Genomic DNA, 55,102 nt, shown 5'->3' on the forward strand with positions numbered 1-55,102 from the left:
TTACGAAATTCGATCGGCTGAGACTCAGGAGTTATATGTGACAGCACAGGTAACTTTGGTGGGTGTCGATCGCGACAAGAACAAGATTATCCGGCAATTGCCGCCGGCGCTAAAGGAGGCTTTGACAAGGCTTTCTGTTAAACCTTCAACCTAAGCTGCTGTTAATACCAATTCTCGCCTCCAGAAAGCAAGAATGATGAGTGTGGGTTTGTTTACTGAAAGACTGTATGCACCGGTGCGTCGCTCAAAGATTGTGGATATTATTTAATATTTAAGGGTGGCGACGCACCCGGAGCGATACTGTTGCATGAGTTTTGAGGATTTGTATAATTTATAATTATACCTTCTGCTTTCTGTTTTTTGCCTTCATTGGAACTTTTAATAATGTCAAAAAAACTGGAATTGCCAGAGCAAAATATTGAACTTCGGCGCAATATTTTGGAAAAAACCGAGTTAAACTCTGCCTTAAAAACTGAAGACAAAACTCTTGTTTCGGGAAAGTCAGACAGTTTAAAAAACGGTGAATTAGCTGACAGTCAAGGCAAAATTTGGGCGATCGTTTCGCTGTCTGCGGCGCTGCTAGCGGTGTCGCTGGCGGCGATTTTTATTAGGTTTAGCGAACGGGAAATCAGCCCGAATGCTACTGTTTTTAACCGTTTGTGGATAGCAACTGTGGTATTTGGAGTATGGAATGGTGCTGATGCTGCACGCCGCCGAATGTCTGGGGCAAAAGTTGAAGAGCGATCGAGCTACACTCTGCAGGATGTGATGCTGTTAACAGCCGTAGGCGTGGTTTCTTCTGCTTCTTTGGGTTTCTGGGCCTGGTCACTGACTCAGACTAATGTCGCTAATTCTACTGTACTGCGAAACTTAACTCCTTTATTTACTACTTTGGGGGGATGGCTGCTGTTGGGGCGGCGCTTTGACAGCAGGTTTTTGGTGGGACTGGCGGTGGCTTTGTCTGGCGCAATTGCGATCGGAATGGACGATTTGCAAACGGCGGGAGACAATCTAGTCGGCGACATTACTGCTCTTTTATCGGCGATTTTTTATGCAGGAAATCTGCTACTTTCAGAACATTTGCGAACAAAGTTTCCGGCGACAACTATATTGATGTGGCGCTGTTTTATTGGTAGTCTCTTGGTTTTGCCACTGGTTCTGCTGGCGGGCGATCGAGTTTTCCCTTATTCTTGGCAGGGATGGCTGGCTGTAATTGGTTTGGCGGTGATTTGTCAAGCTTTCGGCCAGGGACTGCTCATCCACAGTCTCGGTCGTTTGTCGTCGGGATTTGTCGCTCTTTTTCTGCTGCTAGAACCCGTGATTACTGCGATTATTGCCGGGGTGCTGTTTGCGGAAAGTTTGAGCTTGTTTAATTGGTTTGCATTCTCCGTAGTTTTGGCGGGAATATATTTGGCAAAATCTAGCAGTTCGGCAGATAAAAAATAAAACACACAGGAAATAAACTTAAATGGTTGCAACATCAATTAGCCTGAATCGCTGGCATTATGACTTTAGTTTGCTGCGTCAATATTTGGAGGTGCTGTTTGCTAAATTGCGGATTGCTGTGGTGTTCGGCGGGGACTGCGATCGCCCCGGCTCAGTGATTTACAAAACTCACAATCCCCGCGCTTGGAAGAGTTACGAAATCGTCGCCCGCGAAATTGCTACAGCATTAGCAGAAATTGGCTTTCAGCAAGTCTTTGTCATGCCTGACGACATGAACTTACCGGAACAACTAAAACAAAAAAATATCCATTTAGTGTGGCTGAATACTGGCGGAGTCCAGGGATACAATCCTGTTTGTCACACTCCCGCATTGTTGGAAATGTTGGGAATGCCTTATGTCGGTCACAATCCTTTAAATAGTTCAACTTTAGATAACAAACACGCTTTTAAACGGGAACTGCAATCAGTCGGAATACAAACCGCTCCGTTTATTACTTGGCATCCTTCTCAAGGGATTTTGCATCCTAATTTGCATCAGCGTTTTGCCATTGCTTTTGGTGACTATCAAGGGCCGTTTGTTGTTAAACCAGTATCCGGTCGCGCTTCGCTGCACGTTCATTTTGTAGACAAAATTGAGGGTTTGTCTGAGGCGGTTTCGGAAGTTCACCGAGCCACTCACAATACTGCTTTAATTGAAAAGTATTTGCCGGGACGAGAATTTTGTGTGGCGGTTTGTGGCTATGTTAAATATGCTAAAGGCGGTTTTGGTAAAGATACAAAACCTTTTGCTTTTTCGACGGTGGAGCGCGTGCTTGAGCCTGACGAACTTATCTTTACTTCTATGGACAAAAAAGCGATTACGGCAGATCGAGGACGGTTGATGGGCGGTGAGGAACCTGAACTCAAACAAGAGTTAATTGAGTTAGCTAGAAAAATTTATTGGGAGTTTAGTTTGAACAGTTTGGTGCGGATTGATGTCCGCAGTGATGCTGATGGAACGCTTTATGTTTTGGAAGCAAATCCCAAACCGGATCTGAAACATCCAGGGGAAAATGTGACGAGTTTGGTAGCTTTAGGTTTGGCGGAATACGGGATGAGTTATAACGATTTAATTTTTAGTTTATTGGCGGATAGGTTGGATTATTTGTTGACTCAGCATATCGAAATTATTCCTCATATTGTGGATTTGCTGCATTAATCGGACTTGCAGGGCGGGCTGCACCTTACCTGTAAACAAAAGGGATTTGTAAAGAAATATAAATTGTCGAGAAAAGTCAACACAGGCTGGCAAGTTGTGATAGCTTTGAGTAAGATCGCGATTTGTGGATGTCCCTTTTTTGGTCATAATCAAAATCCCTCAATTTATATTAATTAGATAAAACACATGGAAGCATTACTTTTATTAATAGGATTTGGAGGCGGGGCATTAGTCTGCTGGCTAATTTTGAATAAGCGAAATTCACGCAATTTGGTACGGATGCAGGGTTCGCAGGAGGCGATATCGAATTTGGCTGCTCAGTTGGATGCCAGAACTTCGGAATTGCGGCAAAAGGTGCAGAATGAAAATCAGCTAAATTCTGAATTGTCTCAGTTACAAAGTCGGTTGGAAACTGTGACTCGCGAGCAAGAAGTGTTAAAAAATCAAGTGTCGGAAATGGAAGAATTTTTGGCAGGAATTGCCCAGGATCGATCGCAAATTGATACTCTGATTGCTGATTTGCAGTTTCAGCTAGAAAATGCTCAACAAGCTGAGTCTCAGTTAGCAGAAGTGGCAGAACTTCAAGAGCAGTTAGAAGTTGCGGATCAGGAGCGATCGCAACTTAACGCTCAATTGCTGGAAATGCAAGCAGAGTTAGAGGCGGTTGATGCAGAACGTTCTCAATTTCACGCTCTGCTGTCGGAATTTGAAAGTCAGTTGGAAACGGCTAGCCAAAGCAGATTGCAGGTACAGTACCAGTTGTCGGAAACTCAAATTAAGTTCGATCGCTCGATTCAAGAGCGCGAGCAACTTCAGTCTCAACTATCTGGTTTGCAAGAGCAACTGCAATTAGTCGAAGCAGAGCGATCGCAATTTACTTCGGAATTGTCAGAGCTACAAGCTCAATTGGAGAGTGCAGAGCAAGAACGCAAAACACTCAACTCTCAATTGCAAACCGCTCGCCAACAAGCAAAGCAACCTCCATTGGAATTATTAGAACTGCAAAGACAGTTAGAAGCAGCTAATCTGGAGAAAATGCAGTTAAACTCTCAACTTCATGAAGTACAACTTCAATCCGAAATGGTTGTTGTAGAGCGAGAGAGACTGCTGTCTGAGTTGTCAGAATTGGAGTCTCAGATACAGCGCAAGGAGGAAGATAGCTCGCAACTCCAGTCTCAGTTATCAGAACTGCAAGCTGAATTAGAAACTGCTAACACAGAACGCTCCCACCTTTATTCTCAACTGTCCCAATTGCAAAGTCAAATCGAGACAGCAAACCAGATCCCTACTCAACTTCAATCTCAAGTATCGGACTTAGAAAATCAGCTAAATAGCCTGCATCAAACTCGCTCTGAATTAGAAGTTCAGCTAGAAACTGCTAACACCGAACGCTCGCAACTTTATTCTCAACTCTCGGAAATTCAAAGTCAAGCCGAGACAGCAAACCAGAATCAAAATCAACTTCAATCTCAAATCTCGGAGTTAGAGCAACAGTTAGAAACTGTGCGTCAAAGTCGCTCTGAATTGGAATCTCAGTTCAATTCTCAAATCTCGGAATCCCAAAGTCAAATCGAGACAGCCCACCAGAATCAAAATCAACTTCAATCTCAAATCTCGGAGTTAGAACACCAGTTAGAAACTGTGCGTCAAAGTCGCTCTGAATTGGAATCTCAACTCACTTCTCAAATCTCGGAATCCCAAAGTCAAATCGAAACAGCTAATCAGAATCAAAATCAACTTCAATCTCAAATCTCGGAGTTAGAAAATCAGATAAATAGCCTGCATCAAACTCGCTCTGAATTAGAAGTTCAGCTAGAAACTGCTAACACCGAACGCTCGCAACTTTATTCTCAACTCTCGGAAATTCAAAGTCAAGCCGAGACAGCAAACCAGAATCAAAATCAACTTCAATCTCAAATCTCGGAGTTAGAGCAACAGTTAGAAACTGTGCGTCAAAGTCGCTCTGAATTGGAATCTCAGTTCAATTATCAAATCTCGGAATCCCAAAGTCAAATCGAAACAGCTAATCAGAATCAAAATCAACTTCAATCTCAAGTATCCGACTTAGAAAGTCAGTTAGAAAGTGTGCGTCAAAGTCGCAGTGAATTGGAATCTCAGCTAACTTCTCAACTTTCGGAATTCCAAAGTCAAACCGAGACAGCAAATCAGAATCAAAATCAACTTCAATCTCAAATATTGGAGTTAGAAAGTCAGTTAGAAAGTGTGCGTCAAAGTCGCTCTGAATTGGAATCTCAGCTAACTTTTCAAATCTCCCAATTGCAAACTCAAATCGAGACAGCAAATCAGAATCAAAATCAACTTCAATCTCAAATATTGGAGTTAGAAAGTCAGTTAGAAAATGTGCGTCAAAGTCGCTCTGAATTGGCATCTGGGCTAGAAACTGCTAACAGAGAACGATCGCACCTTTATTCTCAACTCTCGGAAACTCAAAGTCAAATTGAGACAGCAAAGCAGAATCAAGCTCAACTTATATCTCAAGTATGCGAGTTAGAACATCAGCTAGAGACAGTTTATCAAGAACGCTTGCAGCTAACATCGCAACTTTCCGCAGCGGGCGATCGGCAATCTGAGCATTTTGAGTCGAAGTCAGGGAAAATTAAAGCATCTACTTCAGATACCAAAGTTGGGAAGAGTCAAGGATTTGTTGTTTCTCAGCAGGGTCAAGGCGATTATACTACTATTAGCGAAGCGCTGAAAAATGCAGCACCGGGCACGCGCATTGACGTGCATCCAGGCGTTTACCGCGAAAGTCTAATTATCGACAAATCGGTAGAAATTATCGGCAGCGGAGAGGTCGATCGCATTGTGGTTGAAAGTATCAGCTCAAACTGCATTAAAATGGCAACTGACAGTGCTTTAGTGCGCGGTTTAACGCTGAGCGCCACTGGGAAATATTACGCTGTAGATATTCGCAAAGGCGAGTTAATCATAGAAGACAGCGATATCACTTCTGCGGACTATTCTGTGGTGGGAATTTGCGGCCATGATGCAAATTCGATCCTCCGTCGGAATAAAATTCATGATGGGGTATGGAACGGAATTTTTATATCGGATAATGGGAAAGCAACGGTGGAAGATTGCAGTATTTTTGACAACGGCAGTTTGGGAATAGGTGTCGGATTGGGAGGGAAATTGATCGTGCGCCGGTGTCGGATTAATGGTAATGAAGGTGAGGCGATCGCCGTTTACAGAGATGGCATTGCTACCGTGGAAGATAGCGATTTAACGGGCAATGCTGGGGGTGCTTGGCGCATTGCAGATAACGGATACTTGAACAGCAAAGGCAATCAAGAATAGAAGAAGGAAGTTCGGCAACGGATTCGCTCGACGGATGTAACGGATGTAAAGGATAGAAGGAAGAGGGAAGAAGGCAGAAGGAAGTTCGGCAACGGATTAGCTCGACGGATGTAAAGGATAGAAGGAAGAAGGAAGAAGGCAGAAGGAAGAGGGAAGAAGGAAGAGAAAAGAGGGAAGAGAATTCCCAATTAGCGATTCCCAATCCCCGATTGCCAATTACCAATTATCAATTATAAATGCCTAACAATCGAGCTGGATTGTGTTTCATCATTAAATCAATTTCCTGCGGAGAAATGCCTTCATCTATCAATTTTTTCACAAATAATCTGTAACCTTCCGCAGGCAAAGGATCGGGTTTCCTTCCTAAATCCGTGCTCATCACAAAATGCTCTGCTCCTATTAGTTTAATCGCTGCTGCCATCTTACTAATAGAAACTTGATGCCAGTTTTTGTGTCCGTCATCAGCGGCATTTTCTCCCATCAAATCGTTCACAAATGCGAGTTCTAAGAAAGCTCCGGTTGCGGCGGCTGTTTGCATATTTTCTAGGGACAAACCGGGTACATCTGCCATTGCATGGGTAATCAGAATGTTCTTAATGTTGAGCAGGTTGGCTTCAGCTACAACTGCCATCACTTCTTCTGAGGAAATATGACCGGTTTCCAATACCAAATTCTCTTGGGCTACAATCTTCAAAACCGCTGCTGTTTCCGGTAAAACCTTGCCATTTTCCGCAACTTTAATCCCCATTCCCGACTTGTGAAAAACCTGCAAGTGATGCTCAGCATCAACCGTTGGTAGCCACACTACTTTACCGTATTTGCCACCGATGCGGTGCATTGCTTCTACAGCGTCGGGATTAATGCCGCCTACCGAATGATTGAGAACAACTCCTCCGAAAACTTCGATTTTTGGTACTATTTTATTAACCAGAACTGCCCGCGCTGCTGTGCTGGCATAATGATTTTTCAATACCACAGCTTTCATCTTCGCCCTAGCAGCTAATTTCGCTACTTCAAAATCGTCTAATCTACGGGGAATCGCATCAGGAGAAGAATGAATGTGAAAGTCGATCGCACCTTCGATCGTACTCTTGGGCAAATTGATTATCGGCGGATCTGCGACAGCATAAACTGGCAGACAAAACCAATAGCAAACCATCCAAACAAACGTTAAAAAAACAGCTTGCATTCCTCCCCTCTGCGTTCTCTGCGCCCTCTGCGGTTCATCCCCTCTTAATCCTCTCAAATAAAAGATTTAACCACATTTGCCAAAGCTTCAGCATTCTCTTCGTGCATACCCAAAGAACCGGGAATAACTCGCGATTCAACACCCGGTAATTCCGTTAATGCTTCCATTTCAGCCTTGGATTTTGGCGGCGCATTTTCAGCAATTACAACCATCACCTGCACTGCTAATTGTTGAAATTTATCTGTAAATTCCGATCGCACTTTTGCCGTATCTAAACCACCAGTCACAAAGGCAGCGGAACCGTATCGAGCACCTGGTTTTTGCGTCACTTGCCATTTGTTTTGGATGAAATCTGGCGTGACTTTAGCTGCATCGGCGTAGACGTGGCGGCGGTACATAAAACTGAGGAAAGACGGCGCAGTGTTTAGTTTGTAGAGGAATTGTCCCAGTAAGGGCGATCGTACTAATTCTCTCACGATTCCGTGCCAGCCGCTTTGCTGTTTGCTCATCGTCGGCAAAGGCCCGCGCCAAGTCGGTGCTGCTAACACAATCTTTGACCAAACATGGGGTTTTGATTGCGCTAATTGCATCACATAACTCGCAGCGTGACCTGCTGCAACTACAGCCACCGGACTATTAAAATTTTCCGCAACAAAATCCTTGAGAAATTGATGATATAATTGCGGTTCATAGTCGGTTCGCGGGCGATCGGATTCGCCAAAACCCGGCCAATCTAAACTCATAACTTGAAAGTTAGAAGCTAACAATTCTGCTAAAGGACGCATTTCTTCTCGCGTCGAAACCGTACTGAATGCCGGCAGCAACAATACAGGATTTCCCTGCCCTCTGGTTTCGTAAATAACTTTGATTTGGGTTTCTTTCCAATTCCACAGATATTCTTGAACTGCGGCGGAATACTGGCCAGAATTGGATTTTGTTAAATTTGTAGTTTGAGTCATGGCTGTTTATTCTTTTAATTTTCTTCTGCTTGCTTGCTCAATTCACAAGCAAGAGCCTTATTTTTCATCATTTGAAAGATGTTGAAAAATCCGTTAGCGCGGGAAGGTGTAAGACTCACATTCAATCCCGTGTCTTGAATAAAATCTGGGGTAATGGTGACAATTTCAGCAGGCGTTAATCCGCTCAAACCTTCCACCAGCAAGCCAACTAATCCTTTGACTAACTGAGCGTCTGAATCGCCTTGATACAGAACTTTTCCGTCTGCCAAATTTGCGGTAATATAAACTTGCGACACGCAGCCAGAAACTTTGTTTTCCGGCAGTTTATCGCTTTCGGGAAATGCTGGGAGTCGCTTGGCATACCACAGCAGTTGTTCGTAGCGTTGTTTCGGATCGGAATGTCGCTGAAAGCGCTGAACGATTTTAGCTAAAGCAGCAGGTAGCGCGGTGTTTGCAGACATGATTCACTCGTAGCGGTTTACTTCGTTAATATTATACCTTCGATTGTAGCAGGAAGGGCGATCGATTTGAGATTTTAGATTTGAGATTAGGACTTACGCATGAGATAGTAGGGACACGGCAATGCCGTGTCCTCATGGTTTTTTAAGACACGATCTTAAACTAAACAACTGTTCAGGTGTTCTCGAATTTGAGCGATATCTAAGTTGCGGCCGATGACTACGAGTTGATTCTTAGGTGCGGTAAACCATTCCGAAGCATCTAGTTCGTATCTGGGGCCGCTGAGTTGAAATATGTGTCTCATCGGACTGTCGTTAAACCAGAGAATTCCTTTTGCCCGAAATACATCGAAGGGCATTTTTTCCGTTAGAAATTCTTGGAATTTGTGGACATCAAAAGGTCGATCGCTCTCAAATGATAGTGAAATAAATCCGTCGTTATCTAAGTGATGAGATTGATGTCCGTGATGGTGGTGTTCGTGATGATGTTCGTGATGGTGTTCGTGTTTTTCCTCAATTTCAAGACTGTTGAAAATATCTGCTTGCGTTAAACCCACACCCAAAATTAAGGGTAGAGGAACTTCACCGTATCGAGAGTGTAAAATTCTCGCTCCTTCCTTAACTGTGCGAATGTAAGATTCTAACTTTTCTACTTTTTCTGGAGGAGCGAGATCGGTTTTGTTCAGCAGCACAATATCTGCAAATGCCACTTGTTTAAAAGCTGCTTCGCTGTCAAAATGATCGGGAGTGAATGTTTCGCTATCGACTACGGTAAGTACAGAATCTAGATTGGTTAAATCCCGCAATTCTGTGCCGACAAATGTCAGGATAATCGGCAGCGGGTCAGCAACTCCGGTGGTTTCAATTACCATGCAGTCGATGCGTTCTTCTCGTTCTAAAACTCGGTAAACTGCATCGACTAAGCCTTCGTTAATAGTGCAACATATGCAACCGTTGCTAAGTTCTACCATGTCATCCTCTGTAGAAAATAGAAGCTGCGAATCGATGTTTATATCGCCAAATTCGTTAACTAAAACGGCTACTTTTAAGTCTTGGCGATTTTTGAGTATTTGATTGAGTAAAGTAGTTTTTCCACTGCCGAGAAATCCGGTAATTATAGTTACTGGCATCCCTCTTTTGGGAAGATCGGCAATTAAATCTGGGGTTTGTACGGTGAGATTAGTCATTGTTATTCGTTGGTTAATTGTAGAGACCTTGCTGTTAATTTGCCAAGCCGATCGCACCTCATCGCTGACAGCCCGGTGCGATCGCCTCTGCTAAGATACGGGCGATCGAGCCGATCGCGCGCCTTTTGTTTGATAATCATTCTCATTATACGTGAAAATGCGGTTGGCGCGCAAGCTCTACAATTACAGATCGGTGCAATATCTCCGATCGAGCGTTAATCTGAAGAGCTTACTGTAGTTAACGAGCGCGATCTATCCACAAACAGGAGAATATATGGTATTTAGTAACTAGCCGGATTGTCTCTTAGGAGTTTGGGCGATCGCGCAGAAATAACTATGTAAAAATGTTATTTATCTAAAAGCAAAGCGGTATAATATATTGTGAAAAAAATCTGGCTAAAATATCGAGTTTTTCAGGCAGTTGTCTTCTTAGGATTGGGTTTGCTATTAACCATCGCGCTTTCGCTTTCTTTTGGTGCGGTACCCATGAGTGCCGATCAATTGTGGCAAGCATTTCTGCACCGAGGTGATACTGTCAATCAAACTATTTTATGGGAATTGCGTTTGCCCAGAGTTGCGGCAGCGCTGACGGTTGGTGCGGCTTTAGGAATGTCGGGGGCTTTGCTGCAAGGTTTGCTCCGCAACGGTTTAGCCGATCCTTTTGTATTAGGAATTTCGGCGGGTGCAGGGTTGGTTGCGATTACCATGCTGACTTTGGGAATATTTCAAACTTGGGTGCCTTTGGCGGCTTGGATAGGTGCTATTTTCACTTCGATGCTGGTCTACTTTTTGGGCAAAACTAAAACGGGAATTTCTGTGGAACGTTTGGTTTTAGCAGGTGTGGCTGTGAGTTCTCTTTTTGGGGCAGTACAAACTACACTGTTGCTGTTAGCTGAAGACAGCCGCTTGCAAGCTGCTTTGAATTGGTTAATCGGTAGTTTGAACGGTCGCGGTTGGTCGGATTTGCAGGTGGCTGCACCTTATATTTTGGCTGCTTTGCTGTTAGGATGTTTTTTGGGGCGATCGATAAATTTGCTGGCTTTGGTTTCTCTAAAAGTGAGAAAGCTAAAGGCATTCCAAAGCCCGCAGCGATCGGAAACCTGGTTTTTGAGCCTGACTCCCAATGCTGTCGGATCGCCATCAAGAAGCTAGATCCAGAGGTGGCAAACCGCGCAACTGTCGCAGCGAGTTGATACACATCTGACAGTCGCAGCCAAACAGCGCCACCGCCTCATCGCTTTCTGCTTCCGAAAAATCCAGCATCGCCACCCGTTCTTCACCCGGGCGCTGCCAACTGATTCTTACTTTAGAATTAGCAGCAGCAGACTTGCCAGAAAGCCGCACGCAACTCAGGCGCTGAGTGTGGGGCGATCGCACGCATTGAGGCGAATCAGCCGATTGGGCTGGTATTTCGCCAATTAGAGCGGGATTGGCGATCGCGCTCATAGACATCACAGATCCAAACAGCGTCGGACTTACAAGTAAAGTGAGGAGCAATCGATTCATTTGTCGTCCTTAAGAACTTTAACGTATACAATAGCCGATTATCTGTTGCAATTCAACAATGTATTCGTCCGACATCAGTACGATTTGCCGTTATTAAGGCTTAAAAGCCGAATATTTGCCGCCCAAACTTTCAACAATTATCCGCGTATTAGCAACTAGCATTTTCTGATAAGTATCACCTTGGCTCCCGATTTTAAGATTTGTTGCAATTTGAGTAAATTTAGATAGCCAGTGATAGCAAATTCATCCAATGCGGGTAAACTGATTTCAGCAAGGACAACTCGAAGCAGCGAACAAGTTTACCTCAAAAACCAAGTGGGGAGTGATGAGTACAGTTTTAGTGGTGGAAGATTCCCGCAGCCAGCGCGAGTGCATTTCACATCAGTTGAGATGCAGCGGATTGAATGTAATTCAGGCATCAGACGGTGTGGAAGCGCTGGATAAAATCGAGAAAAATTGCCCCGATTTAGTATTATTAGATGTCATAATGCCCCGTCTCGACGGCTACGGGGTTTGTCGTTTCATTAAAGCTAATCCCGAAACTCGGAACATACCGGTGGTATTTTTAACAGGCAAGGGACAGCAGTTAGCTTTATTTGCGAGGTTCCAGGGCGATCGCGCCGAGGCTTATGTTAGCAAACCTTGGCAGCCGAGGGAACTTTTGGCAACAATCAAAAAAGTTTTGCTCAATGCTAATATTAAGTTCGATCGAGCTTCAGCCGACGCTTGGACAGAATACGGTATTTTAAACTTAAGTACAGTCGAACTGTATCAAAGCCATGCCGATGCTTGGACAAAATACAGTTCCCAAATTATTAAATTGTACGATTCCAGCTTAGCAGCTTTCGAGCAAGCTTTGGCAATTGAACCGAGTCACTCAAATGCAAACAAGTATCGCAACCGAGTCCAGACAATCCGGGCAACTTTGATGAAAAAATTAGAGCAAACTAAACCTTGCAAAGTCTGTGATTATTATTACGGTAAGGATGGCATCACTTGTGCAGTGCATCCTGCTGGCCGCCCTCAAGAAGTGTGTCGCGATTGGGAATTTAATTAAAAATGAAAACAAATAACCGCGCTTACTTGGAAAAGTTGCTGCAAGAAAGAAACGAACATCCCGAAAGAATGGCGGAAATTGATGCGAAAATCAATGAAACTTTTCGCCAAAATTACGCAATTTTAGTAATGGATATGTCAGGATTTTCGCGCACGACAGTCCGCTACGGAATTATTCATTTTTTGGCAATGATTCACCGAATGCACGGAATTGTAAAACCGATAATTTCCGAATACAGCGGCACTGTAGTTAAGGAGGAAGCCGACAATATTTTTGCAGTTTTTCCCGATGTAAAATCGGCGGTGGAAGCTGCGATCGACTCTTTGAAACAAACGGCGGCTGTCAACACGACACTGCCGCCGGAGATGGACATTTACCTCTGCATTGGTATTGGCTGTGGCGATGTTTTGATGCTGGAAGGAGAGGATATGTACGGATCTGAATTTAATCTGGCATCCAAGCTGGGAGAGGATTTGGCGGAACGCGGAGAGATTTTGCTGACCTCAGCAGCCTTTGAAAAGTTGGAAGGTGACAAGCAAGATTGGGAAAAAGTGGAACTTTCGGTTTCAGGTTTGGAATTGGTGGCGTACAAGCGGCTGTAATCGGGTGAATTTCTGTTGTCTTCTCGTTCTTCGCCCTGCTGGAAAATGAGAACATGGCTTGTGCCAGCCTTGACTCGAAACCCGGTTTCTTCGCAGATATCGGGCGACTAAGGATCGCGAATTAAATAATTTACACTCTTGAAAGTGGGGAGTAGGGGATGGGCCTGAAAGCCCGCCCTTTCTGGACGGGCTTTCAGGCCCATCCCACAAGAACCATCACGCATTGTAAGTTATTTAATTCTCATTCCTAAGCCATTTTGGTATAAACCAGGTTGATGAGGCTATATTCTTAGAGAATATGGAGTTTAAATAAAATTTAAAATTAGATGATTGAGGAACACAAAACTTGGCAATCTATTAATTTATCCGCTATTGGACAGCGGCTGGCTTGGCTGCAGCAACAGCCAGACAAGGTTATTTTTTGCAAAGAGTCTGGTGTTCACTATGTTGCAGTCACAAAAGAGCGATCGCACATTAAACTATCTTTAGTAGAAAAAGTAAATCAGCACACAGATTTACTGCAATCTGTATTCGATTTCAACAATCCTTTACATCTAGTGTCTGAATATACTCAGGCGATGATGTTGGGTTTAGTGTGGCAAAACCAACCTCAAAGAATCTACATAGCTGGTTTTGGCGGCGGCAGAATTCCCTTAGTGTTGCACCACTATTTGCCGGAAACTGTTATAGAATGTGCGGATGTCGATCCGATCGCGATCGAAGCAGCTACACAGTGTTTTGGGGTAAAATTGGACGATCGTCTAACTGTAACAATTCAAGACGGCAGAGAGTATTTAGAGCAGCAAAAATCAGATACTCAATACGATATCATCATGATCGACGTAGCTTTTGGCAACGGCTACTTTCCGCATCGCCTATCCACCAAAGAATTTTATCAAATCTGCGAAAAACGCTTGTCAAGTGAGGGAGTTGTGCTGGTAAATCTGCTGCAAAGAGATGAGTTTTATGCGGAAAAAATCAAGACTTTTCAAAGCGTATTTTCCCAGGTGTGCGTGTGTCCGTGGAAGGACATTAACACTGTTTTGATTGGTAGCAACAGCGCTATTTTAGAGAAGAATGAGATTGTTGCTAGGGCAAAATATTTGCAAGATGGCTATCAATTTTCATTTCCATTAACAGAAAGAGCGCGGGAAGTAAAATTAGGTACAGAATTGGCGGAAGCTGTACCTAATTTATATCGATCTCAAATTTTGCATGACGATTCGCCGCCCGCTGGTTATTTTGATTGCTGGTTATTCTGATATCTATAATAAGTCCGGGTTTACTCTTTGTGGAACAGGCCGGAAAGCCTGTTGCTAATAGGAAGTTGAGAGCACCCAGGGATTGAAAGAGACTATGGGATAAAATTGCCCTCAGAGTGCGATCGGATATAACCATCGACAATAGGGCAACTGACGACACAACATTGCCGTTTCCCTACGCCAACATAATCAATCTTCCTCGATAAGAGATATAACCATCGCCCGATTTATTTTCGGGAAACCGCACAGCGTCGTCTCCTGACTGTAGGTAATATCAATTCCGATGCCACCGGATTTGATATAACTGCTATTTCATACATTCAACCATCTGCTGTTCCAGCTTAGCCAACAATGTATCAACATCGGTTGCAGCTTCCTCAAAACAAACAGGAGGTTCAGGCTTAGGTTCAAAAAGAATCAACTTAATTTGACCTTCCCCGATCGCCAAAATCGCCACTTCCTTCTCAGGCTTGTGAGCGTTCAACACACCTACAACTTCCTGAATATGACTTTTTACTTGACGGTTCAACTCCTCAACCGCCTCTTTCTTACAATACACAAAACGCGCAGTTTCTGCAATATCAATTGCCAAAATCTCCTCGCTTTCTTCTCCCCTTTCCAGAAATAGCCCCCAAGCCAAAGCAGCCAATTCATTTTGATTAGCTTTCACAAATTTATCTAATTTCCGACTCCAGCTATTTTCGTTGGGTTTGGACTCAGGGCTATCAAATAGAAACATTTTCTCTTCTTGCTTGTAGAAACTAATATTTTGCAGTCAGTTGTCAGTTAGCAGTTGGCAGTTGGCGGTTGGCAGTTGGCTGTTGACTGTTGTCATTAGTTACCCATGCCCAAAGGCCCATCCCCAATTACAAATTAGCAATTCCCAATTACCCAAAACCGCTGCGTTTCTATCTTATACCAGATTGCACGCGCCAGAGCGCCGCATAAATTCCGTCCTGTTCGATCAGTTGTTCGTGCTGCCCCGATTCTACCACCAGCCCCTCTTCCATGACACAAATGCAATCGGCATTGCGGACAGTAGAAAGACGGTGGGCGATCGCAATTGTAGTGCGATTCTTGGTAATTCGTTCGAGCGATCGCTGAATTGCCGCCTCAGTCTCGTTATCCACCGCTGAAGTAGCTTCGTCAAGAATCAAAATCGGCGGATTCTTCAAAACAGCCCTCGCAATTGCAATTCGCTGTCGCTGCCCCCCCGACAACTTTTGACCGCGTTCCCCTACAATAGTGTTGTAACCGTCCGGCAATTGCGCGATAAACTCGTGCGCTTCGGCAATTTTCGCAGCATTTACTATCTCTCGATTGCTGGCCTCAAAACTGCCGTAAGCAATATTTTCTGCCACCGTACCGTGAAACAAAAACACATCTTGACTCACCAATCCGATCGCTCTCCGCAAATCTTTTAAATTCAGGCTATTTAATTCTATACCGTCGAGATAAATATTGCCATGCTGTACCTCGTACAGCCTCAATATTAGTTTCACCAGCGTACTTTTACCGGAACCTGTCGCCCCAACAATCGCAGTAGTTTTTCCCGCCGGCAGATTCAAAGAAAAATACTGCAAAATCGGTTTTCTTTGATTATAAGAAAACGTAACATTTTTAAATTCCAACTCACCCTTAATCGAACTAACCGGCCGCCGAATATCACCCGTGCGAATTGCGATCGGAGTATCCAACAAATTCATCACCCGATTAGTCGAAGCCATGGCGCGCTGGTATTGATCCAGAGTATCTCCCAGGCGAGTCAGCGGCCACAACAACCGCTGGGTCAAAAACACCAAAACGCTGTAAGTTCCCACAGACAACCGGCCCGCCACCACCTCCAAACCCCCCAGAAATAGTGTTGCAATAAACCCCAAGAAAATCACAACCCGAATCAGCGGAATAAAAGCAGCCGAAAGTACGATCGCCCGTCGGTTGCTTTGGCGGTAAGCTTGGCTTTGTGTTTCGATGCGCTGAATTTCATAATCTTCGGAAGTAAAACTTTTAATAGTAGTAATTCCCATCAAATTATTCGACAGTTGCCCGTTCAGAAAACTCACCTTTTCCCGCACATCAGCATAGAAAGGAGCGAGGCGATTTTGAAAGGCGATCGAACCCCAAATAATAAAAGGTATCGGCAGCATTGACAGCCCAGCAACAAGAGGAGAAGCAGCAAAAAAAGCCGCCCCAATCACAACAACCGTTGTCATTACCTGAATTACCTCATTAGCGCCGTCGTCTAAAAAACGTTCGAGTTGATTGATATCATCATTGAGAATAGAAATCAAACCGCCCGTGCTGCGTTCTTCAAAATAAGCTAATTCTAATTCCTGCAAATGACTGTAAGCTTCCAGACGCAAATCGTGTTCAATATCCTGAGCCAAATTGCGCCACAAATAATCATAGGCATATTCAAAAACAGATTCCAACGTCCAAACAATCGCGCTCAAAAGAGTGATAATTGCCAGTTGCCAAAAGACATCTTTTATGCCCCATTGAGCGAGGATAGAATCTTGCTGTTTCACCACCACATCAACGGCAATACCGATTAATGCTGGCGGCGCTAAATCAAAGAATTTATTCAGCAGCGAACAGATACTTGCCAGCCAAGCTTTCAGGCGGTAGCGGCGCCCGTATTTCAGCAGCCGCTTGAGGGGATGGACAGGTTTTGATGGATTTGGTGATGCTTGAGAATCATTCATAGGGCATGGGGCATCCGAAATAGGGCCGAGAATTAGAAATTAGTAGGGTGATCGGCGCGCACCTTACCTTTGTTTAATTGTTAATTCTCAAAAGCCCGGTTCCTAGGCTTTAAACGTTAACACTCGCTTCATTTTAGCGACTACACCAACTATTTGCGCCTCAATCTGAACGTGAATTACTGGTTGAATTGGCTGGTAAATTTTGGATCACAAGTTGTAATTCTGTCTCGCTTGTTGAGTCAGCTTCAACTTGTGTTCGAGACTTTGCCAATTTTCGGCTGCGATATCGCTGATAAACTCGTCGAGACTGTCGCGGTAAATAGAGAGCGATCGCAATAATTCCTCTCGATTGTACTTTGCCACCATCACTCCCAGTTCGGGATTGCCACCCCCCACCCGGCTCGTGTCCCGAAAACCCGAACTCGCCAAATGTTGGGCTAAATTAACAATATCCCGATCGCCCTCTCGATCGCACGCAGCAACCAGCGTCGCGCTCGCCATCAGCGGCAAATGAGAAATCCAAGCCACAGCTCGATCGTGCTCTTCCGGTTCACATCGGTAAACTTTAGCACCCAGCAACCGCGCAATTTCCTCAACCTTATCCACAGCAAACGCCGGCGTTTGGGCAGTCGGCGTCACCACATAAGGCCGGCCCACAAACAAATCAGGTACCGCAGCCTCGATTCCGCTTTCAGCAGTCCCCGCCATCGGGTGTCCCCCTACAAAATTCGGCCACAGAGAAGACACAGCCTGCACTATGGGTGTTTTTACGGAACCGACATCGGTTACAATAGTATCAGGGGAAAGATAGGGCACCAAGTCTCGGACGATCGGCTCGATCGACCCCAGTGGCGTGCAAATAAAAACCACATCGGCTGCTGCAATCAGAGACAGGTTTATGCTGGCTTCATTGACAACACCGCGAGCTTGCGCCCGATCGCAAGTCTGCTGCCGACTCGAAACCCCCAAAACATTAAACCCGCGCGATCGCAAATCCAGCCCGATCGAGCCACCAATTAAACCCAGTCCGACAATACCGATATTCATAGCAATAAAATGGGGATATTTGATACGGTGCCGCCCCCATGACAGTCGAGGAACTCCTGAAGAAATATGCCGCCGGAGAAAGAAACTTTGCCGGAATCAACCTGACTGAGGCCAACCTCAGCGGCGTCAACTTGAGCGGAGCCAACCTCAAGGGTGCGAATCTGAGTGTAGCAAACCTGAGCGGAGCCAACCTCAGCAAAACCAACCTCACAGGTGCAAAACTCAACATTGCCAGACTCAGCGGCGCCCATCTAGGCGGCGCCGACCTCACCGACGCCGACCTCAACGTCGCTTACCTAGTGCGAGTTGACCTCAAAAAAGCCATACTCATAGGAGCCAAACTGATCAGAGCCGAGCTCATTCGAGCCGAACTCAGCGGCGCAAACCTCAGCGGTGCAAACCTCAGCGGCGCCACCCTCACCGAAGCCACCCTTCGAGGAGCCAACCTCGCTCAAGCCAACCTTCGAGGCGCTCACCTCAGTGGCGCGTGCTTGACAGAAGCCAACCTCGAACAAGCCAACCTGCAAGGAGCCGACCTCAGCCGAGCCGACCTCAGCGGCGCCGACTTGCGAGGCACAGAACTGAGACAAGCCAACCTAACTCAAGCCGTACTCAGCGGCGCCGACCTCAGCGGCGTCAATTTGCGCTGGGCAATCCTCAGCGGTTGCAATCTCCGCTGGGCCGACCTGAGCGAAGCAAAATTGAGCGGTGCCGACCTCAGCCGAGCCGACCTCTGCCACGCCAACTTGCTCAATGCCAGCTTAGTTCACGCCGACCTGACAAATGCCTATCTGATCCGCGCCGACTGGATTGGAGCCGACTTAACCGGAGCCACCTTAACCGGAGCCAAACTCCACGCAGTTTCGCGACTGGGCATCAAAACCGAAGGCATGACCTGCAAATGGGTCGATCTGAGCCCCAACGGCGACCACAGCCAAATTTACTGGTTGAACTCAGGAGGAACCCACGAATTTTTTCACGAAACCTTGCCCACAGTTCGGATTGTAATTGACTCGCCCTTAGACCAAGGCGCTCATTTTGCGCTAGCAGCAACTTATTACCAAATTGCCCAACAATATCCGAGTTTAAGTCAGCCTCCCACGATCGAAGTCAGCTCCAGGCGCACCGTACTCGCCTTTAAAATGGACAGCGACGATAAATTATTTGCCACCGCTTACGTTGCCATCATTCCTTTTAACGACGCTGCCATAACTCAAAAAAACCTAATAGCTTTGATGAAAATGATTCAATCCCACGATGCAGGCAAACTTAACGTCAAAGAATCTAAACACGTTCAGTTATGTAGCAAAGCTCTCAACCAAGCTATCAGCAAAGTAGACCAAATCAAAATTTCCAGTTCTTTTCCAAAAATCGGCGAAAGCATCAATTTCTTTCAAATTCCCACACAAATGATCTTAATTAATTCCCGCGACCAAAGACTCAGCGTATATCACCACCCAGCCTTCGGCAAGCGCCTGATTAAAAAATACGACCCAAGTAACTCAACCTCTGGCAAGTTAGCCGAGATAGCAAAATTGGCTCAAACTAATATCAGTAGCATTTTGGATTTTATAAAAGGCTTCCACAATATAGATGTTTAAGCATATTGCATCAAGTTACAGAAAATGCTTATTCTAGTTTAAAGGTTGGCACAACAAAGCTTTGTTCTAGCTAACACATCAGGGAAATTCAAAAGCATGGATGCCGAAGAACTCATCACAAAATATGCAGCAGGAGAAAGAGACTTTACTGCAATCCTCCTTTGCGAGGCAAATCTCAGCAGGATCGATCTCAGCGGGGCTAATTTCAGTGAGGCAATCTTAAGCCTCACCAACATGAGTGGCACCAATTTGTCAAACGCCAACATGAGAAAAGCCAAACTCAATGTTGCCAGACTCAGCGGTGCCAATCTGCACAAAGCCAACCTCAGCGGTGCTATCCTCAACGTAGCTAACTTGATTAGAGCCGACCTCAGCGAAGCCCAACTCGTCGAAGCTACACTGATCAGATCCGAACTGATTCGAGCAAACCTCAGTAGTGCCAACTTGACCGGTGCAAATCTCAGCGAAGCAGATTTGAGAGAAGCAACCCTCAGAGAAGCCAATCTAGAGCAAGCCGACCTCAGCGGGGCTCACCTTAGAGGCGCTTCCCTAACAGCGGCCAACTTGGAACGGGCCAACTTGCACAGAGCCGACCTCAGCAGGGCAGACTTGCGAGGAGTCAACCTCTGCAATGCCGAACTCAGACAAGCTAATCTTTCTCAGGCCAACCTCAGCGGCGCTGACTTGCGAGGCGCTAATCTCCGGTGGGCTGACCTCAGCGGGGCGAACCTGACCGGCGCTGACCTCGATGAAGCGAGATTGAGCGGGGCCAACTTGTACGGGGCAAATTTGAGCAATGTCAATCTCTTGAACGCTACTCTGGTACACGCGGATTTGACTCAAGCGAATTTGATTCACGCTGATTGGGTAGGCGCTGATTTGACGGGGGCGGCCCTGACGGGGGCAAAAATTTACGCGGTGTCGAGGTTTGATGTGAAAGCAGATGACATTACCTGCGATTGGGTTGACCTCAGTCCTAACGGCGATCGCAGCCACATTCAGCGCTTTACCCCAGAAGAATCTCAAAGGTTTTTCAATGCTACACCGCCGACAGTTCAAATTATTGTCGATCGACCCCTCGACCCCGATGCTAACTTTGTCCTTGCAGCTACCTACCGCCAAATTGCCCGTCAATACCCTGCTTTGAACCATCCTCCCAGTATCGAAGTTAATTCTCGACGCACAATCATATCATTTAGAATAGAACAAGACGAGCAACTATTTCCCACAGCTTTCGTGGCGATTACTCCCTTTAGTGATGCAGCATTTACTCAGAAAAATTTAATGACTCTGATCAAAATGATTCAACCCCAAAGTGGTAATAACCTGGGTGTCAGAGTCTCAAATATGGTAGTGCAATTAAACGTTGCCCTGACCCAAACAATGAGAAAAATAGGGGAAATGAAAATTCAGCCGATTCGCCTCGATCGCGAACCGATGTCAAGTTTTTTCCAATCGCCTACCCAAACTGTACTGGCCAACTCCAGCGCCGAAAGTTTGATGATTCACTATCACCCAGATTTTGGCAGAAACTTGACCAATTTGCCTGGAGTCAACAAAACCTCTATCAGTCCTGCAATTAAAGCCCAAAGATTTACCACCCCGCCGCTAAATACTGTCATTGAGTTTGTCAAAAGCTTTTATCAGCTCGGTGAGTAAATACTATAAATGAATTTGATATTATTTCTATTTATGCCATAAAAAAGTTAGCCGATTGCCATTTCATTCAGGTAAAAAAAATGGAAGCTGAAGAACTGCTCAAACGATTTGCAATCGTCAAAAGATACACAGAAGGTGACAGAGATTTCACAGGAATCAACCTGAATGAAGCTAATCTCAGCCGCATCAACCTCAGCCAATCAATTTTAAGGCGGGCTAGCTTATTTGTCACCAACCTCAGCGGCGCTAATTTGAGCGACGCTAACTTGAGCGAAGCTAACCTGAATGTGGCTAGACTCAGCAGTACCAACCTGTCGCGGGCAATCTTAAACGGGGCGACTCTCAACGTAGCAAACTTAGTCAGAGCCGATTTAAGTGCAGCTCAATTAATCCGAGCATCCCTGATTAGAAGCGAATTAGTCCGCTGCGAACTCAGCAAAACTAACTTCAGCGGTGCAAACCTGACTGAAGCAGATTTAAGAGAAGTAAAACTGACGGAAGCTAACCTGTGCGGTGCTAATCTTTCCGGTGCAAATCTCAGAGGTGCTTCGGCTGCTTCAGCTAACTTTCAAGAAGCTAACTTACACGGCGCAGATTTGACGAAAGCAGAACTTAGCGGCGTCAATTTGATCAATGCTGATATGAGACAAGCTTCTTTGCAACAGGTGAATCTCAGCAGTGCCAATTTGAGCGGAGCTAACCTCAAATGGGCTGATTTGACGGGAGCAAACCTCAACGGCGCGGATCTGAGCTTTGCTAAATTAAGCGGAGCTAACCTTAACGGAGCAGATTTAAGAAATACTAATTTAGCAAGTGCTAGTTTCGTTCACGCTGATTTGACAGAAACAAATTTGATTAAGGCAGATTGGGTAGGCGCTGATTTGAGGGGAGCAACTTTAACAGGAGCAAAACTGTATTTGGTTCCTCGATGTGGCATCATCGCAGATGATATTACTTGCCAGTGGGTTGACCTCAGCCCCGCAGGCGATCGCACTCAGATTCAACAATTTAATTCGCCGTCAGAATCGATAAAATTTTTAAGTCACACGCCTGGGTTAGTGCAAATTGTGGTTGACGCACTTTTAGACTACTCAGCAAACAGCACTTTAGCCACAGCTTACAGCGAAATAGCTCAGCATTACCGAGCAATGAATTTTCCTCCTAATATTGAAGTCGGCTACCGCCGCACAACTCTAACTTTTAGATTTGAGAGCGATGAGCATTTATTGCCAGCAGCTTTTTTAGCGATTCTTCCTTTTAAGGATGCTGTACAAACTCAGAGAAATATTATGATAATCGGCAAAAATATCGAAAATCAAAATTTGGAGGAAAAACGAATAGTGCAGTTGCGTAAAGCATTGAGTACAGCTACAAATAAATTAAATGATTTAATAAATTTGGTCTCTAATATATCACGGGTTAGTCAGCCAACAAAGTTTTTTGAGTCACCTACCCAAACTATTTTAATTAGTTCGGGACAGGAGAGTTTGATGGTGAATTCTCACGGGAATTTTGGGAAGGGAGGTGCAACTCATCAGGAGAGTAAATTCTGTTTGCCTCTCGGTCAAAAAGTAGTTGATTTTCTGGCCAGTTTTGATTATGTTGATTGAGGAATGTTAACAGTACAATCGATTGATTGAGGTAGAAGTCCACAATTCGCTACTCCGCTTCCTGCGATCGAACTCCGAGCCGCACTGGCCCCACCATTTAACGATGGCGCGGCTCGTGGCGCGGGCTTTGCGCTTGGGGCGCAGCGCTCTGATCCAAACGGGGCTTCCCGCTGGAGCTTACCGACAGCGGTATCGAGTCAGCTATTTGATGCCGATTTTGATGTGGCAGGAGCCTGTAATTTTAGTGGCGCCGACACGGGTGATCGAGCATTTGAGAGCAGTGGAAATTCCGCGTTTGCAAGAGTGGCTGCAAACAGAGGGGTCGATCGAGACTTATTCGGATAATGCCACGGGACGAGGATTGATGCTAGCAGATCCGCAGTCTTGGCTGGCGGCTCGCTTGGCGGCAAATTCGGAACTTCACAGGAATATTCCGACAATTATCGACGGTGTGGATGACTTGGAAGTTTGGACGCGCCAGCAATTGACGGCGTGTTTGCAACCTGCTGACTGGAATGATTTAATGCAATCTCAGCCTTTGGAAGCCGATGCAATCCTCCAAGGGCGGGTACTGCTAACGCGGGCTTTCTTTCAGCATCCGGCGAAACCAGAGGAGTGCTATTTGCTGGAAACCGCAGAGCAAAATATTTTGGAGGGGCTGTTTGAAAGTATCGAGCCGAATTCGCTGATTCCGGCTGCTTGGAGCAATTTTTGGCAGCGGTGGGAAGCAAACGGAACACTGCGGTGGGCGGAAATTAATCGGGAGGCTGGGTCATTTTCTCTGTTCTGCGCGCCGATTCAGGTGGCTGAGGTTTTGAGCAAAATTTGGGATTGTCAGCCTGTGGTGTTGATTGGGGGGGCGGTGGATGTGGAACCGAAGGCTCCTATCTTCCGGCAAATGCTGGGACTCCCAGAATTGACGAGCGTTAAGTTTTCGCCCGATCGACAAAGCGAATTAATTCAACTGTACATTCCCAACTGGCTGCCGCTGCCGAATACGCCGGAATTTCAGGGAGTTTTAATGGAAGAAATTCGGACTTTGCTGTTGATGAGCGCCTCGGTGGCGGGTTTAACGGTGCTGATTGTGGGTGATGTACCGCTGAAGGCTAGGCTGGCGGCGATTTTGGCTTCTGAGTTCGGTTCTCGCGTGCAGGTAGAAAAGACTGATGTGGGCGAGAATGCGATTTTGGTGACGGGGTGGGAGTTTTGGCGGGAACATCAGGGGGAATTGAGGGCGCCTCACTTGCTGGCGATCGCAACTTTGCCGCTACCTTCTTTGGAGAATCCTTTGGTGACGGCGCGTGTGGCTTATTATAAGGAACGGCGCAAGGATTGGTTTCGGTTGTATTTGCTGCCGGCGGCGCTGAATGAGTTGCAACGGGCGATCGCGCCTGTGCGAGAACGTCAAGGGGTGGTGGCGATTTTCGACAGCAGGGTGATTCACCGCAGTTATGGAAAGCAGGTTTTAGCGGCTTTGAGTCCTTTTGCGAGGATTGATTATTTGGATACGACGTGGCTGACCCAGGCTTGAGATGACCTGTTGGCGTATAATTTGTTTAGGTATCCAGTTGAAATCTAATTTAGTAGACAAAGATTATGGGTGAAGCTAAGCGTCGCAAAGAGTCGATCGGCGACGAATACGGTAAAGAAGAGCGCATCCTTCCCTGGCTGCCAATCACGAAAACCCAAAGCGAAGATTTTGTGAAGTGGACAAGTCGCGGAAGCTGGATGGGGATTAGTCTTTTGGTTGTTTGGTGGATTGTAGTGCGGTTTGTCGGCCCCTCGGCGGGTTGGTGGCAGGTTAACTGATGCCAGACTCGACAAATGCCTGTATTCTTGGCATTGTGTCGAGTTTAACTCGGAAACCAGCGGCTGAATTTTTAGGAAAAATTTAGTTGCGAAGTTCGACTTGGTATGGTATGGTAATTATCTGCGGGCAATTAGCACAGTGGTAGCGCACTTCCTTCACACGGAAGGGGTCACTGGTTCAAATCCAGTATTGCCCATTCAAAATTGATGGGGACTCATTTTGAGCGATCGGAGAGATAGAGGTAACTTTATGATCCAAATAATTCTGAACTCCGAACAAGAAAAGTTACTGCAACAACAGTTAGAGACAGGGAAATATACAACCCCCGATCAGGTAATTACTGATGCTTTAAAAGCTTTGTCAGAAAAACAGCATCTTAATCAACCTCGGCAAGTAGTAACGATTCTTTCAGGAAAACCTGCACAAGAGTTACTAGCAGAAAAAATTAAAATCAGCCGGGAAGTTAAGAAGAGTTATCAGCCCGATCCGCAGCGACAAGCTTTAGCTGAAGATTTTAGCAACTTATGTGAAGAAACCCAGGCTTTACACGCGGATCGTCCTTTAACTGATGAAGAAATTGCCCAAGAAATTGCAGCTTATCGGAGAGGAGAATTAGAAACAAACTGGAAATAAAGAGTAATTGACGTTTAGTTTAAGCTTCAACATATTCGCAAATAGAGACTGGTTCGGGAATAGGAAAAGCATCCTCTTGTAGTCCTTCAAGATGAAATGCGATCGCCTCTTTAATTAAATGCCTCACATCTTCTAAACTTTCAGCCACAGCTACACATCCAGGTAAATCGGGAACATACGCACCGTAGCTAGTTTGACCTTTTTCAATTACAACAGCATAACGCATTAATCTTCCTCCTCTAGTTGAGATTGCCGCCAAACACTTTTAAGCGTACCAATTGGCATATCAATGCCTAAATTACCTGACACCGTGACAGTCCCCGCCTTTTCTGGGTGTTTAAATTGACGATGACTGCCCTTTGTTCTAGCTAAATACCAACCATCATCTTCTAACATTTTAATAACTTCTCTAACTTTCATTATTCATTTATCTATAAAACTCATCAACTCCCGCACTTATATCTTCATAATACGATCTAACTTCAGCAACCTCTCCATTGTAACCGGCGCGACTGATAAAAAACCTCATCCTGCTCAATCTGAAGACAATGTTTAACAAGGCCCAAACTGCCGTAGCACGGGCGAGGACTCCCAGCGATCGCCCAAAACTTCCCTTATATACTACACCTATGCTACACTAACATTGTAGCTCGTGCTCCCGCAGGAGGTTCCCTCATGGCAAATGCCAATCTTCCTCAAAATTTCAACTTAATCCTACCCGCAGGAACCCAAATTGTCACCAGAATTGAGGTCAAAAACCCCGCCAGTGACCAATCTTGGAAACCGGGATTAGTAGGCGTCATCGTTCAATCGCCTACGGACAATTCCCACGCATATTTAGTCAAACTCCCAGACGGAACACAAGTTAGTCTGCGCCGGCACGAACTCAGTATCCGCAAGCAGTTTCAGAGCGAAGGATTGCAGTCAGGAGGAGATTTTCTTGCAGAATACAACCTCTATGATTCTGTAATTTACCGCTGCATTCTTGGTTCGAGAGCTTATGGGCTTGATAACGAGCAATCCGATACAGACAGACGCGGGATTTACCTGCCGCCGGCAATACTTCATTGGTCGCTTTACGGCATTCCAGAACAATTGGAAAATAAGCAAAATCAGGAATGCTATTGGGAACTGCAAAAGTTTCTAGTTTTGGCACTAAAAGCTAATCCAAATGTGCTAGAATGTTTGTACACGCCTTTAGTAGAAACAGTTTCTCCTGTAGCACAAGAATTGCTGGAAATTCGGGAAATGTTTCTTTCTCAATTGGTTTATCAAACTTACAATAGCTACGTTTTGTCTCAATTTAAAAAAATGGAGCAAGACCTCCGCAATACCGGGGAAATTCGTTGGAAGCACGCGATGCACTTAATTCGCTTGTTGCTGTCAGGAATTACGGTGCTTAAGGAGGGGTTTGTGCCCGTTCGCGTGCAGGATTATCGATCGCAACTTTTATCTATCCGCAACCAAGAAATATCCTGGGATGAGGTGAATCGCTGGCGGTTGAGTTTGCACGGTGAGTTCGATCGCGCTTTTGCTGCAACTTCCTTACCGGAACGTCCTAATTACGAGAAAGCGAACCTGTTTTTGATTAAATCTCGCAGAGGTGCGATCGGCTAAAAGGGGCGCGTTTACGAGATAATTAATTTGATACATATATGGTTGGTAAAACCCGCCCCTAGAGGTATTTGCGATTGTTTAACCGGAATTGAAATTAGCATTGATAAAATGTTGAAAAAATGACAGAATACATCTCTAATCTCGCCTCAATTATCTCCGTTCAGCCTTATCCGCTGCTGTTTGCGACTGTCAGCGGTTCGCACTTATACGGCTTTCCTTCTGCAGATTCTGACTTTGATTTGCGAGGAGTCCATATTTTGCCGTTACCAGAAGTAATTGGACTGATTTCGGGACAAGAAACAATAGAAGTTTCTGAGGTTCGGGAGGGAATGCAACTCGATTTAGTAACTCACGACATCAAGAAATTTTTTGAGTTGCTGTTGAAGCGCAACGGCTACGTGCTAGAACAACTGTATTCGCCGCTGATAGTTTACAGTACAAAGGAACACGAGGAATTAAAGGCTATTGCCTCTGGCTGCATAACCAAGCACCACAGCCATCACTATCTCGGTTTTGCTAAAACTCAATGGAAATTGTTTGAAAAAGAACGCCCGCGTCGGGTTAAGCCGCTGCTGTACGTTTACCGGGTGTTGCTGGCGGGGATTCACTTGATGCAAACGGGGGAAGTCGAGGCGAATTTGGTGAAACTTAATGATAAGTTCCAGTTGTCGTATATTCCTGATTTGATCGATCGCAAACTGGCTGGGGAGGAAAAATCTGTGCTGGAAGATACAGATATAGAATTTTATCAGCAAGAGCGCGATCGGCTACTTAATATATTAGAAGATGCAAGTTTTACAAGTCATTTGCCGTCAAATCCTAATGCAAAGGTTGCTCTTAACGATTTTTTGGTAAAGGTGAGGATGTCATCTGTGAACTAAGCTGTTCCACGTTTAATTAGTCTTTAGTGTAGCAAGCACCCTATATATTAGTCGTTTTGTGCGCCGAAGAGCACAGAACCTCTAGTCCAGTACACATCAGTACCAAATAAACCGGGTTTTTCATCCTGCTCATATCAAATCCGTTAGCATCGGAATAGTACATTCGACTTCACTGTTCACGGCGTTAACTGTTCATTGTTCACGGCGTCAACAGTCAACAGTCAACATCATGTATGAATGTTACCGGAAATGATATCAAAGGCCATAATGCAGTATTTTCGTGTCCATTAAACCCGGTTTTAAGTGATTCACCTTAATAGATTTGTGTTGGCTGTTGCGTTAAGGGCAGGTATGCCGGTATTTTGATGGTCGGTAACTGGTGAGTTTTTTCCTGGTATGTAAAAATTCCAACTTACGCCGCCTACATATGTCTTGATATATGAAGTCAAGGCGTGGATAAATATAACGATTGCTACCATTTCTAATGACTCTTCAATCGTCGTTGCTATCACGTAGGATATATCCCCCGGTCCCGCTGTATAAACTATGTATCCCGCTAGCATTTCCACTCCGATGGCTCCTCCAATATAAATAGCGGCGGCTGCAACAAACAATTTTCTCATTGAAACAGGAAGGTGCAACACGAACTTACTGTAGGAAAAAAGAAATATCGCTACTAGAAAACCGATCGGCACAATCCAAGTAAAGTAAAGAAATCCTGTGGCATTTAGCAGGTTTCGCATCGGGTAAACCAGCTTTTCGTGCAATTGACCAATTTCGTCTAAAGATAAAAATAGAAATATGAAGGATAAAATTTTCCAGTGATTCTTATAGCGATCGCTATCCAAATTTTTCGCATAGGCGATCGAACCCAGCAAGAGAGAACTAAACAGCAATGTCAAAAATGAGTAGAAGGTTGGAATGTTCCCCTCGTAATCAACGTTGAATCCATTTGCTAAGAAGTCTCTAGACGGGTAATCCGGCAAGAAGTACATAGTCATCTGACTTAAGAAAGATAGTACAACTAGACAGGCGACCACTCGAAGCAGCAACTGGGTTACAGATCCTGGAGTTAGAGGAATTTGGAATTTCATGTTTTCTTAACCGTTCTCTTAAGCTTTGTTTAAGGGAATCTTATCAAACGAAAAAAAAAATTCGGTCTACCCAAAGACAGAGAAGACTCCTAGTCGTGAAGGGTCTTTTTTTGTAACCGTAAAATTATCTTAAGATTAAGAAGTTTAGCAGACATCGATCGCCCTTAATTTTCTTGTGGCTATATAAAAACCTTTTTGTTTCCTGAGATTTAAATTAGAGATAACCCAAAATGAAGCTGAAATCCTTACTACGGTTGAGTCGATATCTAAATTCGATCTATATCTGCCAAAAAAACTCGGCTTCAGGAAGCCGAGATCCCTCAGTACCGAGGATTTCTGTAATCAAAGGCGATCGCATCTCAATCGAGAGTGACAACTATGAGATGAAATAAGAGGTCGATCGAGTGATTTGCCGCCATTTGTTAACCTAGACTTTCCCCACCGAGAGCAAAATATTTCCTTGTCAAAGTCAATTAGCTTTCAGTCAATTGCTGATTTCCGAAGCTTTTGCTGCTTTACTTATTTTTCGTACCTGCGCGGCGTGTAAACCCAAACATCTCCATATTTGCGGGGAATAATCCGAGTCTGACTGGAACCGACAATCACTAAAGTTCTCATGTCAGCGTCTTGGGGCTGGAATTCGCCGAGGGTGCAAACCCGCACAGATTGACCGGGCCGGCCGAGGTTTCGCCCTAGTACGACGGGGGTTTTAGCATCGCGACTTTGCAACAAAATCTCGATCGCCCTTGCGAGTTGCCAAATCCGCTGTTTCGAGATGGGATTGTAAAATGCGATCGCGAAATCTGCGATCGCAGCAGCAGAAATCCGCTGTTCAATGACCTCCCAAGGCTTGAGAATATCCGAAAGCGAAATCACGCAAAAATCGTGTCCGAGGGGTGCTCCGATCGCAGCAGCGGCCGCCTGCATGGCTGAAATGCCCGGTGCCACCCGAATATCGATGCCTTGCCATTCGGGTTTGGCATCAAAGTCGATCGCCTCAAACACCGCTGCAGCCATCGCAAAAATACCCGGATCTCCCGACGAAACGACGGCGACAGATTTGCCGGATGCTGCTAAATCTAGGGCAAAACGGGCGCGATCGATCTCTTCGCGGTTGTCGGAATCGTGCCGATTTTGCCCTTCCCGCAAGGTTCCAGCTAAATCGAGATAGAACTTGTAACCCACCCAATCCGTGGCTTCGCGCAGAATTTCCTTAACTTCCGGCGACATCCAGGGCGCGCCGCCAGGGCCGGTACCGACGATCGCCAGTTTGCCGCGGCTAATGCCGATCGCCCTAGCATCAAAGGGTTCGGCGGCCAGGGCGATCGCGCAATTCAGGGCTAAAGTGCGATCGCATTCGATTAAGTGACTGTTTGCACCGGCTGCTGTCAGGGCAATTTGTGCGGCCTTATTTTCGATGAATTCAATTGAGTCTAATTCGACAAGTTCGGATAGATTGAAAAAGCGGACGGGGACTTTAAAATATTGTGAAACTGCTTCAAGTGCCGGATTTCCCATCTCATCTTTTAATGCAAAAAATCCCGCAACGGAAGCTGGGGCCAAACCTGCATTTTCCAAGACTTGCTGGACAAATGAAACCGCTATTTCTGGCTCAATATTCGATAGCTTTGTGAGTGCAACTGCTGCAATTTGCGGATGGTAAACTAAACAATCGGGCGTTGGCGCAATTGCTTTTTCGGTGACGCGGATCGTCAATTTTGCGTCGGGGGCGATCCTCTTCGTTGGCGTAGCCCCCGTAGGGGCGGGCTTCGCTAACGGCAAATTGCTCTCAGAAAGCCAGCTTGCAGCCCCTTCTAGGCGTACTTTTGCCCCGGCGAGCAAATTTGAAATAAAAGTCTTCGCGTCCTCTGGATTCGCTAAAGAATAGCCTTGGGGAGGACTCAGCAGCGCGGTGCGAAATCGAATATCTCCGGTGGTGGTAATTGCAGGTTGTACGCCCAGGGCGGCTGCAATCTCTCTGGCCAAATCATTAACGCCGTGCAAACCGCCCAGCAGCGGTACGACGGCGCTTCCGTCTTCTGCGACGGCTAAAACTGGCGGTTCGGCGCGTTTGTCTGACAGCAGCGGGGCGAGGGTGCGGATGATTATTCCGGCGGCGCAGATGGCGATGATTGGGGTTTCTGTTGCGAATAATTCCCGCAATGTTTCGCCGAAGTTGCTAAAGTTGATGTCTGTGTTGGAAGTGCGATCGATTAAACCGTAAATCTGGGAACCGGGGAAATGTGCGGAGATTTTTTTGGCGATCGGCAGGCTGTTTTGACCTAAGATAACTATTGCGGGAGGAACTCGAACCATTTTAGATTTTAGATTTTAGATTTTAGATTTTATGAGAGTTGCGACGGAAATTAGGAATTGATAATTGATAATTGGTAATGTAGGGGCGGGTTCGCCAAGGTCTGCAATACAACACCAGAAATCTACTAAACCCGCCCCACCCCCACCGAGGATGCTATCTAATATAATATAACCTAATTAAAACAGGCTACAATCAATAAATATTTCGAGGTTTGGCTGTGAAACGCATTGTCTTAATTGCAGGGTTTGAATCTTTTAATGCTGATTTGTACCGCAAAGCTGCCGAGTTGGCTGTTTCTGGCTGTCAGGGATTGGAAGTACGGGTTTTTAGCGATCGCGCCCTCGCAGACGAACCTGACGCTGTAGCAGCCGCCCTCTCGAATGCTGATGTATTTTTCGGGAGTTTGCTGTTTGATTACGATGCGGTAATATGGCTGCGGGAAAGGGTACAAAATATTCCGATTCGCCTGGTTTTTGAGTCGGCTTTGGAATTGATGAGTCTTACTCAAATCGGCGCTTTTAAAATTGGCGACAAACCGAAGGGAATGCCGAAGCCGGTTAAGTTTATTCTGGATAAGTTCAGCAATGGGCGAGAAGAAGATAAGCTGGCTGGTTATATCAGCTTTTTGAAGGTGGGGCCGAAGTTATTAAAATATGTGCCGGTGCAAAAAGTGCAAGATTTGCGAAACTGGCTGATTATTTATGGTTACTGGAATGCGGGCGGTGCGGATAATGTTGTCTCGATGTTTTGGATTATTGCCGAAAAATATTTGGGGCTGAAAGTTGCAGAAATTCCGCCGCCTGTGGAAACTCCCAATATGGGTTTATTGCATCCTGATTATAATGGTTATTTTGAATCGCCTCGGCAATATTTGGATTGGTATCTCGGTAATCAAATGAGTAGAAGCGGGCAAGATGCCCGTTCCACAAAAGAGGCTAGACATCTTGATAGAAAGGGTTATAACGGGCAAGATGCCCGTTCCACAAAATTTGAGACTAATTTGTCTGAAAATTTAGATCGGGTTTCTAACGGGCAAGATGCCCGTTCCACAAAATTTGAGACCAATTGGTCTCAAAATTCAGACAGAGGAAAATCCCCTGTTGTGGGCATCTTGCTTTACCGCAAACACGTTATCACCAAGCAGCCTTATATTCCTCAATTGATTCGCTATTTTGAAGATGCGGGAATTGTGCCTTTGCCGATTTTTATCAATGGCGTTGAAGGCCATGTGGCGGTGCGGGATTGGATGACTACTGCTGATGAAACTGCGCGCCGAAAACAAGGCAATATTGAAACTCTTTCGCTTTCTAAAGATGCTGTGGAAGTTGATGCGATTGTTTCTACTATTGGCTTTCCTTTGGTTGGCGGGCCTGCTGGTTCGATGGAGGGTGGAAGGCAGGTGGAAGTTGCTAAGCGTATTTTAACTGCTAAAAATGTACCTTATTTTGTGTCCGCACCTCTGCTGATTCAGGATATCCATTCTTGGACTCGTCAGGGGATTGGAGGTTTGCAAAGTGTGGTATTGTATGCTTTGCCTGAGTTGGATGGTGCGATCGATCCTGTTCCCCTGGGCGGTTTGGTGGGTGAGGATATTTATCTGGTTCCCGATCGGGCGAAACGCCTGACAAGTAGAATTAACAATTGGGTGAAACTACGTCAAACTCCGCCATCTGAAAGGAAAATTGCGATTATTCTCTACGGGTTTCCTCCCGGTTACGGGGCGGCGGGTACGGCTGCTTTATTAAATGTACCGAAATCGCTGCTAAATTTCCTGCACAAACTTCAAGCAGCAGGTTATACAGTTGGAGAAATTCCGGCTGACGGTGAGGAGTTAATTCGCAGGGTGAAAGAAGCGGATGAAGCTACTTGTGAGGGGCAAGATGCCCGTACCACAAAAGAGACTGTTAATGTCAAAACTTTAGAAAAATGGCTGGGCTATCTGTTAACAAGTCGTATCGAAAAACAGTGGAAATCTTTAACGGGTACTGGAATTAAGACAGACGGCGACGAGTTCCAAATCGGTGGCATTCAACTGGGCAATGTTTGGATAGGTTTGCAGCCGCCGCTGGGAATTTCGGGCGATCCGATGCGCTTAATGTTCGATCGCGATTTGACGCCTCACCCTCAATATGCTGCTTTTTACAAGTGGCTGCAAAATGATTTGCAAGCTGATGCTGTGGTTCACTTCGGAATGCACGGCACTGTTGAATGGTTGCCGGGATCTCCTCTGGGAAATACTGGCTATTCTTGGTCGGATATTCTGTTGGGAAGTTTGCCGAATCTTTATATCTATGCTGCCAACAATCCCTCGGAATCGATGTTGGCAAAACGGCGCGGTTACGGTGTTTTGATTTCTCACAACGTGCCGCCCTACGGCCGCGCGGGATTGTACAAGGAATTGATGGCTTTGCGGGATTTGATTGCGGAATATCGGGAAGATACGGCTAAGAATTATGTGCTGAAAGAGGCTATTTGTAAGAAAATTTTAGATAGCGGTTTGGAGGCTGATTGTCCGTTTGAGGATGCTCGAAAATTGGGGATTGCTTTTAGTTTTGAGAATGTGGGAATGTTCAGTGCTGATGCTTTTAACCGCTATTTGGTGAAGCTTTACGAGTATTTGCAGGTGGTGGAATCTCGCTTGTTTTCTTCGGGTTTGCACGTTCTTGGGGAACCGCCTAATTCTGAGGAAATGACCTCTTATCTTGAGGCTTATTTTGGGGAGAGGTTATCACAGGAACAGGTGCAAAAACTGGTTTTTGAAGAAAATGAACCGCAGAGGCGCAGAGGGCGCAGAGAGGAAGAGAAAGAGGGGTTGGGTGGGGTTTTTGAGGAGGGTTTGTTGGTGCGTGATTTGTTGTTGCAAACGACGGATGAGTTGACTAATCTTTTGCGGGGTTTGAATGGGGAATATATTCTGCCTGCACCGGGTGGGGATTTGTTGCGGGATGGGGCTGGGGTGTTGCCAACTGGCAGGAATATTCATGCTTTAGACCCTTATCGGATGCCTTCTCCTGCTGCTTATGAAAGGGGGCGCGAAATTGCTCGGAAAATTATCGACAAGCACCTTGAGGAACAGGGGAATTATCCTGAGACTGTGGCGGTGATGTTGTGGGGTTTGGATGCGATTAAAACGCGGGGCGAATCTATTGGAATTATGCTGGAATTGGTGGGGGCTGAACCTCTAAAAGAAGGTACTGGCCGCATTGTTCGCTATGAATTAAAACCGTTAGCTGAGGTCGGTCATCCCCGGATTGATGTGTTGGGAAATCTTTCGGGGATTTTCCGTGATAGCTTTGTGAATATTATTGAATTGTTGGATGATTTGTTCGTGCGGGCGGCGGATGCTGATGAACCGGAATCGGAGAATTTTATTCGCAAACACGCTTTGATTTTGCAGGCAAAAGGTGTGCAGAATTATTCGGCAAGGTTGTTTTCTAATCCGGCTGGGGATTTTGGTTCTTTGGTTAACGATAGGGTTGTTGATGGTAGTTGGGAATCGGGGGATGAGTTGGGGAAAACTTGGGAAAGTCGCAATGTTTTTAGTTACGGGAGGAAGGATAAGGGGGAAGCGAGGCCGGAGGTTTTGACTCAGTTGTTGCAAGGGTGCGATCGCATAATTCAAGAAATTGATTCTGTGGAATACGGTTTGACTGATATTCAAGAGTATTATGCGAATACTGGCGGCTTGAAGAAAGCCGCAGAAAAGCAACGCGGCAAAAAAGTCAATACCAGTTTTGTAGAAAGTTTTTCTCAGGATACAACTCCGCGCAATTTAGAAGATTTGCTGCGTTTGGAATATCGAACTAAGTTGCTAAATCCTAAGTGGGCTAACGCGATGGTCAATCAAGGTTCGGGCGGCGCTTATGAAATTTCGCAGCGGATGACGGCGTTAATTGGTTGGGGCGGAACGGCTGATTTTACTGATAGTTGGGTGTACGAACAAGCTGCGGATACTTATGCTTTAGATCAGGAAATGGCGCAGAAGTTGCGGGAGGCTAATCCTGAAGCTTTTCGCAATATTGTAGGGCGAATGTTGGAGGCTAACGGACGTGGTTTTTGGCAGCCGAATGCGGATAAATTACAGCAGTTGCGCGAGTTGTACGAGTTAACTGATGAGAAGATTGAAGGGGTGACAGTGTAGTTTTTTTAGTCTAAATATTTAGGGGCGGGCTAGAAGCCCAACCCCTACTCCCCACAATAGTTTCAAAATTTGTCAGGTGCAAGTTAGAGGCGCGGCTATTAAATACCCCGATCGCCCTGCGGTTTTGCTACAGGAACTGACGGTTTCTTGTTGGGAGAATTAAAAGCTCGATCGACCATATCTCCAAAGGGAACAAACTGCGGTGCAGCCGATGGAGCTCCGGTTCTGAACACTGCCACGGGCCCGCTGCCGTCTTGGGCAAAATTAATCAATTTCGTTAAAGCATCACCGGGATTTTTAGCATTGCGCTTGTCTAGGGTGAAAAGCAGATTTTGAGAGTTGCAGCGCCCCCGTCCGTTCACGTAACAAACTACTGGCAAGTTATTAACAATTCCTGTTGTTAACTGCAAGTTGCTCAATCTGCCGCCATTCTGGGCAACAGCTTTGGTCAATCTATTGGAAACAATTTGACAGCGCTGCCAAGGTGTATATTCCCGGCCGAACTCGGTAGATTTCCACAGAATCATTGGATCTGTCGTGACATTTCCCCGGCGCGCAATTGTGACAAAATTCCGACCGGAAGTAACGCACTGAAATGTTGTTCTAGTGCTATTCCAAGAGTTGCTGGCTGGATCTGCTTGCACTTGGCTTGCAAAGGCGACAGTACCGACGAAAACTAAAGCGGATGCTAATAAGGGTGCAGTCAATTTCATAATAACTCCTGCCGCTAAGGCAGCTAAATTTATGTAGGAAGTCATAGTTGTAGGGACAGGGCAGTGTCTATTGGTGTCAACTTAAGGTTAAACCGGTAGTCCGCCAGGGAATGAATTCCCTGCCTCAAAGCTAAAGTCCTCTAAAGAGGACTGAGAAAAAGACTGTTAAACTCATTAGTCCTCATAGCGAGGACTTTCGCTATTAGGCAGGGGTTTTAACCCCTGCCGGACTAGGGGTTTAACCTTAAGTTGTGACTAATAGGCAGTGTCCTGTCCCTACCTATTCAAATTCCGCTGGTTGGCTGTCGCACCCGGATATTTTTCAAATATTAAATCAGGTTAGTTGCACCTCATGTCTGTAGGTACATGGCAGTGTGGTGTGTTTATTTCAACACTTGGGAACGCGGCTTTAGAAACACGGCACAGCTTTTTCTTTGTTTCCAACACTTCGAGACTGTGGCACAAGTATCCTAGATAGTGTTTTTAGCTACATTCTGCAAAGCCACGACAGTCAACAATGGTAAGTAAAATTACAAAGGACAGCTCCGAAATTGGCTGGCAAATAACTTTTTATGAAACCTCGAATCATTGTTTGCGGGTTGGGGCACACGGGCCACAAGATTTTTTGTTTGTTGAGACAGCAAGGAGCGATTGTGGTTGGTATTAGCGATCGCCCAATTCGCGGCGAAACTTCTGATGTGGTTGTCGGTAATTTGCAAGCAGCTTCTACCTTGTTGACGGCAGGCATTCAAAACGCTCACACTTTAGTAATTGCAGGAGACGATGATGCTGTGAATTTGGCAATTTTGATGCAAGCGAGGATTCTCAATCCTCAGATTCGCATTATCAACAGATTGTTCAATACTAGCTTGGGCGACAGGATTGACCACACTTTGCCCGATCACGCTTCCATGAGCGTTTCATCATTGGCTGCTCCGGTTTTTGCCTTTGCGGCTCTCGGCAATCAGGCGATCGGACAGTTGCGTTTGTTCGATCGCACTTGGCCGATTCACGAAGAATATATCGATGAAACACATCCTTGGAAAAATCGCAAACTCAGCGATTTGTGGGACGATCGATCGCGAATGTTGATTTATTATCTCCCGGCTGCTAACAAAACTGATTTAGTATCGGCGGTGCTTGCCGATCGGCAGTGTCAGCAGGGCGATCGGCTAATTGTTGCAACTCAGCCGACTCTCCACAGCCCCCAAAAAACTTTAACTCAAAAACTGCTCAAAACATTAACTAGGCTGCACAGATTTCAGCAGCACAGCCAAGCAGCAGTAATTGTTGTACTGACGCTGCTGGCCATGATTGCCGTTGCTACTGCCACCTATATTTGTGTTGACGAGCATATCTCAATTGTCGATTCTCTCTATTTTTCAGTAGGGATGATTACCGGAGCCGGAGGCCATGAAAAAGTAGCCGAACAAGCTCCCGAAAGCATTAAACTATTTACAATTGTCATGATGTTAGTTGGAGCCGGCATCATCGGCATCTGCTACGCACTGCTCAACGATTATGTATTGGGAACTCGCTTTACCGAATATTGGGATGTGGCGCGAGTGCCGCAGCGCCATCATTACATTATCTGCGGGCTCGGAGGAATAGGTATCCAAATTGCTAAAGAACTGCACACTAACGGTTACGATATTGTGGCGAGCGAGCAAGATCCAAACTGCCGATTTCTGAGCACGGCTCGCTCAATGAAAATTCCGGTCATTCAGGGAAGTGCCAGTTTGCCCGCAACTTTGGAAGCTGCTAATGTTAAGCAAGCGGCAGCACTTTTGGCTGTTACTAGCAGCGATATGTCTAATGTCGAAATTGCATTGAGCGCTAAAGGATTGGCACCAAAACTATCAGTTATTGTCCGCAATCAAGACCCACATTTTGCTTTGATGGTGCAGCAAGTTTTTGAGTTTGAAGGAGTTTTGAACCCGACGGAATTGGCTGCTCCTGCTTTCGCGGCGGCGGCAATTGGAGGCAGAATTTTGGGTAACGGAATGACTGCTGACAGTCTCTGGGTTTGCTTGGCCACCTTGATTACGCCAAACCATCCTTTCTGTGGCCACCGTATTCAAGATGCTGCTAAGTCTGCTGATTTTGTGCCTCTTTATGTGGAAACTAAGTGTCAAACTCTCCACGGCTGGGATTTACTAAATTGTTGTCTGAGTACGGGGGATGTTTTGTATCTGACGATGCCGGCGAATCGGTTGGATCAACTGTGGAGAACGACCTCTGAACTAATTAAAACTTAATGGTTTTACGCGGGAATTTATATTGCCGATCGCTCAATTGCAACTACAAACCTGATAAAATGAGCCGTGTCTAGTAAATAAGACTTACGGCTAATCCTCAGAAATCCGGTTTCTTAGGGCAAGTTCTAGTATAAATAACCCACAGAGTGTCAATTAGTTGCGATGTAGAATGAGAAAATTTTTAGGATTAGTTGTGTTTGGCCTGATAATGGCGATCGCCTCTGTAGCTGTCGCCGCTCAACCTTTGTTTCTCGCTTATCCTCCCGCCAACCACAAAACTACAGCCGATCGCATCTTTTTAATCGGCACAGCGCCCGCACCGGGACAAGTTTTAGTAAATGGCAACCAAATTTCGCGCACGGCAGTCGGTCATTTCGCCCCGACTTTTCCGCTGCAACTCGGCGAAAATCTCTTTACCTTGCGTTACGAAAATCAGGAAGTCAAAATTAAGGTGACGCGCGAGTCTAATCAGCCGGTAGCCCCTGTAGGATTGGCTTTTGCTAAAGATTCCCTGACGCCGAAAGTCGATGTCGCGAGTTTGCCGGGGGAATATATTTGCTTTGGGGCGATCGCACCGGCGAATGCTCAAGTTTCAGTAAAATTGGCGGGTATTACTATTCCTTTAAAAGCGCGATCGCAAGTGGAACTACCCGATAACAAATCTGTACTGTTAGGTGAAAACTCCCCGATCGAAAAAGGCGGCAGCGAACAGTATCAAGGCTGCGGTAAAACCCCCCCCAACCCCCCCTTGCTAAGGGGGGGCAATGAGTCTAATGCCGCCTTGCCAACGGGGGGCAATGAGTCTAACTCCTCGCTACTAAAAGGAGAAAAAGTGGATTTGGGAGTGCCTGTATTTGAGCTAACAATGAACGGTCAAACTATCAGCCAACAAGGTACTGGCAAGATTTCTATTCTGTCTCCGGCGGATTTAGAAATAGCAGAAGTAACGGCCGATCCGGGTGTTGCCCGAACCGGGGCGAGTACAGATTTTTCTCGGATGACACCGCTGCCGAAGGGAACGCGAGCAACAATTATTGGGCGCGAGGGAGAATGGCTCAGACTTGATTACGGTGCTTGGATTAAAGCATCGGAAGTGCAAATTGTCAAGGATGCAGTGCCTCCGCGATCGATTATTCGCAGCGCGCGATCGCGTCAAGTTTCCGGCTGGACAGAGGTCTTATTTCCCTTAGAAACACCCGTCCCAGTCACCGTGCAGGAAGGAGAACGCACTTTCACCTTAACCCTGTACAATACCACCGCTCAAACTGACATTATTCGCCTCGACGATGACCCGGTAATTTCGCGTTTGGAATGGCAACAAATATCGCCACTGCAAGTACAATACACTTTTAATCTCAAATCTGCCCAACAGTGGGGCTATAAATTGAGATACGACGGCACAACTTTAGTGCTGTCTTTAAAACACCCGCCGGTGAATACAAGCATGATGCCTGTGTCGCAAGCAAAACCGCTGTCGGGAATTAAGATTCTCATCGATCCGGGACACGGCGGGCCGCAGGATGGAGGTGCTGTGAGCCCAGTGGGAATTAGGGAAAAAACGGTAGCTTTAACGGTGTCGAAATTGGTGCAACAGGAATTGGTAAATCGGGGCGCGAATGTGCTAATGACGCGGGTAGAAGATGTCGATTTGGATTTGCCGCCAAGGGTGGAAATGATTCAAAAAGAAGAACCTGCGATCGCAATTTCAATTCACTACAATGCTTTGCCGGATAACGGCGACGCCATTAATACTAAAGGCGTCGGCGCTTTCTGGTTTCACCCGCAAGCGCACAGTTTGGCAATGTTTTTGCACAATTATTTAGTTGCCAAGTTGAACCGTCCGAGCTATGGTGTATTCTGGAACAACTTAGCCATGACTCGTCCTGCAGTTGCTCCATCTGTTTTAATGGAATTGGGATTTATGATCAATCCCGAAGAGTTTGAATGGATTGTGAATCCGACAGAACAGAAGAAGTTAGCCGCGGCGATCGCCCAAGGTGTTACCGAATGGTTTGCCTCTGTCAAATAACAGTTAGTAGTAAGGACTGAAGTCATTATAAAAAAAATTATAGTCAGGACTTCAGTTCAGCCAATCCAAGGAAATGAAATAATGCTAATTTTCACTCAATCAAAAGCCTTTTTTATTGCAGCCGTCGTTGCAAGTTTTAGCTTCTCACTTTACAGTTTTCCTGTTTTCGGCAAGCAGCAAAGTCTGGCTCCCGCAAAAGCAGAAGCTTTAAAAAAGCAAACTCAATGCTCGTTTATTACTGGTGAAGGTGGCGCTATTAACATTCGCAAAGGCCCAGGCAATCAGTACCCAGTTGTTGCTAAATTGAAAAGGGGAGACGGAGTTAGGGCTGTCAGCAGACAAGGTAAGTGGGTGAAAATTGCGGCCAGATTTTCAGGTAATCCTCCTAATGAAACTTTGACAATCCTTGACGGTTGGGTGAGCAATCAATTTATTAATGGCTGTTCCGAAGACCAATTTGACAGGTGGCGGAAATAGGGAATTTCCTAGGGGCGGGTTTTACAGACAATATATGTAGGGGCGGGTTTTACAGACAATATATAACGAGTACAAACAATCTATATAAACCCGCCCCCACACCACCAATAACTACATGAACCTTGATTTCGATCGCAGTAGAAAAACATAGATGGGGATTTACAGTTGGGTAGGGGCGGGTTTACTAGATTGTCGATTATTGACAATAATTGTCGGTGAAACCCGCCCCTACGATCGGCGGTTGAAACCGCAACTACACTTGCCTTGCTTCGGCGCAACGCGAGACTTTAAAAAAGGAGATTTAAAACCGGATGTCATGTAAAAAAAGACGATCGCCCTGATTCATTCTTGCATTCTCAACCAGCTAAACACCTGTTCGGCGGTGATATTCAGGGGAATCATTTCGGGCACAGGAACGACATCGCTACCTTCGCAGAATTGCGGTTGTTGGTTGGGCAAAAACGCTAAAATCGATCGATCGTCTGGATCGATTAGCCACCCCAACTGACAATTATGTTGCAGACAGTGAATAATTTTTCTAGTTACGCGATTTGAGCTTTGTTGTGGCGACAGGATTTCGATCGCCCAATACGGCGCAATTCGCACATCATCGACTGGTTCACCGCTCTCATCAAATTGAATTTGTTCCCACAATAGTACCGCAATATCTGGAACAATCGATCGACCGCCAAACGTACACCGCAACTCTGGAAACGCATAAGCTATCTTGGGAGTTTCCGTCACCTGATTAATTTCGTTGCAGGCTTTTAATCGCAATAAGCTATGCTTTGTTTTCGGCATAGGTTTTTGGATAATATCCCCCTCAATATATTCGCTAGCAGGTTTGGTTTCTGGCAGTTTCAGAAATTCTTCAAGGGTGAGGCGCTCAGTTGCGATCGTCATAAATAAATTCCTCGATTCTACCTATCTTCACTGTAATCCAAAAAATATTTATTTGGCATAAAAATTTTGTTTAACAGCCTATTTTTGCGGAACAAACTGCTGCTTAAATTCAAATAAATTAGGATTTTCCGGTTCATAAAAAGCCCGTAACCAATGCACATTTGGAGAACCAAAAGTTTCAACTCTAGTAAAATTTTTCATTCTCGGTAATTGAGTCTCATCGGTAAAATATGGTAAAGGTTTATCGATGCGGAAATAGTGAGTATCGCCGTGAACGAATACAACCTGCCCTGGGAAATTGCCTGTTTCTGTTTCCAGAGTTGCGATAAAATCGTTGTAGCCGCTTCTTCTTTTGTCCGTCGGATCGAGTTCAAATCCCGGATTTGCCTGTGCAACTAACACAATTCCTTTGCTGTTGCTGCGTTTGGCTAAAGCAAAACATTCTTTGATCCAGGCTAAGTTAGCCCAATTGCGATCGGCATATTCTGCATCTGCTTCGGGAGTGCGGCCAAAATTGTTGTTGCTTCCCGGCATATTAATCGCCAAAAACACAACGCCATGATAAATCCAGCGAACATTTTCGCGGAATTTAGCAAACTGCGGGTTTTCGCTTTGACGGGTGAGAGTTAAGGTGCGCTTTCCCAAACTTTGATTACCGTTGCTAAATATTTCCCGCAGTTTAGCGAGTCTTTCTACTGGATCGTAACTGCCGTTTTTTGAACGGTGGCAATCCGTCCATTCATTGTCACCATAAGCTAGAATAAACGGCATCTCAAAATTGTCAAATAACTGCTTGCGGCTGACAAACGTTGCATCATCGCACACACTAGAACCGTTTTTAATGTCGCCGTCGTGGACGACAAACGCTGCGGGCGATCGATTGATATCTGCAATCAAACTCGGAAATTGTGCTTCCTGTTCGGCACTGTAGGGCAAATCGCCAATCAAGGCAAATTCAAAAGGTTTATCGGCCCAACTTTCAGCATAGCTCAAAGTACCTAAACCGATAACAGATGCAAAAATGATAAATCCAATAATCAAATATTTTTTAAACATTCCTTCTCCAGTAGCCAGCAAACCATCGATATCCTAACAAAACTTGTCAACATCTCTGTTTTCTTCTTTTCCTCTGTGTTCTCTGTGCTCTCTGTGGTTCAAAAAAAAAAACTGCCTAAATTGCGATTATTAATGATACCATAAACACGATAAATTACTATAGATAAATTATGAAATTTCCCCCGACGCTCTCGGTAATAGCTGCATTGTTAATGGCTAGCTGCAATATCCAAACGCCACAAACCAACACACAGCCTACAGAAAGTCGCTCGCCAATAGCAACCCCTGTTCCCCCCCAACCCAAGTCTGAGATCAAAGAAGCAAAACTAATTGCTGTCGGCGACATCATGATGCACAGTACCCAAACGCGATCGGGCTACGACGCAAAAAAGCAAACATACAATTTTGACAATTTCTTCGCACCAGTTAAAAGTATCCTGTCAACAGGCGATTGGGTAATCGGAAATCTCGAAACACCTTTAGCGGGCTCCGATGCGGGCGGATATACGGGATATCCGCTATTTAACGCACCGGCTCAATTAGCGGATGCTGCTAAAAAAGCCGGATTTAATATCTTGACAACAGCGAACAATCATGCTTTAGATCGTGGAGAAAAAGGGGTAATTAGGACGATCGCCAATCTGAGCGATCGCAAAATTGCTGCCATAGGAACAGCCACATCAGCCGCCGCAGCCGATCGCACTTTTATCAGCACCAAAAACAACATTTCACTAGCCAAGCTAGCCTACACCTACGGCACAAACGGCATTCCCATACCCAAAGGCAAAGATTACTTAGTTTCCCTAATCGACGAAAAAAAGATAGTCAAAGACATAGCCAAAGCCCGCAAACAAGGAGCAGATATTATCGCAATTTCCCTGCATTTTGGCGACGAATATCAGCGCCAGCCAAACCCCCAACAAAAACAATTAGTTGAAAACCTATTAAAAGCCGGTGCAGACATCATTCTAGGCAGCCATCCCCACGTCGTCCAACCTTACAAAATTTTTAATTTTCCCGGCAAAAATGGCAAAACCCGCAAAGCTGTAGCCATTTATTCAATGGGAAACTTCATTTCCGGTCAGAATAAAAAATATACAGACTTAGGCGTGATTTTGCAAGTAAATATTCGCAAAAAATTTCCCGAAAAAACCACAGAAATTACCGATGTAAAAACACATCCTACTTGGGTACACCGCTATACTCAGAACAATAAAACTAACTATCGCGTTTTGCCCTTAGAAACAACAGTCAGCCAGAAAAAAGATGCACTGCTAGCAACTTCACAGTATCCTGTTTTAGCAAAATATTTGCAGGATATGAACAATCATCTTAATTCTTTAAATAAACCTCAAGATAACAAGTAATCCCTCCCTCAAGCAGGGCAGGGCGGTTTCATTCTCGCGAAAATCCCGATTTTGACTCTTGTAGTGCCAAGAATGCCTACCCCTAGAGACGACTTCACAGGCGTTTGAGACATGGGGGCTGCCACTCTTTGCTGCCCCTACAAGAGAATGAAACAGCCCTGATATCTGCAGTGAAAAAAGAGAATGTATTAACCGCCCCGGACAAGGGATTGACGCCCATTTACCCAGAGGTCGAGAATAGATAGATGAATAATTTCGATGCTAACAGATTTGATATTACCCGAAATTAGGACACCGCACTGCCGTTTCCCTACAATTAAGCTGTCGCGCATTTAAATTGTATATTCGGGACGGGCTAGAAGCCCATCCCACAATAAATAGAGTGATTTTTGACACACAATTTAAATGGAGAACTTAACCGGGCAATGATTATATCCGATCGCGCGATCGCCCAGAACTCCGCAAGATTATGATGGAGTTATTTTGTATAATTCTCGCCGTGATAGCCAACTATTCCTGACGCTAAAACACGAGCGTCGAAAGTAAACTTGTCCCTCAATTTGAGTACAATTTTCCACCTTGATTCCCGGCAAGTCTAATGGATAGTCTAAATGAAAATTCATCACTCTAACTGTATTGATTGCTATATTTTACGCCCTAAACTCAGAAGAGCCTTTCCTTTTGCCTCCTGCCTCCTGCCTCCTGCCTCCTGCCTCCTGCCTCAAAACTCCAACTTCTAGCTTGGCTGTAAAAGTGAGATGCTCCCTACATACCTTCGTGCTCTGGTGCGATCGGGCGATCGACAAAATTGCTGTAGGGAAAGCGCACTACCGTTTCCTGACTGCCGTTTCCTTACGCGCAGTTTTTTTAAAGTCGCATAAATTTTCAGTAAATACCGATCTACACACTCGCCAAACCCAAAGTTAAAATATAACCAATAAAAAATAGCTCCTCCTAGCTGTTTTTTTGTCCAGCTAAATATCAGGGAGTGCATCTACGTGTCAATAAATAAAACGCTCAAAGGCAGAGCCACTACACCTGCCCCAGGTTTTACCATGATTGAGCTATTGATAATTATTTTAATCATAGGAATATTTTGTGCGATCGTCGCCCCCTCTTGGCTAATGTTTATCAACAACCACCGTTTAAAGGTATCGCTCGATCGGGCTTATTGGGCAATGGAACTTGCCCGCAGCAACGCCAAACGATCCAAAATTTCATGGCAAGCCAGCTTCAAACAAGTAGGAGAAAACGTACAAGTAGCAGTCCATCCAGCCGACATTCCCCCAGCCCAAATACCAGCCAGTCAATGGAAAAACCTAGAACCGCAAATTCAAATAGATCCAGATGAAACAACAGTGCTCCAAGTAAATGACAGCAACGAGCAAAAAACAAACGGCACAATCCGGCGCGTCATGTTCAACCACAGAGGTTGCCCCGTATCTCGAAGCGACCACGACTGCACGCTAACGAGTATAAGAGCCAAAGGAACCCTAACACTATATCATCCCAATTTAAGAAACAGCCAACGCTGCATCATCATCTCCACTCTCCTAGGACATAAACGCACCTCCCAAAGACAATCAAAACCCAACGACAACAAAAGATATTGTTACTGACAGGGCGCTCAATTATTTTGGGCTAGGGAAACGGCATTACCGCGTCGTCAATAGCCTTGTTGTCGATGCTTATATTCGATGTCAATTCTTGACGCAATATCTCCGATCTAACTCACGCCCAGAGTACCATTCTCGCTTAACAGGCTTTTCGCCCTGTTCCGCAAAGAGTGAATTTTCTTGTGGAACAGGCAGAAAAGCCTGTTCATAAAAGGCTTATTGAGAATGGTGCAACATCTCAGATACAGCATATTCCAGGTTCATGAAGTACACACAATCTTGTAGTAAGGATCGCGAATTAAATAACTTACAATTTTAATTTTTATTGTGGAATGGGCGTCCCGCCCGTCCAAAAAGGACGGGCGGGACGCCCATCCCACTTTCAAGAGTGGGAGTTATTTAATTCTCATTCCTAAGTAAGGTGCGGATACACCCGTCAATCTGCAAGTTCTATTTAAAAGGTCGCAGATCCGCACCCTACATATTAAAATCACACAACATAAATATAGCGGCTACTTTACTTCATCAACCACCGAATATGCTGTATAATCAACTACTTCTTACTCGGCGCAATTTTCTCAATAGAAATCAGCGCCTCCATCACCGACTCCACAATCGGCGCCGCCACCGTACCCCCCGAAGAACCCTCCTTCGGCTCATCAATCACCGCCAAAACCACATACCGAGGAGCCTCCACAGGCATGATCCCCACAAAGCTAGTAATAATCGCCTTGTCAGAATAACCCCCACCAGCATTAGCTTTTTGAGCCGTGCCCGTTTTTCCAGCAATCCGATACCCAGGAATTTGTGCAGCTTTCCCCGTACCGCCATCAACCACAGTTTCCATCATTTCTAACACCTGCTTAGTAGTTTCCGGCGAAAAAACCTGCTTTGGAACCGGCCTCGGAAGCTTCCAATAAGCTTCACCTTCCCTATCAAAAAGTCCCCGCACAACGTGAGGAGTCACCAACTTGCCACCATTAGCCAAAGCGCCGTTAAGCTGCACCAACTGCATCGGAGTAATCGAAAAACCTTGCCCAAAAGCCGTAGTAGCAACTTCCACAGGAGAGTTAATAAATTGCTCTCGATTTTTAAGTTGACTGCTTACTTCAAAAGGCAAATCAGTTCCTGCTGTTTGTCCGAGTCCAAGTTTTTCTAAAGCTTGATAGTAAAGAGAAGGTTTCATGGTTCTCATCATGTGCACCATCCCCACATTACTAGAATGTTTCAAAATCTCAGTAACAGTCGAAGGGCCGCGCGCGCCTGCTCTTTGGTAATCGGAATTTTGGATAGTCCAAGGATTCATGTAAATCCGACCTTCATCGTTAAACACAGTATTAGGTTTCACCGCACCCGCTTCCAGAGCGATCGCCACATTAATCGCTTTAAAAGTCGAACCAGGCTCATAAACATCAGTTACAGCCCAATTTTTATAGCGCGACAAATCGAAATTAAAATATTGATTCGGGTCATAAGAAGGTTCCGCCACAACTGACAGCAATTCCCCGTTACTGGCATCCATCACAATCACTGTGCCCCGCTTCGCATCGTGTTGCTTCATTTTTTCCTTGAGGGCACTTCGGGCCGCCCGCTGCAAGCGACTGTCGATCGTCAATTGCAATTTCAAGTCATCAAGCTGCACAAATCCCGCCGTCAGCCGATCGGGAACCCAATTCCCATTGCTCGACCTGCTAAACTGAATCGACGGCATCGATCGTTCCAACAAATTCTGCTGGCTGTATTCCACCCCAGCTTGTCCCTTCCGTTCCCCATCCACATAACCGAGGATATCCGCCGCCAACTCCTGCTGTGGGTAAAAACGCTGCTGCTGACGCAGCAACTCCAAGCCATCCACCAGACTCTCTTTAATTTGCATCCCAGCGACGCGATCGGCAACCTCTTGAGGTAGAGACTCCGCAATTGTAATACCGCTTTCAGCAAGATTAAACCTACGTATCAATTCAGTTTCCGACGTAGTGCCCGGAGTCAGTTCGATCGCCAGCATCGGAGCCAACTTAGCAGCAATTTCCGCCTTCGAGTGGTTAAATAACTTCGGGTGAGCGTAGAGCGTGTACACCTGTCTGTCGATCGCCAAAACATTTCCTGCGCGGTCAATTATCGGGCGTCTCGGTACAAACGGCTTCGTTTTGAGAGTTTGCTGCTGAAGAGCTTGTTTACGCAGCGCCGGAGCTCGCGTCACCTGCAAATAAAACAAATTCACAGCCAGCCCCAGCCCCCCCAGCATCAACACCGCCCACACCGCCCACAAACGGAACTTGCTGCGCTTTAAACGCTCCACCGGTCGCCCCCAAGATGCAGCCGTCTGTTGTGGCGATCGGCCGAAACTGCCGGAATCTCTAGGTTTTGCTGATTTTTTCCACCCAGTACGCGCGGCGAAGCTATCCCGTAGGGAATCGCCCGCCTGTTTTGTGCGTTTGAAATTCGGCGATCTGTAGCGGTCAAAACGGGGGTCGTAGCTCATGGCATTAAAAATTCAATAGCAAGTTAGAGCGTTGTATAATTGATAATTTATAACTTAAATCTTAAAATATAAAATTCACGGCTTGGGAATGAGCAGTCCCTATCAGGGTTTGGATCGCACCTAAAGTTGCATTCTGTTTTTTGAAGTGGTCTTAATTATTTTTAATCTGTAACTTCCGGTGGGAAACTGAAAATCGATCGCGACTTGGAAAAAAGTCAAAAAGGAAATTAGAGCCTCAAATTCTCATGCCCTCGGACACTCATGCCCGGAGGGCGCTCTCCGCTTTGACACAGGTTTAATAGCCCAGCGGTGTTTCCACACCGGCTCGATTCTGGAGAGCGGGCTCAGAATTTGGTGCCGCAACGGGCGATCGAGTTTCAGGGGCCGGCTGCAAGAAAATCGTGTCCCCAGGATTCTGCGGAGCCAAACCGGTTTCGGGATTTTGGGCTTCTTTAGCAAGTTGGTGTTTCAAGACTTCACTAGAAGCACTCAATTGTTGTTCCCGGAGGCGCAGAGTTTCCAGTTTTTGATACTCCTGACTCCAGCGCTGCTCGCCGTAAACTGTCAAGCCGTAGAGACTCAGAGCACCGCCCAAAAGCATAACTGCTACCACTGAGGAGGCGCGCTGTGCCTGCAGGAGCGAGCGCAACCACACTGGCTGCTGCTGGCGATTGGGCAAGACTTTCAGCACCGATGCGGACTGCCGAACCTGAGCCTGTTCGTCTGCTGGCGAGTAGTTGGGCAATACCGGCCCTGTCTTCGCCCGCCTAGCTTTGGCAATAGAAGTAACTTTGCTTTTGGCTGGGCCAGCAGCGGGCTTGCGGGTCGATCGGGAGCGGGGAGAATCCGGGGATCTGATAGCAGCGGTCATAAAGTTCACCAATACGTAAAGTGGGGTAGCTTCAGCTTGATTGAGGTTAAGAGTTTTTTGTCTCCCAGAGCGCCAGTAGTGGCTATCTGCGTTCGATCGGTTATCCTTACCAAGGATACCTCACAAGCCAACCAACCCATCCTACCACTGGTCTCTTTGACTTCAGGATTTGCCAAAAAAAAGAAATCTTTGCTGGTTAGCGATAATCTATGTGAAATTTATTAATAAATGCAGTATTGTAATCAACGAGCGAATCGTTGAGCTATTCGTGCCAGCATTGTTTCTCAAGTACACTCTTCCCTTCCTTGCGATGGGTTTTCAATCTTAAGGAGTTTTTATGAACAAAGGATTAATTCGTTTGACTTTGGTCGTGGGCTTGGCAGCAGCCCTCGGCGCCTGCGGAGGAGATACCACCACCCCCAGCTCCCCTAGCCCCTCTCCGGGCGCTGGCACTACTAATCCTCCTGTTTCTTCTCCATCTCCAAAGGCTACTCCAACTACTAGCCCTGCCCCTGCTCCTAAAAAGCCCTAACTAGGGCTATCTCGGAGTTGGTTCCCAACGAGCCTAGCCTCCAGGTGAAAAATCGTTCGCTCCTCGCATTTTTTCATCTCATAGGTCTAGGTCTCAAGTTGGGTGTTAGTGATTCTCTGCTGCTTTTACTAAAGTTCAGTACGTCCCGTTACCGCAGCAAAGTCCGCTGATTCGCTGCGTTACAGGAGCATTCCCTTTCAAGTAGAAAATTTGACCAATAATTTCTTGATGGTACCGGCCACGTGATTTATCCGTGGAATCAATCCAAAATCCTTGCAGCCTCAAGCCCCCGGATTTATCCGTGGTGTCAATTCTTTAATCTAAAATCTAAAATCTAAAATCGAATGACTCCCGGCCTGCACCTTTTGAAACTCAAGCCTGTGACAGGATGTTTGAGGACATTGCCAGTGCTGCTGCTTCAACTGAATATCAACCGGAGGCAAGCGAGACTCGACGCAAATTTTGCACTCTATGGAGTCTCGCTTGCCATCCCCGCCGCTGTGGCCCGCAGACGAGAGGAAAGCAAGCAGAGACTTGGATGCTCGAAGACTGAGTCCTTTAGCTTTGATTCCTCAATACCGAGTTAAGCATCCTTCGCCGTTTGAGCGTATTGCCCAAATTTACGGACTTTGTGGGGAAACCCCGCCTCCGAGATGTGAAAGTCTACCGATCGGGCGATGCTCCCTGCCTGAAAATTCCAGGTAAACTATTAACTGCTCCCCAACACTTACAGGGTTGACCCTCCGGGAGTCGCCAATCGACAAGAGTTTAATAAAAACTCCCGATCACATATAAAAAAATAAGTCAAGGATATTTGGGAAAAAATATAAATTTTTCAATTTGTTTGAACTACCAGCCGGGAAGTCCCTCGGTATATTTAGAGGGGACACATCTGAGCGCTGCGCGAAGTACCCCGTTGGGAATTACGCCCGCGTGATGGAAAGAAGCGTCGGGTGGAGGGACGGAAACCGACAATTAGACTTAGCCACTATGAATTAATCTTCGGAAGTATCTTGATTTTCGATGTACTTCCTAAGTGTTGAAATGGTAATCTTTGGTGTGGCATTTTGGACATACACAAACTATACTATGCAAAGGTCGAAAAAAGAAAGTTAAAAAATGCAACTCACTTACAAATACCGCCTCAAACCCACAAAAGCCCAACTAACAACGATGGTGGCTCACCTAGAGCTCTGTCGTCGGCAGTACAACTACCGACTTGGCGATAGATTTAGGTGGTGGTCAGCCACGAGAACACCTATCAACGCCTGCCCCTTGATTGTTTCGATAGTCCCGATTGAGGAAATTTATCAAAATATTTCTTTGACGAGAGTGCAAACTAGGGATGGTAGAAAAAAGGATGAGTCAGGCAATCCTCTAACCAGGAAAGGTGATGTTTTCTCGAACATTGAAGGCGGATATGTACAGTGGCAAACCATACAACTGGCTGACCTGAAAAACACAAAAAAGTTATTCCCTGATTATAAAGTGTTAGATTCGCAGGTCTTGCAAGATGTCGTCAACAGGGTGGAAACTTCCTTTTCAAATTTCACCACGCCGGACACAAATGGCAATCGTAGAGGCAAGCCCAGATTCAAAGGGCTTCATTACTACAAATCTTTCACTTATCCTCAACTAGACAATCTTGATATTGTCAAGGACGAGGAAAATAGGATTTGTATTGACCTCGCAAAAATAGGTCAAGTACCTATGGTTTTCCACCGTCCAATACCAACAAGGTTCACAGTTAAGACGGGAACAGTTATCAGAGAAGCTGATGGGTGGTATATCTCCCTGACGCTAGAAGATAAAACAGTTCCCGTAACGGTTGCAGAAATTCAACCGACGGTCGAAAATACTGTTGGCATCGATATGGGAATCACTAATTACGTCTATCTTTCCAATGGCGAGAGAGTTGAGAATCCTAGGTTTTTGAGGAATTCTGCCCAGAAATTGGCAAAACTTCAAGCGAAGTTAGCTAATAGAGTCAAGGGTTCTAAGCCTTGGAAGATTATCAAGGACAAGATTTCCCAACTCCATCAGTTTGTAGCTAGATCCCGATTAGATTTTCAGTTTAAAACTGCACATGAGCTATTCGGTAAATGTGAGGTTTTAGTTGGTGAAGACTTGAGTGTCAAAAATTTAACTAGACGTGCCCAGCCCAAGACAGATGTTGAAAATGGTAATTTGGTTTATTTGCCGAACGGTCAGTCAGCTAAAAGTGGCTTGAATAAATCCATGCTTGATGCTGCTCATGGGCAATTCGCCAGCGTCCTAAAATATGTCGCCTGGAAATTGGGTAAAAGCATTTTGTTTGTCTCTCCAAGAGGAACTTCTCAACATTGCTGGAATTGCCTCAACAAAGTACCGAAAGAATTGTCGGAGCGCTGGCATTCTTGTCAATGCGGAGAATCTTTGGATCGAGATAAAAACTCAGCTAAGCTTATAAAGAGAATTGGTCTAAGTTACGAAAGTGGCGGGGGAACTCCGTCACTCAAAAAAGCCTTTGAAAAAAAGGAAAAAGAAGCCGGCGGTCTAACTGTACTCAGTTGACCGTCAGGTTCGTTCACTATTTCTATACTTAGATGTTAGCAGTAAAACCCCAGCTCGGCCGTCGGCAAGGCAACAGCCTGCTGTGTGTGCAAGGACGCGCGCTGGATCTGCAGCAGTCAAGATCGTGCTAATCAGTGGTAGGATCAGCAATCAAAAATGTATCGAAATGTAAAGTGCAGCGCCGCTCTAGGTTTTGAAAGCCATTTAGTTAAAAGATTGAGGTAAGTAGTTTTATGCCCGCGACCGTCCCCTTTGAACAGATTGACCGCATTGTTTGGAATCAGCACCACGATCCATTTGAAGTGCTAGGCCCTCATGCGATCGAAGAAAATGGCAAAAAAGTCTGGGTCGTCCGAGCTTATCTGCCGAATGCGGATGCGGTATCCGTAGTTTTGCCGGAGGCCAGGGCCCAATACCCGATGAAATCAGAGCATCACCCTCACTTTTTTGAATGTACGATCGACACCCCAGAACTAGCAAACTATCAATTGCGGGTCAAAGAAGGGGAACACGAGCGCTTCATCTACGATCCCTACGCCTTTCGATCGCCCAAACTCACAGAATTCGACCAGCACCTATTCTCAGAAGGCAATCATCACCGGATTTATGAAAAATTGGGGGCGCACCTCACCGAAGTAGACGGCATCACAGGAGTATATTTTGCCGTTTGGGCCCCGAATGCCCGCAATGTCTCTGTTTTAGGAGATTTCAACTATTGGGACGGCCGCAAACATCAAATGCGGAAATCGCAAAACGGCATCTGGGAATTATTTATTCCGGGACTATCCGTGGGAACTTCCTACAAATACGAAGTGAAAAACCAAGACGGACATCCCTACGAAAAGTCCGATCCTTACGGTTTCCAGCAAGAAGTGCGGCCCAAAACAGCATCAATTGTCACCGACTTAGATACCTACACTTGGCACGACAGCGCTTGGATCGAAAAGCGGCGGCACACAGACCCACTGACGCAGCCGGTTTCGGTTTACGAATGCCACATCGGTTCTTGGCTGCACGCCGCTACTGACGAACCCGCCGTGCTACCAAATGGGGAAATACAACCCGCCGTGCAGGTTTCGGAACTCAATCCGGGGGCGCGCTTTCTGACTTACCGGGAATTAGCCGATCGGCTGATACCATACGTCAAAGATTTGGGATTCACCCACATCGAAATGCTGCCCATCGCCGAACATCCTTTCGACGGTTCTTGGGGCTATCAAGTCACCGGTTATTTCGCCCCAACTTCCCGCTACGGCACACCTGAAGATTTCATGTATTTTGTTGACCAGTGCCACGCCAACGGCATTGGCGTACTGGTGGACTGGGTACCGGGACATTTCCCCAAAGACGGCCACGGCTTGGCTTTCTTTGATGGAACTCACTTGTACGAACACGCCGACTCCCGCAAGGGCGAACACAAAGAGTGGGGAACCCTAGTATTTAACTACGGCCGCAACGAAGTGCGGAATTTCCTAGTATCAAACGCTCTGTTCTGGTTTGACAAGTACCACATCGACGGGATTCGCGTAGATGCCGTAGCCTCGATGCTTTATTTGGATTACTGTCGCGAACCTGGAGAATGGCTGACCAACCAGTACGGGGGCCGGGAAAATATCGAGGCTGCAGATTTTCTGCGTCAGGCGAATCACGTCATTTTTAGCTATTTCCCAGGTGCGCTGTCGATCGCCGAAGAATCTACCTCTTGGCCGATGGTATCTTGGCCGACCTATGTAGGGGGTTTGGGCTTCAACCTGAAGTGGAACATGGGTTGGATGCACGATATGCTCGACTATTACCACATGGACCCGTGGTTCCGCCAGTTCCACCAGAACAACATAACTTTCAGTATGTGGTACAACCACAGCGAGAATTTCATGCTGGCTTTGTCCCACGATGAAGTAGTGCACGGCAAAGCCCACATCATCGGGAAAATGCCAGGAGACGAATGGCAAAAGTTTGCAAACGTGCGGTGTTTGTTTACTTTTATGTTTACTCATCCCGGAAAGAAAACGATCTTTATGGGGATGGAGTTCGGCCAGTGGCACGAGTGGAACGTTTGGGGGGATTTGCAGTGGCAGTTGCTGCAATTCGAGCCGCACCAAAAGTTGAAGCTGTTTTTTAAAGATTTGAACAATTTGTACCGCAGCGAAACGGCACTTTACAGTCAAGATTTTGCTGAGGATGGGTTTGAGTGGATTGATTGCAGCGACAACCGACACAGTGTCGTGGCATTTGTGCGCCGAGAGAAGGATGGCGACGAGTTTGTGGTGACAGTATGCAATTTTACCCCGCAGCCGCACTCTCACTATCGCGTAGGAGTGCCGGAACCTGGTTTCTATACGGAGTTGTTTAACAGCGACGCGCGGGAATACGGCGGCAGCAATATGGGGAATTTGGGAGGCAAGTGGACTGAGGAGTGGTGGTTCCACAACAGTGCTTATTCGATCGACTTGTGTTTGCCACCTTTGGGGGTGTTGATCTTAAAGCTCGATCGGGCAAAAACAACAGCAAAATCTCAACAGTTTTAAGTTGGGAGTGGTGATAGTTTTGAGTTAAGAATCAAAGCTTTATTAAACCTAAAGCTTTGAGGGTATTTAGAAACCCGGTTTTTTGGACAAACCGGGTTTTTTCTGTTTTGTTGTTGCGAAAAAAGGAAGTTCTGCAACGGATTCGCTTTCTTAGGATTTAAGGAGTTTAATATTAATTCCGGTGTGCGATTCGTTTAGCCTAAATGGATAGGTTCTCCTATCCAGGGACGGTTAGCCTGACTCCGCTGCGAGTTAGTGATAACTGATTACACTTCTGGGTGAGACGTTAAGTCAAGTCCCAGTCCGCAGGTGCAGCGGTAAAAGCATATCCCCTATTTTGTTAGGTAGCAACTAACAGGATAAAGCGGGGATAAAAGGCAGAAAGACTCTTAGCCAAATGGAGTAGCTGTCGAGCTAGAA

At 45.8% G+C, this 55,102-nt stretch carries 45 protein-coding genes and 1 tRNA gene (1 of these 46 running past the window's edge); 28 read left to right on the forward strand and 18 right to left on the reverse strand.

Translation table 11 applies throughout. The annotated features are described in order from the left end of the window. The 4 genes from QUA88_RS13170 to QUA88_RS13185 all read left to right on the forward strand — a co-directional run. Positions 1 to 154, forward strand: the 3' portion of a protein-coding gene (locus QUA88_RS13170) for a thioesterase family protein (RefSeq protein WP_333055810.1). The gene continues 347 nt to the left of window position 1, outside the view; the window shows 154 of its 501 coding nt (coding positions 348-501); the start codon falls outside the window, past its left edge; it ends in the stop codon at positions 152 to 154. Between the two features lie 230 nt (positions 155 to 384). After that, positions 385 to 1,446 carry a DMT family transporter gene (locus QUA88_RS13175; protein ID WP_333263092.1) on the forward strand — a complete coding sequence of 354 codons (1,062 nt, stop codon included), beginning with the start codon at positions 385 to 387 and terminating at the stop codon, positions 1,444 to 1,446. Between the two features lie 22 nt (positions 1,447 to 1,468). After that, positions 1,469 to 2,644 (forward strand): ATP-grasp domain-containing protein, encoded by a 1,176-nt coding sequence (locus QUA88_RS13180; RefSeq protein WP_333055808.1) that lies wholly within the window; start codon positions 1,469 to 1,471, stop codon positions 2,642 to 2,644. Between the two features lie 186 nt (positions 2,645 to 2,830). Next, entirely contained in the window at positions 2,831 to 5,962 is a 3,132-nt protein-coding gene (locus tag QUA88_RS13185; protein ID WP_333272061.1) for a right-handed parallel beta-helix repeat-containing protein, read from the forward strand. A gap of 226 nt (positions 5,963 to 6,188) precedes the next feature. Here the strand turns inward: QUA88_RS13185 and QUA88_RS13190 are convergent, their stop codons facing one another. The 5 genes from QUA88_RS13190 to QUA88_RS13210 form a co-directional block, all read right to left on the reverse strand. After that, positions 6,189 to 7,151 carry a DUF6282 family protein gene (locus tag QUA88_RS13190; RefSeq protein ID WP_333055806.1) on the reverse strand — a complete coding sequence of 321 codons (963 nt, stop codon included), beginning with the start codon at positions 7,149 to 7,151 and terminating at the stop codon, positions 6,189 to 6,191. 53 nt (positions 7,152 to 7,204) lie between these two features. Then, positions 7,205 to 8,110, reverse strand: coding sequence for an alpha/beta hydrolase (locus QUA88_RS13195; protein ID WP_333055805.1), 906 nt, complete (start codon positions 8,108 to 8,110; stop codon positions 7,205 to 7,207). Between the two features lie 14 nt (positions 8,111 to 8,124). Continuing rightward, the gene (locus QUA88_RS13200) at positions 8,125 to 8,571 is read right to left on the reverse strand and encodes a SufE family protein (protein WP_333055804.1); all 447 of its coding nucleotides are present in this window, start codon (positions 8,569 to 8,571) and stop codon (positions 8,125 to 8,127) included. 155 nt (positions 8,572 to 8,726) lie between these two features. Next, a complete protein-coding gene (locus QUA88_RS13205; RefSeq protein ID WP_333055803.1) occupies positions 8,727 to 9,755 on the reverse strand; it encodes a GTP-binding protein in 1,029 nt (342 codons plus the stop codon). 2 nt (positions 9,756 to 9,757) lie between these two features. Then, positions 9,758 to 9,895 carry a hypothetical protein gene (locus QUA88_RS13210; RefSeq protein ID WP_333055802.1) on the reverse strand — a complete coding sequence of 46 codons (138 nt, stop codon included), beginning with the start codon at positions 9,893 to 9,895 and terminating at the stop codon, positions 9,758 to 9,760. A 241-nt stretch (positions 9,896 to 10,136) separates the two neighbouring features. Here QUA88_RS13210 and QUA88_RS13215 point away from each other — a divergent pair, with 241 nt between their 5' ends. Beyond that, a complete protein-coding gene (locus tag QUA88_RS13215) occupies positions 10,137 to 10,907 on the forward strand; it encodes an iron ABC transporter permease (protein WP_333055801.1) in 771 nt (256 codons plus the stop codon). Here the strand turns inward: QUA88_RS13215 and QUA88_RS13220 are convergent. Continuing rightward, the gene (locus QUA88_RS13220; RefSeq protein WP_333055800.1) at positions 10,896 to 11,261 is read right to left on the reverse strand and encodes a hypothetical protein; all 366 of its coding nucleotides are present in this window, start codon (positions 11,259 to 11,261) and stop codon (positions 10,896 to 10,898) included. The genes QUA88_RS13215 and QUA88_RS13220 overlap by 12 nt on opposite strands. Before the next feature lie 325 nt (positions 11,262 to 11,586). Between QUA88_RS13220 and QUA88_RS13225 the strand changes: the two genes are divergently transcribed. From QUA88_RS13225 to QUA88_RS13235, 3 genes are all read left to right on the forward strand, one after another. Beyond that, on the forward strand, positions 11,587 to 12,318 hold the full coding sequence (locus QUA88_RS13225; RefSeq protein WP_333055799.1) for a response regulator: 732 nt from the start codon (positions 11,587 to 11,589) through the stop codon (positions 12,316 to 12,318). A 2-nt stretch (positions 12,319 to 12,320) separates the two neighbouring features. Further along, positions 12,321 to 12,920, forward strand: a complete 600-nt coding sequence (locus tag QUA88_RS13230) for an adenylate/guanylate cyclase domain-containing protein (protein ID WP_333055798.1) — start codon at positions 12,321 to 12,323, stop codon at positions 12,918 to 12,920. Between the two features lie 326 nt (positions 12,921 to 13,246). Further along, a complete protein-coding gene (locus QUA88_RS13235) occupies positions 13,247 to 14,182 on the forward strand; it encodes a fused MFS/spermidine synthase (RefSeq protein WP_333055797.1) in 936 nt (311 codons plus the stop codon). A gap of 307 nt (positions 14,183 to 14,489) precedes the next feature. On the opposite strand, the gene ccmS is transcribed toward QUA88_RS13235, so the two are convergent. The 3 genes from ccmS to QUA88_RS13250 all read right to left on the reverse strand — a co-directional run bounded on the left by ccmS (position 14,490) and on the right by QUA88_RS13250 (position 17,934). Next, positions 14,490 to 14,921, reverse strand: coding sequence for a beta-carboxysome assembly chaperone CcmS (ccmS, locus tag QUA88_RS13240; protein ID WP_333055796.1), 432 nt, complete (start codon positions 14,919 to 14,921; stop codon positions 14,490 to 14,492). A 169-nt stretch (positions 14,922 to 15,090) separates the two neighbouring features. After that, positions 15,091 to 16,887 carry an ABC transporter ATP-binding protein gene (locus tag QUA88_RS13245; protein WP_333055795.1) on the reverse strand — a complete coding sequence of 599 codons (1,797 nt, stop codon included), beginning with the start codon at positions 16,885 to 16,887 and terminating at the stop codon, positions 15,091 to 15,093. A 207-nt stretch (positions 16,888 to 17,094) separates the two neighbouring features. Next, positions 17,095 to 17,934 carry a prephenate/arogenate dehydrogenase gene (locus tag QUA88_RS13250; RefSeq protein ID WP_333055794.1) on the reverse strand — a complete coding sequence of 280 codons (840 nt, stop codon included), beginning with the start codon at positions 17,932 to 17,934 and terminating at the stop codon, positions 17,095 to 17,097. Between the two features lie 38 nt (positions 17,935 to 17,972). On the opposite strand from QUA88_RS13250, the gene QUA88_RS13255 reads away from it, so the two are divergent. The 7 genes from QUA88_RS13255 (at position 17,973) to QUA88_RS13285 (ending at position 25,247) form a co-directional block, all read left to right on the forward strand. Then, positions 17,973 to 19,535, forward strand: coding sequence for a pentapeptide repeat-containing protein (locus tag QUA88_RS13255; protein ID WP_333055793.1), 1,563 nt, complete (start codon positions 17,973 to 17,975; stop codon positions 19,533 to 19,535). A 96-nt stretch (positions 19,536 to 19,631) separates the two neighbouring features. Next, the gene (locus tag QUA88_RS13260; RefSeq protein WP_333055792.1) at positions 19,632 to 21,194 is read left to right on the forward strand and encodes a pentapeptide repeat-containing protein; all 1,563 of its coding nucleotides are present in this window, start codon (positions 19,632 to 19,634) and stop codon (positions 21,192 to 21,194) included. 80 nt (positions 21,195 to 21,274) lie between these two features. Beyond that, the gene (locus QUA88_RS13265; RefSeq protein ID WP_333210766.1) at positions 21,275 to 22,804 is read left to right on the forward strand and encodes a pentapeptide repeat-containing protein; all 1,530 of its coding nucleotides are present in this window, start codon (positions 21,275 to 21,277) and stop codon (positions 22,802 to 22,804) included. 22 nt (positions 22,805 to 22,826) lie between these two features. Next, positions 22,827 to 24,335, forward strand: a complete 1,509-nt coding sequence (locus QUA88_RS13270) for a helicase C-terminal domain-containing protein (protein ID WP_333272071.1) — start codon at positions 22,827 to 22,829, stop codon at positions 24,333 to 24,335. Between the two features lie 65 nt (positions 24,336 to 24,400). Next, entirely contained in the window at positions 24,401 to 24,613 is a 213-nt protein-coding gene (locus QUA88_RS13275) for a DUF2839 domain-containing protein (protein WP_333055789.1), read from the forward strand. A gap of 125 nt (positions 24,614 to 24,738) precedes the next feature. Further along, positions 24,739 to 24,810 (forward strand) — tRNA-Val (locus QUA88_RS13280). A gap of 53 nt (positions 24,811 to 24,863) precedes the next feature. Next, on the forward strand, positions 24,864 to 25,247 hold the full coding sequence (locus QUA88_RS13285; protein WP_333233006.1) for a hypothetical protein: 384 nt from the start codon (positions 24,864 to 24,866) through the stop codon (positions 25,245 to 25,247). Between the two features lie 19 nt (positions 25,248 to 25,266). On the opposite strand, the gene QUA88_RS13290 is transcribed toward QUA88_RS13285, so the two are convergent. Then, the gene (locus tag QUA88_RS13290; RefSeq protein ID WP_333055787.1) at positions 25,267 to 25,473 is read right to left on the reverse strand and encodes a type II toxin-antitoxin system HicB family antitoxin; all 207 of its coding nucleotides are present in this window, start codon (positions 25,471 to 25,473) and stop codon (positions 25,267 to 25,269) included. Beyond that, on the reverse strand, positions 25,473 to 25,667 hold the full coding sequence (locus QUA88_RS13295) for a type II toxin-antitoxin system HicA family toxin (RefSeq protein WP_333055786.1): 195 nt from the start codon (positions 25,665 to 25,667) through the stop codon (positions 25,473 to 25,475). The genes QUA88_RS13290 and QUA88_RS13295 overlap by 1 nt, the downstream gene beginning before the upstream one ends. A 255-nt stretch (positions 25,668 to 25,922) precedes the next feature. On the opposite strand from QUA88_RS13295, the gene QUA88_RS13300 reads away from it, so the two are divergent. Beyond that, on the forward strand, positions 25,923 to 26,864 hold the full coding sequence (locus QUA88_RS13300; protein WP_333055785.1) for a DNA polymerase beta superfamily protein: 942 nt from the start codon (positions 25,923 to 25,925) through the stop codon (positions 26,862 to 26,864). A gap of 119 nt (positions 26,865 to 26,983) precedes the next feature. Further along, a complete protein-coding gene (locus QUA88_RS13305; protein ID WP_333272077.1) occupies positions 26,984 to 27,745 on the forward strand; it encodes a nucleotidyltransferase domain-containing protein in 762 nt (253 codons plus the stop codon). Between the two features lie 308 nt (positions 27,746 to 28,053). On the opposite strand, the gene QUA88_RS13310 is transcribed toward QUA88_RS13305, so the two are convergent. Then, entirely contained in the window at positions 28,054 to 28,746 is a 693-nt protein-coding gene (locus tag QUA88_RS13310) for a hypothetical protein (RefSeq protein ID WP_333263117.1), read from the reverse strand. Positions 28,747 to 29,358: 612 nt separating this feature from the next. Beyond that, on the reverse strand, positions 29,359 to 31,155 hold the full coding sequence (gene cobJ, locus QUA88_RS13315) for a precorrin-3B C(17)-methyltransferase (RefSeq protein ID WP_333272080.1): 1,797 nt from the start codon (positions 31,153 to 31,155) through the stop codon (positions 29,359 to 29,361). A 218-nt stretch (positions 31,156 to 31,373) separates the two neighbouring features. On the opposite strand from cobJ, the gene QUA88_RS13320 reads away from it, so the two are divergent. Continuing rightward, a complete protein-coding gene (locus tag QUA88_RS13320; RefSeq protein ID WP_333272083.1) occupies positions 31,374 to 35,297 on the forward strand; it encodes a cobaltochelatase subunit CobN in 3,924 nt (1,307 codons plus the stop codon). A 98-nt stretch (positions 35,298 to 35,395) separates the two neighbouring features. Here the strand turns inward: QUA88_RS13320 and QUA88_RS13325 are convergent, their stop codons facing one another. Then, a complete protein-coding gene (locus QUA88_RS13325) occupies positions 35,396 to 36,055 on the reverse strand; it encodes a COP23 domain-containing protein (protein ID WP_333211737.1) in 660 nt (219 codons plus the stop codon). A gap of 527 nt (positions 36,056 to 36,582) precedes the next feature. Between QUA88_RS13325 and QUA88_RS13330 the strand changes: the two genes are divergently transcribed. The 4 genes from QUA88_RS13330 (at position 36,583) to QUA88_RS13345 (ending at position 41,096) form a co-directional block, all read left to right on the forward strand. Next, positions 36,583 to 38,268, forward strand: a complete 1,686-nt coding sequence (locus QUA88_RS13330; protein WP_333272086.1) for an NAD-binding protein — start codon at positions 36,583 to 36,585, stop codon at positions 38,266 to 38,268. Between the two features lie 169 nt (positions 38,269 to 38,437). Continuing rightward, the gene (locus QUA88_RS13335) at positions 38,438 to 40,297 is read left to right on the forward strand and encodes an N-acetylmuramoyl-L-alanine amidase (protein ID WP_333272089.1); all 1,860 of its coding nucleotides are present in this window, start codon (positions 38,438 to 38,440) and stop codon (positions 40,295 to 40,297) included. Between the two features lie 81 nt (positions 40,298 to 40,378). Beyond that, entirely contained in the window at positions 40,379 to 40,774 is a 396-nt protein-coding gene (locus QUA88_RS13340; RefSeq protein WP_333055776.1) for an SH3 domain-containing protein, read from the forward strand. A gap of 151 nt (positions 40,775 to 40,925) precedes the next feature. Further along, positions 40,926 to 41,096, forward strand: a complete 171-nt coding sequence (locus QUA88_RS13345) for a hypothetical protein (RefSeq protein ID WP_333211731.1) — start codon at positions 40,926 to 40,928, stop codon at positions 41,094 to 41,096. A 20-nt stretch (positions 41,097 to 41,116) separates the two neighbouring features. On the opposite strand, the gene QUA88_RS13350 is transcribed toward QUA88_RS13345, so the two are convergent. Further along, positions 41,117 to 41,677, reverse strand: coding sequence for a Uma2 family endonuclease (locus QUA88_RS13350; RefSeq protein WP_333264127.1), 561 nt, complete (start codon positions 41,675 to 41,677; stop codon positions 41,117 to 41,119). A gap of 78 nt (positions 41,678 to 41,755) precedes the next feature. Continuing rightward, the gene (locus QUA88_RS13355; protein WP_333234106.1) at positions 41,756 to 42,733 is read right to left on the reverse strand and encodes a hypothetical protein; all 978 of its coding nucleotides are present in this window, start codon (positions 42,731 to 42,733) and stop codon (positions 41,756 to 41,758) included. Between the two features lie 170 nt (positions 42,734 to 42,903). Between QUA88_RS13355 and QUA88_RS13360 the strand changes: the two genes are divergently transcribed. Both QUA88_RS13360 and QUA88_RS13365 read left to right on the forward strand, forming a co-directional pair. Continuing rightward, entirely contained in the window at positions 42,904 to 44,100 is a 1,197-nt protein-coding gene (locus QUA88_RS13360) for a CapA family protein (protein ID WP_333211724.1), read from the forward strand. 998 nt (positions 44,101 to 45,098) lie between these two features. Beyond that, entirely contained in the window at positions 45,099 to 45,719 is a 621-nt protein-coding gene (locus QUA88_RS13365; RefSeq protein WP_333272095.1) for a transcriptional regulator, read from the forward strand. Positions 45,720 to 46,269: 550 nt separating this feature from the next. Here the strand turns inward: QUA88_RS13365 and QUA88_RS13370 are convergent. Then, positions 46,270 to 48,198 (reverse strand): penicillin-binding protein 2, encoded by a 1,929-nt coding sequence (locus QUA88_RS13370; protein WP_333211720.1) that lies wholly within the window; start codon positions 48,196 to 48,198, stop codon positions 46,270 to 46,272. 295 nt (positions 48,199 to 48,493) lie between these two features. Further along, on the reverse strand, positions 48,494 to 49,069 hold the full coding sequence (locus QUA88_RS13375) for a hypothetical protein (protein WP_333055768.1): 576 nt from the start codon (positions 49,067 to 49,069) through the stop codon (positions 48,494 to 48,496). A 337-nt stretch (positions 49,070 to 49,406) separates the two neighbouring features. Here QUA88_RS13375 and QUA88_RS13380 point away from each other — a divergent pair, with 337 nt between their 5' ends. The 4 genes from QUA88_RS13380 to glgB all read left to right on the forward strand — a co-directional run bounded on the left by QUA88_RS13380 (position 49,407) and on the right by glgB (position 54,682). After that, positions 49,407 to 49,601, forward strand: a complete 195-nt coding sequence (locus QUA88_RS13380) for a serine protease (RefSeq protein ID WP_333055767.1) — start codon at positions 49,407 to 49,409, stop codon at positions 49,599 to 49,601. Between the two features lie 344 nt (positions 49,602 to 49,945). Next, positions 49,946 to 50,188 (forward strand): hypothetical protein, encoded by a 243-nt coding sequence (locus QUA88_RS13385; RefSeq protein WP_333211717.1) that lies wholly within the window; start codon positions 49,946 to 49,948, stop codon positions 50,186 to 50,188. 532 nt (positions 50,189 to 50,720) lie between these two features. After that, the gene (locus QUA88_RS13390) at positions 50,721 to 52,154 is read left to right on the forward strand and encodes a transposase (protein ID WP_333055766.1); all 1,434 of its coding nucleotides are present in this window, start codon (positions 50,721 to 50,723) and stop codon (positions 52,152 to 52,154) included. A 233-nt stretch (positions 52,155 to 52,387) separates the two neighbouring features. Next, positions 52,388 to 54,682, forward strand: a complete 2,295-nt coding sequence (gene glgB / locus QUA88_RS13395) for a 1,4-alpha-glucan branching enzyme (protein WP_333055765.1) — start codon at positions 52,388 to 52,390, stop codon at positions 54,680 to 54,682. Positions 54,683 to 55,102: the final 420 nt, after the last annotated feature.

It is taken from the genome of Microcoleus sp. D3_18_C2 (assembly GCF_036702395.1).
Classification (GTDB): domain Bacteria; phylum Cyanobacteriota; class Cyanobacteriia; order Cyanobacteriales; family Microcoleaceae; genus Microcoleus.

Coding starts and splice junctions, on each gene's coding strand:
- QUA88_RS13175 (WP_333263092.1), top strand. CDS start 385: ATGTCAAAAAAACTGGAATTGCCAGAGCAAAATATTGAACTTCGGCGC.
- QUA88_RS13180 (WP_333055808.1), top strand. CDS start 1,469: ATGGTTGCAACATCAATTAGCCTGAATCGCTGGCATTATGACTTTAGT.
- QUA88_RS13185 (WP_333272061.1), top strand. CDS start 2,831: ATGGAAGCATTACTTTTATTAATAGGATTTGGAGGCGGGGCATTAGTC.
- QUA88_RS13190 (WP_333055806.1), bottom strand. CDS start 7,151: ATGCAAGCTGTTTTTTTAACGTTTGTTTGGATGGTTTGCTATTGGTTT.
- QUA88_RS13195 (WP_333055805.1), bottom strand. CDS start 8,110: ATGACTCAAACTACAAATTTAACAAAATCCAATTCTGGCCAGTATTCC.
- QUA88_RS13200 (WP_333055804.1), bottom strand. CDS start 8,571: ATGTCTGCAAACACCGCGCTACCTGCTGCTTTAGCTAAAATCGTTCAG.
- QUA88_RS13205 (WP_333055803.1), bottom strand. CDS start 9,755: ATGACTAATCTCACCGTACAAACCCCAGATTTAATTGCCGATCTTCCC.
- QUA88_RS13210 (WP_333055802.1), bottom strand. CDS start 9,895: ATGATTATCAAACAAAAGGCGCGCGATCGGCTCGATCGCCCGTATCTT.
- QUA88_RS13220 (WP_333055800.1), bottom strand. CDS start 11,261: ATGAATCGATTGCTCCTCACTTTACTTGTAAGTCCGACGCTGTTTGGA.
- QUA88_RS13225 (WP_333055799.1), top strand. CDS start 11,587: ATGAGTACAGTTTTAGTGGTGGAAGATTCCCGCAGCCAGCGCGAGTGC.
- QUA88_RS13230 (WP_333055798.1), top strand. CDS start 12,321: ATGAAAACAAATAACCGCGCTTACTTGGAAAAGTTGCTGCAAGAAAGA.
- QUA88_RS13235 (WP_333055797.1), top strand. CDS start 13,247: ATGATTGAGGAACACAAAACTTGGCAATCTATTAATTTATCCGCTATT.
- ccmS (WP_333055796.1), bottom strand. CDS start 14,921: ATGTTTCTATTTGATAGCCCTGAGTCCAAACCCAACGAAAATAGCTGG.
- QUA88_RS13245 (WP_333055795.1), bottom strand. CDS start 16,887: ATGAATGATTCTCAAGCATCACCAAATCCATCAAAACCTGTCCATCCC.
- QUA88_RS13250 (WP_333055794.1), bottom strand. CDS start 17,934: ATGAATATCGGTATTGTCGGACTGGGTTTAATTGGTGGCTCGATCGGG.
- QUA88_RS13255 (WP_333055793.1), top strand. CDS start 17,973: ATGACAGTCGAGGAACTCCTGAAGAAATATGCCGCCGGAGAAAGAAAC.
- QUA88_RS13260 (WP_333055792.1), top strand. CDS start 19,632: ATGGATGCCGAAGAACTCATCACAAAATATGCAGCAGGAGAAAGAGAC.
- QUA88_RS13265 (WP_333210766.1), top strand. CDS start 21,275: ATGGAAGCTGAAGAACTGCTCAAACGATTTGCAATCGTCAAAAGATAC.
- QUA88_RS13275 (WP_333055789.1), top strand. CDS start 24,401: ATGGGTGAAGCTAAGCGTCGCAAAGAGTCGATCGGCGACGAATACGGT.
- QUA88_RS13285 (WP_333233006.1), top strand. CDS start 24,864: ATGATCCAAATAATTCTGAACTCCGAACAAGAAAAGTTACTGCAACAA.
- QUA88_RS13290 (WP_333055787.1), bottom strand. CDS start 25,473: ATGCGTTATGCTGTTGTAATTGAAAAAGGTCAAACTAGCTACGGTGCG.
- QUA88_RS13295 (WP_333055786.1), bottom strand. CDS start 25,667: ATGAAAGTTAGAGAAGTTATTAAAATGTTAGAAGATGATGGTTGGTAT.
- QUA88_RS13300 (WP_333055785.1), top strand. CDS start 25,923: ATGGCAAATGCCAATCTTCCTCAAAATTTCAACTTAATCCTACCCGCA.
- QUA88_RS13305 (WP_333272077.1), top strand. CDS start 26,984: ATGACAGAATACATCTCTAATCTCGCCTCAATTATCTCCGTTCAGCCT.
- QUA88_RS13310 (WP_333263117.1), bottom strand. CDS start 28,746: ATGACTATGTACTTCTTGCCGGATTACCCGTCTAGAGACTTCTTAGCA.
- cobJ (WP_333272080.1), bottom strand. CDS start 31,155: ATGGTTCGAGTTCCTCCCGCAATAGTTATCTTAGGTCAAAACAGCCTG.
- QUA88_RS13325 (WP_333211737.1), bottom strand. CDS start 36,055: ATGACTTCCTACATAAATTTAGCTGCCTTAGCGGCAGGAGTTATTATG.
- QUA88_RS13330 (WP_333272086.1), top strand. CDS start 36,583: ATGAAACCTCGAATCATTGTTTGCGGGTTGGGGCACACGGGCCACAAG.
- QUA88_RS13335 (WP_333272089.1), top strand. CDS start 38,438: ATGAGAAAATTTTTAGGATTAGTTGTGTTTGGCCTGATAATGGCGATC.
- QUA88_RS13340 (WP_333055776.1), top strand. CDS start 40,379: ATGCTAATTTTCACTCAATCAAAAGCCTTTTTTATTGCAGCCGTCGTT.
- QUA88_RS13345 (WP_333211731.1), top strand. CDS start 40,926: ATGGGGATTTACAGTTGGGTAGGGGCGGGTTTACTAGATTGTCGATTA.
- QUA88_RS13350 (WP_333264127.1), bottom strand. CDS start 41,677: ATGACGATCGCAACTGAGCGCCTCACCCTTGAAGAATTTCTGAAACTG.
- QUA88_RS13355 (WP_333234106.1), bottom strand. CDS start 42,733: ATGTTTAAAAAATATTTGATTATTGGATTTATCATTTTTGCATCTGTT.
- QUA88_RS13360 (WP_333211724.1), top strand. CDS start 42,904: ATGAAATTTCCCCCGACGCTCTCGGTAATAGCTGCATTGTTAATGGCT.
- QUA88_RS13370 (WP_333211720.1), bottom strand. CDS start 48,198: ATGAGCTACGACCCCCGTTTTGACCGCTACAGATCGCCGAATTTCAAA.
- QUA88_RS13375 (WP_333055768.1), bottom strand. CDS start 49,069: ATGACCGCTGCTATCAGATCCCCGGATTCTCCCCGCTCCCGATCGACC.
- QUA88_RS13380 (WP_333055767.1), top strand. CDS start 49,407: ATGAACAAAGGATTAATTCGTTTGACTTTGGTCGTGGGCTTGGCAGCA.
- QUA88_RS13385 (WP_333211717.1), top strand. CDS start 49,946: ATGACTCCCGGCCTGCACCTTTTGAAACTCAAGCCTGTGACAGGATGT.
- QUA88_RS13390 (WP_333055766.1), top strand. CDS start 50,721: ATGCAACTCACTTACAAATACCGCCTCAAACCCACAAAAGCCCAACTA.
- glgB (WP_333055765.1), top strand. CDS start 52,388: ATGCCCGCGACCGTCCCCTTTGAACAGATTGACCGCATTGTTTGGAAT.